The sequence below is a fragment of the Streptomyces sp. NPDC002676 genome, assembly GCF_053592455.1.
In genome coordinates this window covers 55,107-112,479 of record NZ_JBSFVT010000021.1, presented here as the reverse complement: position 1 = coordinate 112,479, position 57,373 = coordinate 55,107, and the positions used below count along the sequence as shown (strand labels likewise).

Genomic DNA, 57,373 nt, shown 5'->3' with positions numbered 1-57,373 from the left:
CGGGCGTCGAGGGGCTTGGGAGCGTCCTTGATCTTGATGCAGGTCAGGTAGGCGAGGGAGCCGTCGGCCACGACCGCGGCCGCATCTTGCTGCGCCACCAGCCTGGAATCCTCCGGAGCGGTCACGCGGCAGAATCCCGGCAGTGTGGTCGCGGCATAGAGCTGCAAGGTCTCGAAGCTGGTCTCGCCGGGGATGACGATCCCGGTCGCCTGCTCGTGCCGCGGCCCGCCAAGGGCTTTCTCGAGCTGGCTGGTGTCGGTGGGGATACCGTCTTCCCATCGCACCGTCACCTCACCGCCGGCGAGGGAGACGGCTGGGGCGCTGCGGGCGGCGGCGCCGCGGTCCCGTACGAACCCGCAGTACGTCCAGTGCTCGGCGTGCAGCACGTCTCCGCGGCGGGTCAAAGTGATCGAGCGGGTGTAGCCGCCCATCTCCAGCGGCACGACCAGCCGCGCGCCATCGGCGAGTTGCTCACGCCATGCCGGGGCGATGTCTGCTGCGTTGTGCGTGATCAGCACACCGTCGAACCCGCCGGCTGGAACGTGACCAGGTGCGCCAAGGCCGCCGTCGCCGAGGACGGCGGTCACTCGGCCGCTGCCGGCTTCCGCGCACAGCCGCTGCGTGCGGTGCACCACGAAAGGATCGATGTCCACGGTGACGACCCGGCCACTGTCCCCGAGGACGTGCGCCAGGAGCTCCGCGTTGTACCCGCCGGATCCCACTTCCAGCACGGTCAGCCCCGGCCTCAGCGCGAGTTGCTCGATCATGTCAGCCTGCAGCCAGGCCGCCGAGACAGAGCTCAGCGCGGTCTTCGGGGACTCGCGCACCGTCACCACGGCGAGGTTGTCGTGGTAGGCAGTCTCCAGCGGGGCCTCGGGAACGAACCGATGCCTGGGCACCTCCCGCAAGGCCGCCTGCATCCGGAGGGAGGGCGCCCAGCCCTTGCTGATCACGGCGTCCGCCATCTTCGCGCGCATCCGCACAGCCTCGGCCGGCTCACCCGCCACGGTCGGGACCGTTCCCGCGCACGGGTACGAGTGGACGGGCGGCAGCCCGGGCAGCACCCCGGGCCATACCGCAGCCAAGGCCTGGGCGGACGGCGCGAAGATCTTCCCCAGACTGGCCAGGGTGTGCAGGTCGTGCCACTCCCAGCGGGAGAACCGATGCGGCTCACGCAGCTCGGGCTTCCCCTCCCAGGCGGTCACGCGGACCACGGAGGTGACGCGGCGCACGTCCTGCCGGTCGTCGTGGAGGATCGCGACCATGTGGGCGTCCTCCACGCGCGCCGTCAGCCCGCTCTCCTCCGACAGCTCCCGTACGGCAGCCGCCGGTGCACTTTCGCCGGTCTCAATCCGACCACCTGGCAACTCCCACATGCCCCGGGTCGAACGCCCCAGCAGAACGCGCCCGAACGGGTCGGTGACGACCGCGGCGGCGCCGAACACCGCGTCCGGCTCGGGCGGCCGACTCCTCTCCTGCACGGTGAACACCCGGCCCGGACCACGCAGCACCAGCACAGCCAGGCCCTCCGCGTCGAACCGCTCGACGCTCTCGAACCCTTCAGTGAGCGCAGTGAGTTCATCCTCATCCTGCGCGATGTGGCGCCGCTCTTCGGGCGTGTGCTCCACGACGGGAGTGATGATCACCAGGACCCCGTCCTCGCGCAGCCGCGCGGCCAGGCGGCGCAGTGCACGCGTTCGATCACAGAAGAAGGCGATCGACAAGCGGATGGTGACGAGGTCGTAGCCATCGTCGGCGAGGTCGACAAGGTCATCGTGCTCGACATCTAGGCACAGCCAGCGCACCCCCTCTGCCCCGGCGTGCTCGGCGCGCGCCCGGGCCAGAGCACCCTCGGCGAAGTCCGCAGCGTCGACGGCGTACCCGAGCGAGGCCAGGAAAGCCGCCATCTCGCCGGTGCCGCAACAGGCGTCCAGTGCCCGGCCGCCCGATCCGGGCGCAGGCGCGTGCTCGAGCAGCAGACCCTTCTCCTCGTCCCCGAGCCGCCGGAAGCTGCGGCCGTCCTTGTAGTGCTCGGACCATTCCGCCCGGGTGTATCCCACAGATCGCTCCTCGTCCTCAACGGCGGGTGGTGCTGCGCTGCTTCGGTAGTTCGACACAATCCTGCTCACTCGGCCCCCCAGTCCCAGGTGTCGAAATAGGCGGCCACCCCGGTACGGCGGGCCTTGGCGACCGCGCTCAGCCGCGCGAAGTCCCGAGGCGGCATCCGTGCCTCCCACTCGGAAAGGGAGAGCACGCGCGCCTCGTCGTGCTCGCACGGGTCCAGCACGATCTTGCGGATCTGCTCCGCGGTGAGCCGGCGGCCGTCGAAGACCACACCGACCGTGCTGTAGGGCCACTCGACGCCGGGCAGCCCGTACACCATCGCCAGCAGTCGCGGCGGGCCGGCGACCGTCAGGCCGGTCTCCTCCTGACACTCGCGTACGGCTGTCTCCCAAGGGCGCTCGCCGGGATCCATCGTGCCTCCCACCAGCTGCCACGGATGCGTGGGCGAGTAGACGGAATGCAGCTGCAGCGGCCGGTCGTCCTCGTCGGTGAAGTACACGCACGCGAAACAGGTGGCTTTCAAGACCGTCTCGGCGTACTCCTCGGGCGACATCCAGCCGGGGCCCTCACCAGCATCCCGCGGGACATGGCTCGTCTCCCGCCCTGTGATGGCGGCCGGCTCGTCCAAGCGCGTCATGCGCATCAGCGCCGTACTGCCCGCGAACCCCAGCTCGCGGTACAACGGCGCAGCCTCCTCGCCGGCGTGGAGCTCGAACAGCGTGACCTGCTCGGAGTGGAGTTGCTCGAGGAGCGCGGTCACCACCGCCCTGGCGTAACCACGGCGCCGGACGTCCGGGCGCGTGGCGACGGCGTGCACCCGCGCGGCCAGACCCTTGGGGTAAGCCGGCGCCGGGAGCACGGGGTGGATCAGGCCGAGCGCGCAGGAGGCCATCGAACCGTCCGGGGCGTCGATGACGTAGGCTCGCGCGTCTCCCGCCGCGGCCAGCCGAGGTGCCAGCTCGTCGGTGCACCGCCGGATCCACTCCTCGCTCAAGGGCTCGGACAGGACGTACTCGGAGCGCATCCGGACGATGCCCTCGGCATCAGCGGGCGTCGCCGCCCGGACGTCGGCGTCCGGCCCGTCCGGACGGCCGACCGGGCTCGTGTTCAGGGTGCTCACCGCTTACTCGCCCCATCCCATCTCCGAGTACAGGCGCCCGGCGACAACTCCGTCGATTGCCAGGCGGGTGTACGGCACGACTTTGGCCGGAAGGTCCTTCGGGTTCCACCACCGCCACTCCACGCACCGGTCGGGCTCCAGGATCTTCGGGGTGCCGGACCAGGAGTGGGCCCGGAATACGAGCCCGATGCGTGGGCGTGCAGTCGGCGAGTCGATGAGGTGGACCACGTGCACGAGCTCGATGCTGTCGGGATCGACGATCAGACCTGCCTCCTCCTTGGCCTCCCTGATCAGGCATCTGATCGCGGCCTCTCGCTCGCAGTGTCCGGCCAGGAAGTGCCACTCGTTCGCCCCGAAGGCGGAGTCGGGGTGGCGCAGGCCCAGCAGGATCCGACCGTGCTCGTTCTGGAGGTAGAGGTGGACGCCGACGATGTGGAGCTCGGTCCCCTCAGGCGCTTCGTCGCGCGGCAGACCGACGTCGTCCGGTGGACCGCCGACCGGGGGATGCTCGGCCGCGTGCCGACGGATCAGGTCACCGAGCCCGGGACTCAATGGCAGCCGGTCCAGCATGTCGACGGTGAACCAGCGCAGCAGCACCCCTTCGCGTAGATCCACGGTGTCGGGATAGCCGTTCCAGCGACCCACGTATACCTGGACGGGTACCGCGAGGCCGTCGACGCTCGTCGCCTCCTCCACCGCGTACGGCGTCACGTCGGTAAGTTCCAGACCGGGTGCCTCCTCGGCGAGCTCCCGGCTCAGGGTCGTCGCCAGATCAGCATCGCCCGTTTTCCGGCCGCCACCCAGGAGGGCGAACACCCCCGGAGCCCAGATGCCCTCACGCTGATCCCTCAGGTGCAGCAGATAGCGACCGTGGCCGTCATGGATCAGGGCAGAGGCGTTCACCGGCTCCGGCCGCCCATCAAGCTCCTGGGCCTTCGCGCCCAGGAGCTTGGCCCGCAATGTCGGCGACCGGACGTCGGCAAACGCCAGCCACCGAGCACCGGAGACCTCCTCGCCCTGCAGTGCAAGGACCGGTAGCCGATCGGGCACAAGGTAGAAGACGAAGCGGAAATCGAAGTGCTGGTGCGCGGGCTCATTCTTGCCCGGATTGGCGTCGATGTCGTGGACGTCGATGTCGATCGGCGCTCCGAGGAACTGCGGGGTGAGACACAGGTCTTGCGGGAGGAGCCCGGCTTCCTCACACACCTCGCGCAGCGCGGCAGCCAGAAGGGTCCGGTCATCCTCGACGTGGCCGCCCGGTGTGAGGAGCTTCCCTGACGCCTTATGACCGATGTGCAGCACACGCTGCTCACGGTCGATGACGGTCCCGCTGCACGTGATGTGGCCGGGTAGCGTTGCGCGGTTCGTCGGCTCGTCGGGTCGGTCGAGGGCGGCCAGCAGCCCGGCCAGGGCCTCCCGCTCGTGCGGGTGCCGACCCAGGTACGCCTCGAGGGTCGTACGGATGTGGGAGCGGGTGGGCGGCACGTCATCACCTCGGAGGGGCGTGTGGCGGTCGAAGGAGTGCGTGGCCGTGGGCGAGGCCATGTCGGCGCGGCCTGGTGCAGTGGTACTGGTGCGGCTCATGGGCGCGCCCCGTGCTGCTCGCTGTCCGGCGCGGAGGTGACCTGGTAGGACAGCAACTGCTGGAACATGCCGGGCTGTTGGGCCAGCTCTGTGTAGGTGCCCTCCTGCACGATCCTGCCGTCGTGGAGGACCACGATCCGGTCGGCCACGGCGACATTGGTGATGCGGTGGGTCACCAGCAGCACCGCCCGGTCCCGGGCCAGATCTCGCAGTCGCTGGAAGATCCGGTACTCGGCGCGGGGATCGAGGTTGGCGGTGGGCTCGTCGAGGACCAGCAGCCCTGCCTCGCGGAAGAATGCCCTGGCCAGAGCGATGCGCTGCCATTGTCCGCCGCTGAGTTCTTCGCCGTTGAGCCACTCGCGGGCGAGGAGGGTGTCCAGGCCGGCGCCGAGCTTGTCGACGACCTCGTCGGCGCCGGCGGCCTCGCACGCCTCATGCACCGCCGCGTCGCCGCGCGCCGTCGGCTGCCCCAGGTTCACGTTCTCGCGCACCGTCAGCGGCCAGCGCGCGTAGTCCTGTGGGACCAGGGCGACCTGCTGCCACAGGGCCTGCGGGTCCGCCTCGCTGATGGGCATCCCGTCCCACAGCACCTGCCCGCTCGTGGGAAGATTCAGGCCGCTGATCAGCTTGGACAGGGTCGACTTTCCCGATCCGTTGAATCCGACCAGGGCGGTGACCTCGCCGCGGCGCAAGGTGAGCGAGACGTCGGACAGGGCGTTACGGTCCTTGCCCGCGTAGCGGTGGGTGACCGACTTGACCTCGATCGTCTTCGGCGGCTCGGGGCGGCGCGGACCCCGGCGCATGCGGAACCCGCCGGCCTTGTCCAGGAAGTCGCTCCAGTCGTCCATGTACAGGCCGGTTCGGACGGCCCGCGCGCCGACGGTCACCAGGCCGCGGACCGACTGGCCCACCGTCTGCAGGGCGAAGACGGCGGTTCCCGCGTGACCGACGCTGATGCGTCCGTTGGCCAGCAGCAGGACGACCGCCGCCCACACGATGGCCGACCCCAGACCCCCGCACAATGCGCCGGCCAGGGACATGCGGGCGCCCTTGTCGGCTGCGGCCCGGTCCTCGCGGTTGATCCGGGCGACCGTCTCCCGGTACCGGCCGGACAGGAACGCGGACATGGTGCCGGCACGGATCTGGTCGGCGGCGTCCTTGGTGTAGATGTGCCAGCGCAGCACATACAGCATCCGTAGGTCGCCGTTGCTGCGCAGGTTCGCCAGGTACCGGATGCGCGCGGCGCTGACCTGGGCCAGGGCCTGCGGGAGGCTGGCAGCGATCAGGAGCGGCAGCAGCATCCAGTTCACTCCGGCCAGCACGAGTGCCCCGGCGAGGAAACTGGCGGACGAGGCGATCAGGTCCTGCCCCTCGTTGATCAGGTCGCCGGTGACCTGCGCTCCGCGGTCGGCGGCCTCGCGGGCACGGTTGAAGTCGGGGTCGTCGTAGGCGCAGAGCTCGGCCTCGGCGCAGCCGAGCAGCAGTTGCTGTTCGGCCTCGCGCGACATCAGCGGGCCCAGCCGGGAGGACAGCCAGTTGACGGTGATGCCCAGCAGCGCGCGCACGCCGGCGGCGCCGGCCAGCAGGGCCACGGACGGCCATGCCTCAAGGAGCTGGTCGTAGACGTCTTTGCTGGTGAGCAGCGCGGTGAGGGTGCCGCTGATGGCGACCAGGCCGAGGGCCTGCATCACACCGGTGACGGCCTGGCACAGCAGGAGGCCGATGGTCGCTCGTCGGTCGACCTGCCAGGCGAGAGCCAGTGAGCGGCGCACCAACTGGGGCAGACGCCGGGCCATGTCGCGCATCCGGATGGACCGTCCGGCCGCTTCCCGGCTGCCGGTCAGGTCGACGTACCGCATCTGCGGGGCGGAGGCGGCCGTCTCGGAGGGAGTGCCCGGCTCGGTCTGTGAAATGACGACGTCCGGTCCGTTGTGAGGGCGGGCAGACGGGGCCGCGGATGGGGGTGACACCGGGGTGGCGCGCGGCCCCGGGACACTGTCGGCTGCTGCATCGGTGGGCTCGCTCATGCTGCCCACCCCGTATCCGGTCGTGCTGAGCGGCGGGCAGCGGCGTCAACCGTGTGCGTGGTGGGGGAGAAGGAGCCGACGGCGGGCCGTCGCTGTTCGAATCCAAGAGGCTTATTCGTGGGGGCGAGTACAGGATTCATGGCGTCCTCCATCTGGGCGCGTGAGGGGTACTGGTGCTCTAAGAACGCCCCCGCAGGGGGTCCGTAACGGGCTTCTCGGGAGCAGATCGTGGACGGATGTTCTATTGGTGGGTGGTGGGTGTGCTGGCTGTGCTGTGACGGGATTCAGGTGCACTCGAACGCGGTACGTCACCCGTTCGTGGTCTTGTCCTCGCGGTGGTGGACGCATGGCTGGGGAGGCAGCGGCGGCGGAGGCGCTGCCTGAGGGCGGTGGTTGGGTCAGGTCACGCGGCGGGGCGCTCCAGAGCTTGGTTCCATGCGTCGATGTCGGCTGGGTCGAGGAGTGGAGCGACGGGGGTGTTGAGGTACTCGTGCTCGACGAAGTACAGGCCGGCGGTGCCGGCGTGGCCGGGGAAGAGCTCGTTCAGTCGGCGGGTGACGGCTTCGGGCGCGGCGTCGTCGACGTTGAGGAGCCGTCGGGCGAGGATCTTGCGGTTCCACACGTCCAGTCCGAAGGAGGCGGGGTTCCGGGACGCGTGCGAGGCCATGATCGCGGCGGTGTAGGGGCCGACGCCCTTGATCTGCTGGAAGGTCTGCACGAGGTCGTCGGCGGCCTGGAGTTCCTCGGCGGGGTGGTCGCGGAAGAAGTCGGCGAAGTGGGGGAGGGTCTTGGCGCGGTAGCCGAGGCGGTCCTGTTCCTTGAGGGTTTCGGCGGAGACGTGGGCCAGTTCCGCGGGCGTGAACCAGGCTCGGAGCGTGATGCCGTCGAAGTGGACGAGCTGCCCGTGGTGGGTGAGGAGGTTGCGGGTCATCTGGGTGGTGCGGGCGATGGTGACGTTCTGCAGGAGCAGGGCGACCACGGCGATCTCGAAGTGGTCTTCGGGGCAGCTCTGCCGCATGCCGGCCAGCGACTTCAGCGGGTGGCTCATCTCCGGTACGGCGGCGGCCAGTTCGGTGAACCGGCTGACGTCTTCGTCCAGGCCGTAGGAGGCGGTCAGCCGGCGCACCAGGTGCTCGCGGTGGTTCGGTTTGTAGTCGCCGTCGGTGTAGACCTCGGCGATGACGAGCCGGTCCTCCGCGTGCATACACACACCGGTGACGAGGCCGCCGACACGGAAGGTCCGCCAGGAGCGGGCCGCGGTGTGCGCCTCGAGCCCGGTGGCGTAGTGGGACGGCTTCCAGACGGTGTGAAGGAAGTTGAAGGGCCCGTCTCCGGTGACGGGCAGTTCGAGGGTGTCGGCGTGGTCGAGGTGGCGGGTACTCACGTCATGCTCCTGGGTGGCGGCCGTGGGTGGATCTCAGGCGGGAGTCGTCGTCGGGAAGTCCGGCCGGCGGCGCCGGGCCCGGGGGCACGGCGGTGTCGTAGACGGCCAGGGTGCGGCGCAGCTGGCTGGCTATCGCTGCGCGCAGCTCTTCCGGCTCGGTGACGATGACGTCCGGGCCGTAGCTGCTGACCAGCGGGATCAGCCACTCCCACCGGTCGACGAACAGCACGATCGTCAGGGACCCGTCGTCGTGTTCGTGGACCTGGGACGTGGACTTCAGGCTGAGACGCAGCATCTCGTCGCGGGCCGCGGTCGTGACGTTGAGGGTGACGCGTACCTCGCCCTTGCCGTAGTCCTCCATGGCCTGCGTCCACCAGTCGCGGACGGAGAAGGACTCGGGGTAGGTGAAGGTCAGGTCGGTGGGCACCAGCCGGTCGACCAGGTTGAGGCGGAACCGGGCGGGGCCGCCGGTCGCCCGGGCGGCGATCATGTGCCACTCGCCGGCCTTCCACACCACGCCGTACGGCTTGAGCAGGGCGGTCTCCTGGGCGCCGGTCTTGGAGCGCCAGGTGGCTTCGACGGCGGTGGCGGCGAGCATGGCGGTGCGCAGGACGGGCAGGTGGCCGGAGCCCTCGTCACGCCAGTACCAGTCCGCGGTGTCGAAGTGGATGCGCTGAGCCAGTCGCCGGATGACCTCTTGGACGGTGTCGCTGATACCGGCCGCGCGGGCGCGGTCTTCGGTGGTGGTGTCGTCGGGGTCGAGGAAGCCCAGGACGTACAGCCGCAGGGCGTGGTCGGAGTCGATGGTGAGCGGGTCGAGCGCGGTGTCGGGGGACAGGCGGTAGCCGCCGACCTTGCCGGGCTGGGCCTGGATGGGGATGCCGTGGGCGGTGAGGGTGGTGATGTCGCGGTAGATGGTGCGTTCGGTGACGCCGAAGCGGTCGGCCAGCTCGCTGGCGGGCACGTTGGTGCGGCTGCGGAGCATGTGCACGATGCCCAGCTGCCGGGCGCGGACGGCGTCGACCATCAGAGAGCGGCCTCCAGGGGATAGACCTGGCCGGTGGCGTAGGACCACTGCTCAGCGGTGGCCAGGTCGATGCACGTGGTGGCGACCTCGTCCAGGGACAGGGGGCGTCCCCACGGCAGTTGCTCGAGGTAGGCGTCGGGGTCGGTGACACCCTTGAGGGCCATGACGTGATGGGCGAGGGGCGAGTCGATGAGCGAGGGCGCGAGGAGGTTGACCCGCACGCCGTTGTGCAGTTCCTCCTTGGCCAGGGTGATGACGAGCGAAGCGAGGGCGGCCTTCGCCGCGGTGTAGGGGCCGTTGCCCGGGCGTGCTGCCCCTCCGGCATCGGAGCCGACCGCCAGAACGGAGGCGCCATCGTGCCGGGCCCGGTCAGCAATCGCGTGCCAGGTACGGACGAAGCTGACGACGTTGGCCTGGTGAACCGCCTCGAACTCCCCGACGTTGGTGTCCGTGACGGTCTGCTTGGTCGAAGGGGCGCCGATGCAGGCGAACACCGCGCGGAGTTGGCCCGGGCAGGAGGCGACAGCTCGACGTAAGGCGAGGGTCGCAGCCTCGTCGGCTGCGTCGAACCGAACCCAGGCGGAGTCCTCGTCCTGGGGCGGGCGGGTGCGGTAGGTGGCCACGACCTGCCAGCCCTCCTTGACCAGGCGGGTGCGGATCGCCGTGCCGAGGGCCCCGCTGGCGCCGGTCACCACGGCCAGCGGGGTCGAAGCGGACGGGGAGGTGGTCACCCGGCGTCGGCCTCCGGCTGGGCGGGGGCGTCGGGGTGGTCGGTGTCCCACATCTCGGCGAAGCGCATCTGCTCGTCGGGGATGGCGAACAGAGCGCCGACGGCCCGGGCATGGGCGACGGCATCCTCGTCGTTGCGGGGGATGTCGACGACGGTGTGCGGGAAGGCCACGAGCATCCGCGTCTCGTCGATCAGGTGGGCGTAGTACAGCCGGGGCTTCAGCACAGAGGACAGCGCCAGCGCCATGGCGGGCGCCTGGTCGCCCGGCACGGTCAGCTCGATGATCTCGATGGGGGTGCGCTCATCGAGCAGATGCGGGTAACGCCGTTCCTCCATACCGAGTAAGTCGGGGGGCAGTTCGCCTCCGGTGAGGCTTTCCGTGATGACGACGGCGCGCATGCTGGTCACGCGGAACGGTCCTCTCGGTCAGTGGTAGGGGAAGGTCAGGGCCTCGAACACGGTCCGGCCGGTGCACAGCGCCAGCAGCCGTTCGATGCCCAGGCCGAACGTGAACACGTCGGCGGGGTCACAGTCGATGTCCGCGAAGAAGTCGACCGGCCCGTGGTCCGCCGGGATGCCGTGCAGCTGAGTGCGCAGGGCGATGTTCGCCTCGACCATCGGCTTGTATTCGGCGGCAGTGCGCAGCTTCACGCCGCCGTCGCAGATCTCGGTACCGGCCGCTATCAGGGAGAACCGCTCCACGCGGCCGGTCGCCTCGTTGATGCGGGAGTTGTGCCGCAGCTCCCAGGGGAATCCGTACAGCACGGTGGGCTGGGTGACGGGTTTCTCCACGGCGTGCTTGACGAAGTCCTCCATCACCACCCAGTCGGCACCTCCCGCCGCCAGACCGCGGTCCTTCAGCCAGCCACGGGCGGCCTCGACCAGGTCCGCGCCGGTCGGGGCCTCGACCACGCCGAGCGCCTCGGCGATCGCGCCGTCGACGGGCCGCATGCGGATCGTGGTGAAGTCGACCCCCGGGGTGGCCAGAGTGGCGAACGTGGTCTGCACCGTGTACTGCACCAGGCCGGTGACCAGCTCGATGCCGGCCTCGAGGTCGATATCGCGGGCCGCGGTCTGCAGCATGGTGAACTCGATCGCGTGACTGTCGTCGGCCTGCTCGGCACGGATCGCCTTGGACAAGTCGAAGACGCGGTCGATGCTGACGACGACGCGCCGCAGGTGTTCCTCGGCAGAGTGCCGGAGGTGGAAGGACTGCCCGGTCAGCGGGTTGCGCGTGGCGAACTGCGGGATCGGGGCGCTCTCGCGGTCCTGGCACAGCACCGGGGTGGCGACCTCCGCGTAGCCGGTCTCGTGCAGCCAGCCGCGCATGGCGCGCACCATGTCGGCCTTGGTCAGCAGCAGGGTCCGCTCGTCGGGGTGCTGCTTGAGGAGGGTGCCGTACAGGCGCCGTTCTTCGGGGGCAGTGGTCACCGCTCTGCTCCTTCGCCCGGGGAGGTCCAGGGGGAGGTGATGGTGAGGGCGTGCTCGGCGGTGGAGTCGAGCAGGACTTCGGCACCGATGGGCAGGGTGTGTTTGAGGGGGGTGTGACCGAACGGCAAGCCGACGGCGACGGGGAAGTCGTACTCGGCGCACAGGTCCGTGACCATCTGCTGGGCGTCCGTCCCGCCGGAGGGCTCGCAACCGAGGAGTTCACCGACGACCATGCCGGAGATCTGATCGAGGACACCGCAGTCCCGGAAGTGGGTCAGGGTCTGGTCCAGCTGCTCGATCGGCTTGAACGCGTCCTCCCAGGCCAGGACCGCGCCCCGCCAGTTGGGCTCCCATACGGTGCCGAGCAGGCAGCGCAGGGAGGACAGGCAGCCGGCGACCAAGGGTCCCTGCGCGGATCCGGTACGGGCCCACCCCAGTGGAGCGTTGATCCGAGCGGCTTGTGCCTCGCCGGCGAGGACGGCCGTGAAGTGGTCGCCGGTCGCTGCGGGGGCGTCGGCGGAGCCGAAGTCCCACAGCACCGCGGGCCCGTGGAAGGTCGGCATACCGGTCCGGGCCGTGATCGCGTTCAGGAGCACCGTCGGGTCGCTCACCCCGACGATCGGCTTGGGATGGGCGCCGATCAGGGTGTAGTCGAGGCCGCGCAGAAGCCGGTTGGCGTTCTTGCCGCCGCCGGCGCACACCACGGCCGCGATGTCGGGGTCGGCGATGAAGGAGTGGAAGTCGTTAAGGAGCGCAGACTCGTTGCCGGCCCGGTATCCGTGGGTGTCCAGCGCATGGTCGGCGGTGACCGGCTCGAAGCCGCGGTCGCGCAGGGCCTCCAGCCCGCGGGCGAACTGGTCCGGGTTCTGCGCCGGCTCGGGCGCGGACACGGTGACGATGCCGATGCGGTCGCCCTTGGCGAGCGGAGCGGGTAGAACACGTGCGGTACTCAAGCGAGGTCTCCTCTGGCTGGGGGCCGGCCGCCGCACACCGAATCTCCCGTTGGGGTAATGGTTCCGGTGCACAGCGTGACGGTATGGGGTGTCAGCGGGCGGGGGCCAGCCGCATCTTGGTCGCCTCCCGGGCCCGGGCTGCGGTGGCGTCGGTCGTCCAGGGGGTCAGGGAGGTGTAGTAGTCGAAGGCCGACCACTCCTCCAGCGAGGCGGGCGCGGTGAATCCGGCTTCCAGGGCGCGCTCCCACAGCGGCGTGCCCGGGTACGGGGCGAACAGGTGCACCCGTGTCTCGGGCTGCGGCTCGAACTGCCGCAGCTCTTCGATCAGCGAGTAAGTGTCCTCCATCTCCGCATCGCTCTCGCCGGGAAAACCCACGATGAACGTGTAGGAGCCGAGGATGCCGTGAGCGGCGATGTCCGCCGCGACGCCGAGGATGCTCGCGCGGGTGGTCTCCTTGCGGACCACGTCGGCCAGCACGCGGTCGTTGCCCGACTCCACGCCCATCAGCAGCCGGGAGCAGCCGCTTTCCGCGATCCTCTCAAGCAGGGGGAGCTTGGCGCGGCGGGCCTTGAGGATGTCGTTGGGGTTGATGCTGGCCGCCCACCGGATGTCCAGGCCGCGGTCGATCAGCCCGTCGCAGAACCCGATGGACCGGCGCAGGTTCACGAACCAGTCCGCGTCGTAGAACTTCACACCATTGATGCCATACGCGGCCTGGAGCGCGGCGACGTCGTCGAGGAGGTCTTGGGCGGCCATCGCCGAGTACTTGCGCTGATAGGTCAGCTCGAAGCAGAACTGGCACTTGTAGACGCAGCCCTGGCTGGAGACATAGTTCAGCGTGCGGGCAGCCACTGTGGGGTCGTCGCGGATGTACTTCGCGACATCCAGCAGCGACCAGGGGTAGGCGCCCAGGTTCCCGGTCCGCGGCGGGTTCACTCGCCCGCACATCACGCATCCGTCGTTGTCGACGCGCAGGCCCGGGACCAACCGGCGCGGGACACGGCCGAGGAGCGACTTCACGTACTCGAGCATCGAGTTCTGCCCGGGGCCCTGCAGGACGGCGTCGACGAGCGGGTGCGCGGCGGTCTGTTCGGGCTGCACGTTCACGTGCGGTCCGCCGAAGACGACCGGCGGACAGAAGCGGCGCCTCTTCGCCACCCGGACCATCTCCAGGGCGTGCCCGATCTGCCCGCCGCCCGTCATGATGCTGACCCCGATGCACACCGTCTGCCCAAGGTGCTCGTCCAGCAGCCGCTCCCACGCTGCGCCGTCCTTCTGGTTCCCGTCGAACAGGACCACGTTCACCAAACCGCTCTCCATGAGCGGCTTGGCGATGGTCAGCAGCGAGAACGGCATCCAGAAGTAGACGTAGTCCTTCTCGTGGTCGATCTTCGGATAGGCCAGGATGACTGTCGGCAACCCCGCCCGGAGGTCGGCGACCGCAGCGGACGGGCTCACGGAGAGGCCGCCGGGAAGTCCCATGAATACCTCGCTCACCGGTGCGCCTCCAGCAGTTCCTGCGGGGTGGTGTCACCAGGCCGGAAGTACGCGTCGGCATACATCTCGAACGCCGCCTCGACCTGGGCAGCCAGCCCCTCCTGGTCGTCCTTCTCCAGCAGCGGGGCGAGGTCGACGGTGACGTCCTCGCGCAGGAGGCAGAACTGCAGCCGGGCGTCCGCGGTCAGGCGCAGCGCCATCAGCGCGTCGTGACACGGGAAGAGCGGACACCCGCGGCACACCGAGCCGTACCACGCGCCGGCGGTGGAGTCCTTGAGGACCACCTCCGTGCCCGACGGCATGGTGAACACCGTCATCGGGTGGCCAAAACCTCCCTGCTGCACCGTCTGCTCGCCGATTGCCCGGCTTCGCAGGTCACCCGCAAGGTCCTCCATGGACACGTACAGGTCGGGCAGGTCCCGCTTGCGTTTAATCTCCAGCCGCCGGGCGAAGCTCTCGCTGCCCTCGCCAAGGTCCTTGATGACGTCCAGGAGCTTCACGCTCTTGACCCCGGCCTTCTCGCACCACGCGATGAGCTCTTCGATCTCCGAGGCGTTGATCCCGTCCATCACCACGACGTTGACCTTCACCGGGACTCCGGTGGCCACGCACGCTTCGATCGCGGTCAGGACTTCAGCGTGGTCGTTCACCCCGCAAATCTCGTGATGCAGGCTGGCGTCGAGAGTATCCAGGGAGACGTTGAATAAGGTGACCCCGGCCTCGCCGAGCGCGGGGGCGAGCTCGCCGATCCTCGGGTGCCGCGAGATCACCTCGACCTCGCTCATGCCGGCATCGTGGCGCAGCCGTCGTACGACGTCCACGAGCGGTACGTACAGGGCCGGGTCCCCGCCGGTCAGCTTGATGCTCTCTACGCCCTGGGTCCGAACAGCTGCCGCCACGGCGACCAGCTGATCGGGCGCCAGTTCGGTCCCAGATTTGGTGGCCACGGCTTCCCCCGACGGCCGGCAGTAGTAGCAGCTCCGCTTGCAACGGGAGTTCACCGTCACCCGGACTTGCGGCTTACGCATGTCACCCCTTCCTCGCGCATCGCTGACATTCACGCTCATAGCCTTGTGCTCCCTTTCCTTGGCCAGCAACAACGTTGGGCAGAGTTGATGTCAGGGTTTGCCGCGACATCAACTCCAAACCCTGACAACGCCCTCGACCGCAGCGGACAATGCACCCGCCCCGGGTGTGGCGCCGTCAGACAGCGCCTGCGGCGATGCACGCGCCACAGGCCGCGAACACGATCGGCGCTGTGGAAGGTCATCAGCGACCCCCGCGAGCGGGTCCGGCAGCCAGGCGCACGCCGGCAGCGGACAGCGCGGCGATCCGCTCGGCGCTCAATTTGCCGTCCCGGAATTCCTTTCGCTGTCTTCTCAGCCACTTTCCCAGCGCGAAGCTGTCCGGCGGCGGTGTCTTGTATCCATCGGGCGGATCGGCGTTGCCATGCAGCTCTTTGTACCGGCGAAGCGCCTGAAGGGCGCGATTCCAGCGGTATTCGAAAAGGTTCCCTGCGGGCCCCAGTTCGTTGAGGGCAGCGATGGTGTACTCGGGAAAGCGTACGCCGGCAGCGGACAGCGCGGCGATCCGTTCGGCGCTCAATGTCCCCGCCCGATATGCGCCCCACTGTCTCCGGAGCCATGAGCCCAGCGCGAAGCTGTCCGGTGGCGGTGTCTTGTATCGATCGGGCGGATCGGCGTTGCCGTGCTGCTCTTTGTATCGGCGAAGTGCCTGAAGCGTGATATGCCAGCGGTGCTCGTGGGCATCCCAAATGAATCCCAGCTCATTGAGGGTTTTGATGGTGTCTTCGGACAGGGTGCCGTTGTTGTAGTCGCACGGTAGCCGCATACCTGCGCGCCCAGGTTCCGGGGTTTGGGGCCAGGCGTTTGATAATTCTGTGGAATGTCCAGATCTGGGTGCGCGAGGCGGTAGGCTTTGAGGTCGGCGAGGAATTGTTGCCATGATGTGTCTGTCACGCTCCAGATGAAGCCTATGGCCTCAAGGCGGGTGACAAACTGCGGGTCGAGTCTTCCCTGGCGGTATCGCACGCGTATGTCCGTGACGGCAGAACCCAGCCGGAATGGCTGTTCGCCGGTTGTCACGTAGCGGTCCGGGACGAAGAGATGGCCGTTCTCGGATCGAAATGCCTCCAGGTGTGCCAGTACTCGGTTGCGGTTGAACTCCATGGTGTCCCAGACCATGTCGAGCTTTTCCAGGGCCGCAATCCGGTCGGCGCGCAGTATGCCCCGCCTGTATTCCTGGCGCTGCCGGTGCATCCACGTGCCCAGGTGCAGTCCCGTGGGAGTCTGCCATTCCTGGGGTATCAGCAGGTTGCCGTGAGCGGCCTGGTAGGCCTGGGCAGCGCCGTAGTACTCCTCCCACGGCGTAGATGAGGCGCGGACAAACCGCACGGTGATGGCTCGGGCGAAGCCGGCGGGCACGGGGACGCCAGTGATGCGCAGCCAGTGGGGAAGTTCCATGGGTGTCGTGCGGGCGTCTTCGCGACCGAGCTGGCGCCGCAGCCGGCCGAGCTGGCTTGCCAGAGTGTCATCGTGCGCGGCCATGGCCCGGATCACCTGCCAGACCGGGGCGTATGCGGAGCCGTTGAGCGCGGTCTCGGGATCCTCCCCGGACCCCAGGAGGACGGGAACGATGATGAAGGCCGTCTTGGGCCCGGCGCTCCTGCCCTGACGCAGCGCACGGCCGATGGCCTGGATCGTGTCGATGGGCGAGCTGCGGCTGTCGATGAAGGCCACCGAATCGACAGCCGGCACGTCGACGCCTTCGCCCAGCACCCGCGCGTTGGAAACCACGACCAAGCCGTCGTCGTCACCGCGCAGCCGATCCACGACCCGTCGGCGGGAAGCAAGCGGCTGTGTTCCGTGCACATGGTCGGCCCACACGTGAACCGGGCGGTCCTCGGGCGTCAGGAGTCCGGCGGCGCGTGGCAGGGTGCTGGCGAACCATCGGGCATAGGCCACCCGGTTGTGGAATGTGATCATTCTGCGGATGCCGTACTCGCGGGCGGCGCGCAGGACGGCGACCTGGGTTGCGAGCATCTCGCCGGACACAGCGGAGCGGCCGCTCTGATAGAACGAGCCCTGCTGCAGGGCGGCGGCACGGACCTGCTCGTCGGTCACGACTGGCACGACCACCTGGTAGTTGGCCAGCAGTCCCAGCTCGATCGCCGTTGAGAACGGCAGCCGATAACCGACCTGGCCGAAGACCTTCTCGTCGTCCATGCTGACCGCGTCGTCTCCGGGGCTGACGATCACCTTCGGCGTTGCGGTCATGTACAGCCGCCGGGCGGCGGGGATGTGCGCGTTGCTGTGGATGACGCCCCACACCTTGTCGGAGCGGCCGACGCTGCGATGCGCCTCGTCGATGACGATCAGGTCCCACATCGGCAGGCCGTGCTCGTCGTGGGCGGCGACGAGCACCGGCAGACTCTGGTAGGTGCTGGCGACGGTGACCCGGCTCCGGTCTGCGGTGAGGGCGGCGAGCTGGACAGGGTCTGATGTGACGAGGGCCCGATGCTTGCGCAAGTCGTGCTGGTGTTCGCGCAGAACGTCCTGGTCGGAGCAGACAGCGACGACCCGGCCGAGTGCCTCGGTGTCGAGGACGTGCCGCCATTCCCCCACCATCTGCGTGATCAGGTCCAGGAAGGGCGCAACGAACAAAATGCGCTCGACACCGGCGTGCTCGGCCAGATAGCCCGCGACGGCGGCACCGACCCGCGTTTTGCCCGTGCCGCAGGCCATGACCGTGGTGGTGCGCTCCGCATCGGAGAGCGCCGACACGGTGGCGTTGACCGCTTCAATCTGGTGAGGCCACAGGCCGGGCCTGGTGATGGTCAGCAATTTCGTCCTTTGCAAAGCGGGGGTTCAGGGAGAAGGGGGTCACTCAGGAGGCCGCTGCGGAACTGCGGGGTCTGGCGGTGGGCACAGACCCGGGGGCTCTTCTCGTGTTCGGCCCGCGCCCAGCGGACTGTCCGTGCTTAGCTGCCGCTGTACCCATCAGCCCACCAACCCCGTGCATTCCGAGGCGGCCTGCCGTGCGCCGAACGCTGGGGGCATGCACCCCGTTCCCCCGTCCTAGCCCGGCAGCCAGTCCAGCTCGGCCTCGCCCGTATCGGCCAGTCGGGGCCTCCTCGATCAGCGTCGTCTGGGCTGCGGCGTCGTCAGGGCGTGAGGAAACAGGAGTCTGGACACGGGGAGTTGTCATGCCGCACCTGCCAACGTGTTCAAGACGTCGCCGGAGGCGGCGGCACAGCCTGGCACGCTGACGAGTCGCTCGCGCAGTGCGGCCAGTGCGATGCCGGCGGGCGGCAGGCCGACAACGGCGCGGCGGGTATCGAGATCGGCCGCATCGCGTACGGGGTACGGCTCCGCCAGTCCGCCAGGGCCAACGCGGTACTGGGTGCCGAACTCCTGCGGTTGACGGCTGTTGGCCAGGGCCCGGTCGTGCAGATGGGCCCACTGGTGGGCGGGGGCGTCGTCGGCCATGACGGCTCGGCGCAACAGGCGGGCGGCGGTCCGCTGGAAGTCGGGGTCGTCGTCGGCGTGCAGCGCGATCAGCCACGCGGCGCGTGCGGCGGCCGGGCCGAGGAGTCGGTGTCCGGGCCATCCTTCGTGGTCGGCGACGATCCGCCGTAGTACCTGAGCGTTGGCGTGATCATCGTGCCGGCCCCGGCCGAGCTGGACACCGTCGAGCTGGTTGCGGACGTGGCGGGCCCAACGGTCGGTCGATCGCTCGGCACGCGCCAGTAACTCGCGGGCGAGGGCGGGGCGGAGTGGTTCGGCGTTCGTCATGAGGTGCCCTGCTGCCGATCCTGCACGGTCCGGGATCCCTGAAGACTCACCGGCTTGCTCTGGCCAGGACTGTCGAGCAGGTTCCACGCGTGGGCGAAGACGACGAGCTGGGTGGTGGTATCTGCCCCGGTCTTGTCGAGCAGTGCTGCGAGCATGGAGTGGTAGTCGCGTGAGGCAATGCCGGCGGCTCGTGCGATGTCGTAGGGCCTGGTCCGCTCCGTGATGGCGTGCAGCAGCCGCAGTTCCTGCTCGTCCAAGTCCGGCGCGGTCGTGGTGGTGTTGGGTGGGCTGACGAGTTCCCATTGGAACAGGCGGTGTACAAGGACCGCGGTGGAGCAGCGGACGGGGCAGGCGAGCTTCTTGCGGATCTTGGTCTTGAAGACGCCGACCGTTCCGCACGTGATGCGCAGCTTGTCGGAGACCTCGTGGTCCTCCAGCCCGTGAGCGAGGAGGCTTGCGATCCGGAGCTCTCCCTGGGTGAGGGCGGAGGGCGCGGTTGTGGTGGTCACGGGATATACCTGGTGTTTCGGTGTAAGGGCGTGGGTGTGATCGGGGGCCTGTCGCCGATCCCCGACGGGGGGCGGGGACCGGCGACAGGGGTTGGGCCCGTGCACGGCGGTGTGCGTCAGGAAGGGACCGCCGCGCACGGGGGCTTATGCGGGGGCGGGCTCGTATGCCCAGGCGATCTCGGTCGCCAGGCGCTCGGACCAGCTGATGACGCCCTCGTCCAGGGCTGCGTCGGCGAGGCGGATGCGCTGGACCTCGCCGGTCCCGGCAGGCGCGTAGGTGTAAGGGATGTCGCGGTACAGGCGCTGGAGGACGGGGTCGGCGAATGCGTGCGCGCCGTGCAGCTCCATGGCGTCCTGAGCGGACCGGGCAGCGAGCTTGTGTCCTTGGTATTTGGCGTTGATCAGTTCCGGGTCGCAGCTCTGACCGTGGTCGAGCAGGTGGACGGCCTGATAGGCCAGGTCCCGGGCCGTACGGAGACGGGCCTGCATCTCGCCGAGGCGGTCGCGTACGACGGGGTGGTCGGAGAGGCGTCGGCCGTAGCGAGGCCGGCCTTCGAGGAAGCGCGTGGTGGTCTCCACGAGGGCCTCGTGGATGCCGAGGCTGACGGCGGCGATGTTGGGCCGGCCGTAGAGGATGCTGCTGCTCTGGCCCACCGCCAGGCCCTGGCCGACCTCGCCGATCACGTGCTCCTCAGGCACACGGACGCGGTCGAGAATGAGTTGGCCGGCGGAGAAGCCGTGCAGTCCGAGCCCGGGCCGGTGACGGGCGAGAGTGAGCCCCTTGCGGTCGGACTCGACGAGGAACGCGGTCAGCGCGCGGCTTGCGGTGATTCCTGGTTCAGCCGTGCGGGCGAGGACGATGTGCGCGCCGGCGACGTGGCTATTACCGACATGAGCTTTGCGGCCGGTGATCACCCACTCTCGGCCGTTGCGTTCGGCAGTGGTCTCGATGCCGCCGATGTGGCCGCCGGCGTCCGGTTCGGTGGAGGCGATCGAGAGAAGCATCGAGCCGTCTGCGACCCTCGGGAGCCAGCGGGTCTGCTGCTCGAGTGTGCCGAAGTGCTGGAGTGCACCGACCGGGATCAGGGTGGCCTGGAGGATGGCAGCGACCGCCGCCGAGACCCGAGCAACCCGGTTGATCAGGACAGTTTTGGCGACGTGCCCAGCGGCGAGGCCACCGAACTTCCGGGGGATGGTGATGGCGAACCATCGACGCTGGGCCATGAGTTCGGCGACCGCGCGCTCCACACTGCCTGGAGATGCCTCCATGCACCCGACGCGCTGGGCGACGTGCTCGGCCGCGAAGCCGTCGGCCTCCCGCCACAGCTGCTCATGCTGGCCGGTGAGGTAGGGGCGGAGCGCTGGTGGGACGGTCATGGTCGTCTTCCTTCTCCCTGGGTGAAGGTCGCACGGTGGTCCGCGGCCGGATCTGCCGCGGCGGACGTCCGGGTGGGGGTGGCACAGCACGGTTGATGCGCGGCTGTGTCGATGACGTGATACGTCGCCTGCCTGCTCGGCGGCGAGCAGCCAGCGGGCACTGGAAGGGCCCTCAGTTATCGCTGCGACTGCTGGTTGGCGGCAATGATGTCGAGTGTCTCTTCGCCGAAGCCCTTGATCAGGTCGACCCCGGCACGGCCCCACTTGTTCTCGACGGTGCTGATAGCGCAGATGGTGCCGAGGCTGATGCCCGTGGGGCGGTGGAGGAGCGGCGTTCCGAGGTAGGACTTGACGCGGAGCTTGCTGATGGCGGTGTTGCCGGACCATCGCGGCATGTCGAGGACGTTGTCCAGGGGAAGGGAGCTGCGCCGTTGCAGGGTGTGCACGCACCATCCCTCGCTGAGGGGCATCGTTCGCAGGTTGGTGGTGGGGGGCGTGCTGGCCTGGCTTGCGCCGCTCGTCGCGGGGGGCAGGTAGAGCCCGACGAAGTACTGGTCATCCTGGATGATGTTGACCATGGTGCCGATTTCCTGGTGGCCGACCAGTTCCGATGTCGCCTCGGCGAGCTTCCGGGCGAGGGCGTCGAGTTCCTGAATGGGGCGGTTTTCCGCTAGCCCGAGGTGCGGCAACAGAGCCTTCCGTTGTGCGAGTTCGGGATCGGTGGGGGTGTCGTGGAGGCCGCTGGTGGGGTTAAAGGTGGGCATCAGGCTTCCTGGGATTCACGAGTCGGAGCGGAGGAGGCGTGGGCGAGGGCCCGCTCGCGGGCGTGCCGGACGAGGGTGATCAGCACCTGTCGCGTGGAGGCTCGAAGACGTGCGTCGCACGAGATCAGCGGGACGTGCTCGCTCAGCTGGATGGCATCGCGTATCTGCTGCTCCGTGTACCGGTGGGCGCCGTCGAACTCGTTGACGGCGACGATGAACGGCTGGCCACGCTGTTCGTAGAACTCCACAGCGGCGAAGCAGTCCCCGAGACGCCTGGTGTCAGCGAGGACGATCGCGCCGATGGAGCCGCGGGCGAGGTCGTCCCACATGAACCAGAAGCGGTCCTGACCGGGAGTGCCGAACAGCTGCAACTGGACGCGGATCGGCGGCAAGGGCAGCGTGATCCGGCCGAAGTCCAGAGCCACCGTGGTGGCGGTCTTCTGTTCGACACCACGGAGATGGTCCGTGCCGACACCCGCCTGGGTGAGGTCTTCTTCCGTGCGCACCGGAGGAATCTCGCTGACGGCACCGACGAAGGTTGTCTTCCCGGCCCCGAAGCCGCCGCTGATGACGACCTTGAGGGGAAGAACAGCCGTGTCGGTGTCAGATGTGGTGTAGGGCCGCAAGGACTCTCTCCAGAATGTTTACGTCGCATTCGGCGTTGCGGATGCCGACGGGCATGGCGTAGACCACGTAGCCGTCGTCGATGAGATCGGACAGCAGGATCCTGACGACCTGCAGCGGCAGGCCGGCGCGGCCAGCGACTTCGGTCACGGACCGTGGTCCCTCCTGGCCGCACACGTCCAGGACCTGGGCGTGGTGTGGCTGCAGCAGCATGGCGGGCGGGTCCGCGCTGGCCTGCAGCAGCGCATGCCGGGCGAGTTCATGGGTCGGAGTGACACGTCCGCACACCAGGGCGTAGGGGCGCACCGCACCCAGTGCTTCGTTGCGCCACGCGCTGCCCTCGGTGGTCATGTCACTGCTCCGGCCAGCCTGCGCCTGCCGCCGGTACGCGCGGGGCGACGGTCAGGTTCTGGGGGAAGCGTGTGATCAGCATGGACGCCTCGAATCCGATCATTCCGGGGTCGGCCTCGTTGGTCGCGAGCACGGTGAGCAGGGCTCCGCTGCCGGCGGACATGATGTAGAGCTGGCCGCCCTCGACGTCCATGAGGATCTGGTTGACGCCGGTGCCGCCGTTGAGGAGTTCGGCGGCTCCCTTGGTGAGGGAGTGCACGCCGCTGGTGATGGCGCTCAGCCTGCTTGCGGTGGCGTCGTTGTCATCTGCGAGATTGTGATGGGCGATCGTCAGACCGTCGGTAGAGGTCAGCAGCGCGGCGCGGGCACCGGTGGTGTGAGCGACGAAGTCGTTGAGCAGCCAGTCGATCTCAGGGGCCTTGGCTTCCATGGTCGGTCTCCAGGATTGGGGGGGCATGGTTGGTGGGGGTTTATTCGGTGTCCTGCGCTGTACCGGAAGCCTTCTCCCGACCGGCGTTGAACCGCGCGAACACCCAGGGGTCGGCTGCCTTGCGCTCGGGCGCCGGGGTCTGCGGGCGGTCCTGCAGCTCCGGGACGAGGTAGGACTGTGAGAGATCACGGGTGGGCAGAGGGGGCACTTGTGAATGTCGGCCGGCCGCAGGAACAGCGGGGACATGGGTACTGCCCGGGCTGAAGGACGCAAGATCCGGGGGGCGCCTGGGCAACGGCGGCGATGGCGCTGTGCCACGCTCAGGTGCGGGGGACGTCCCCGCTGCCGCGCTGGGCCTGCGGGCGACGGCCATCTGCAGCGTGGCGGAGGTGAGTCCGGGATCCGGGACCTCGGCCGAAGCGGGGTACGTGGAAGTACCCGGCTGTCCGCCGGCTCGTGCCTCCGGCGACTGGTCCCCGGGGAGGAGAAGCCGGTTTGGAATCAGGACAAGGGCCTGGTTGGACCCGTAGATGTTGGCCTGAAGCCGGACCGTCAAGCCGAGCTTGTGGGCGTGCTCGGCCACCACGCGCATCCCGATGCGGCCGTCACGGGCGAACTCACCCCCGAGCTGTCGTGGGTCGCTGGCCAGGAGTCGGTTGAGGCGCTGCACGGTGGTGTCAGGCATGCGTTTGCCGCGGTCGTCTATCTCGATGACCACCCCGGCCGGCACTCGCTCGGTACGGACCACCACCGGTGTGTCGGGGGACGAGAAGTTGGTGGCGTTTTCGATCAGTTCGGCTAGGAGGTGGACCAGACGTACGGTGGCTTCTCCGACCACGAGATCGTCGATCACGGTCACCTGCTGCACTCGCCGGTAGTGCTCTACCTCGGAGATGGCGTGCTGGATCACCGCGGGAAGCAGAAGCGGCTGTGCTGACCGGCGTGGGACGGCCCCTCCAACCAGTGCGAAGCTGTCGGTCAGGCGGCGGATGCGCGTGACGCCATGGTCCAGTCGGAAGACCAGGGGGAGGACCTCGGGATCCTCGATATTTTCTTCGAGCCGGTCGAACCCGGCCAGCACCTGATTGACCAGGCTCTGCATCCTGCGACTGATGGTCAGCAGTGCCGCCTGCTCCAGAGAAGCCGAACTCTCGGCCACGCACCGCTGCACATCGCCGACGAACTCACCGAGGTCACGTTCCAACTGGGCGGCAGGATCTTCTCCCACGGGCGCCGCGTGGGGCCGGCGAGTCTGGGGCGACTCTCCCTTCCGTACCTGGTTGACGGTTGCACGCACATCGCTCAGGGCCTCGGGCAGAACGGCGCGCACCCGCGCGAAGAACTGTGCCACCTGCTGGTCGTGTGCGCTCCTCTCCTGCTGCGCCTCCACCACGGCGGCGGCGCCCACCCGCCAGGCAACGGAGGCAGATATGACGCTTCCGGTCATGACCGCGATCCACACCGGCCACACCTGCGCAGACAGCTCTGATGTCGTCCTGAGTGAGTAGGCGGCTAACAGTAGGAGGGTCACGGCCACCGGCAGCAGAACGATCAGCCGGATTCGATGGCGCAGCCCGAACCAGGTTGCCCTCTGGTTTGCCGGCGTCGCGCGATGCCGCTTGACCGGACGGGTGGGGGACGCGCGATCCGACATGGAAATCCTCAATGAGATAGGTGATTTTTTGGAGGGAGTGCCGTCAGGCAGCGGACGCACGCAGTGACAGTGAAGCGATGTTCAGCGTGGCTCCCGCAAGGGCCGCCGGTTCGACATCGGCGGAGTCGGAAACCGGCGAGAGCTGGTGCAGAAGCAGGGAACTCCTAACCAGGCCGCTGTGGCTGAACCCCAGCGGAAAGTTCCCGAGCTGACGACCCTGGACAGGGTCGTACTCCTCGGCCAGCAGGCCAAGGTCGCTGCGCAGGACCAGAAGCCGCTCGAACAGCGCGTGGGCATCACTCACGCGGCCGATCAGGGCGAGCGCGTCCACCAACCAGAACGAGCAGAGCAGGAAAGCACCCTCGTCGCCGGTCAGGCCGTCCACCCCGGCGTCCGAGCCGGTGGTCGGATAACGCCGCACCAGGCCGTCCGCCGTAGCCAGCTCGCGTTGGACCGCCTCGACCGTGCCGACGACGCGCGGGTCATCGGCCGGCAGGAAGCCCATGCGGGGGATCAGGAGCAGCGCGGCGTCCAGCTCAGCCGAGCCGTAGTACTGGGTGAACGTGTTGCGCACTGGGTCGAAGCCCTCGGTGCAGACCTCGCGGTGGATCGCGTCACGGACCTCTGTCAGCTTGAACAAGTCCACGTTGAGAACCCCGGCTTCGGCCAGGCGGATCGTCAGGTCCAGCGCCGCCCAGGCCATCACCTTGGAGTGCACGAACTGCCGGCGCTCGCCCCGGATCTCCCATATCCCCTCGTCCGGCTCCTGCCATCGCTCGACCAGCTGCCGGATCAGCCGCTGGTGCAGGACAGCCGTGTCCGCGCACGGGACGACCCCGCTGCTGTGCGCGAGGCTCAACATTTCGATCAGCTCGCCGTACACGTCGAGCTGCAGCTGCTCCGCGGCGCCGTTGCCGACCCGGACCGGCGCCGAACCCTCATATCCCGGCAGCCAGTCCAGCACCCGCTCGGGAAGCTCCCGTCTTCCGGTGATGCCGTACATGATCTGCAGGTTCTCCGGATCACCGGCCACCGCCCGCAGCAGCCACCGACGCCACGCCTCCGCCTCCTGCCGGTAGCCGGTGCCCAGGAGCGCGGCGAGCGTCGTGGCGGAGTCGCGCAACCAGCCATAGCGGTAGTCCCAGTTCCGACGGCCGCCGATCTCCTCGGGCAGCGACGTGGTCGGTGCCGCAACGATCGCGCCACTCGGCGCGTAGGTCAGCGCCTTCAGCGTGATCAGGGACCGGACCACGGCTTCCCGGTACGGGCCGTCGTAGGTGCACTGCCCTGTCCACGACCGCCAGAAGGCGAGCGTCGCATCAAGGGCTGCCTCCGGGTCCGACACCTCCGGCGCAGCCGCGTGGGACGGACACCAGCTGAGTACGAACGCCACGCTCTCCCCGGCGCCCACCGTGAAGGAGCTGACGATGACGCCGTCCTTCTCGGCCTGCTCGACCGGGGAGTCGAGCCACAGCGCGTCCGCGCCGGCCTCGGCGACCACGCGCCCGCTCTCTTCGTGAATCCACGGAGTGGTCCGGCCGTAGCCGAGCCGCGGCCGTAGACGCGAGACCATGGGCACCTCGCCGGCCACGCCCTCGACGATCCTGATCACCTGCGGCGCCGGGGTGCTCAGCGGCATGAAGTCGATCACGCGGACCGTGCCGGTGCCCCTGAACCACTCAGATTCCAGAACGAGAGAGTCCCCCCGGTACCACCGTGTCGTCGCCGTCGGCTGGTCGGCCGCATCGTCGGGGGCCGGGGCGAGTATCCACGAGCCGTGGTCAGACCGTCCAAGCAGCGCTGCGAAGCACGCGTCCGAGTCGAACCTGGGCAGGCACAGCCAGTCGATTGAGCCGTTGTCGGCGACATGCGCACTGGTCCGCATGTCGCCGATCAAGCCGTACTGCTCGATACGGGGGGTGGTGGTCATCGTGTGTGGACTCCAAGAGCCGTCTGGTTGATGGACGAGCTGGCGGGACGTCATCGCGAGCGCTTCATGACGGCGAGGGTCTGTGCCAGCGAGGTGGCAAGGGGCGGGAGGCCCACCGCGCCGCGGCGCTCGTCGACGGACTGCGCGTCCCTGATCGGGAACGGACGCAGACGGGCGGAGTCCACCTGGGTGCCGTAGGTCTGCTGGCCGCCCAGGAGAACGGCGTGGAGGTCGTCCACGTAGGCCAAGTGGACGGCGGGCGTGCTCCGCCGTGCGACCGCGTCAGCGATTAGGGGCTGGCACAGGTCCAGCAATGGCACGGTCCGTGCGTTAAGGAGGACCTGTAACGCGGCCAGGGAAGCGTCCGAGCCTACCGCCTGGCAGCTCGGCCAGCCCGACTTCTCCACCATCGCGCGGAGAGTGCGACCGTGATCGGACCTGGCCTCAGTCATCGCGCGCCGGCGGCTCGTGGCTTCAGGCAGCTCGCACGCGGCGTGGGTGAGCCGCTCGTCCTCAGCGGCGAGTGCGAGGAGCCGCACGGCCAGGTCTGGCACCGACGTCCGTTCCTGAGACGTTTCTCGCAGATCCGACGGCGGCTCGGTGGCGCTGGCCACACCTCGTTCGATCATCAGGGACATAAGGTGTAACTCCTGTGCAGGGGAGACAAGTTCACCGTGCGAGGCGTGATGTGGCTCCCCGGGGGGCCAATGGCCGTCGATGACGCCACCTGCGGTCACTTGGGCGGCGGCCTCCGGCCGGTCGCGTGCGCGGAATGGAAGCGGCGACGACCAGGTTGACGGCCTGCAGGCCCGATGCAGGCCCACCCGGACGGTGTCAAAGTCGCGGGGAAGTGTGGGGGGAGGCTGCTCGCTGAGGTCCACGTACCACCGGTGGTGGCTGGTCAGTAACGACTGCATTGAGGTTGGGTCTCCGGTCGAAACGGGATCGTCCCGTTGCTAGTTGGGAATCGCCTGTGGTTCGGCTGCTAGGCCACATGGCCGAGGGCGGATGAGACGCACTGCTCCACGGGCAGGCTCGTGTTCACCACGATTTTCGGCTCGGGGATGGGGTCTGCGGCCTCGTCCATCAGATTGGCTGGTGGAACCTGAGCACCGTTTGCTTCTCCGGCCCTTGCAGACGCCCTCGCCAGCACGATCTCGTCGGGGCAGACACACTCGACGATATGGAGCGCATGCCCAAGGTTTGAAGCGAAGCGACGCAGTGACAGGACGTCTCGCATCCGGGTGAGAGGACGGCCGTCGAGCACAATGACGCTTCCCGGTGCTGTGTCGAGGTTCCACGATGCCGCCTGCAGAATCCATCCGTACAAGCAGTCATTTACTTCAGGCGAAGCCGTGACCAAGTTTGGGAAGAGGAGCTTCCGCAAGGCGGCCTTGTCGAGCAGGACTCCCGGTATGGCTTCGGCCAGGGCCCGAGCGAGGGTCGACTTGCCGGTGAAGGGGCGGCCGCCCAAAGCGACGATCATGGGCTCTCCTGTCAGCTCTGGAATCACATCTGCACCCCGGTCATGCCGGGTGAGGCAGGGGGCCGGGCAGGACCCCCGACCGAGGGCACTGGAAGAAGGCCCACACGCCCTTCCTCTTGCACCCCTCCCGATCTTGGTACGGGGTCGTGGTCCAGCCGTCAGACTCGGCGGTGACGAGAGTCAGACCGCGTCCACGGACATCGTCCGCGGACGGCCGAATCTTCGGGATCGGAACCTTGTTGGAGTTGTCGGTCACCAGGAGCCCGACCAGGAGCCCGAGAGCGAAGTCCTTCTTGAAGGCGAGCACGACACCAACGGTTTCTTTCTCGCCCGGCGGCCGAGTTCGGCCGTGCACGACTGCGTTGGTGACCAGCTCGCTGAGGACGAGGACGACGCGGTCGATGAGGTCGTCGTTCTCGGGCAGCTCCCAAGCCATGAGCTGTTGCCGAACAATGCGTCGAACCTCACCGATATTGCTGGCCCGGCTCTCGATCTCGAGGCGACTCGCTCGATCCCGTCACCGTGCGTCAGCACCGCCAGGAATTGCCTGTTCGACGTGGGCGTCAACGCGTCCACCTCCCGGTTCTGGGTGGCGGGCGCCCCTCCCTCCAGCTAGCGAGCTGGGAGAACTGCGCCCGCCGCGAGCCCTGCGGCCGGGGCATCAGGTCCCCGATCGTCGGGCAGCTTGTCGGGCTTCCGAGGCCAGCAAGATTCGCTCGGGAGTTGATGGCGAGCAACAGTGACGGTTCACTGATCAGTTACTCCGGAAGTGAAGAGTCACTGATCTGCGCACTGATCCATACATAAGTCACTGATTTTGAAGCAGAGTCGATGGGTCGTCACTACGCTTTCGGGAACCGATCTGAGGGCTGAGGAGGTGCTGATGAAGCACGCGTCACATCGCCCGTCCTGTGCAAAGCAGTTACGACAGGAGGCCCTCCCGCGGGGCGAGTCCCCCAGCGAGATCGCCCGCACCATCCATGACCACTGCGCCGTGTCTCTCCTGCGTGCGCAGCGTCTCGCTCGCGGACTGACGCTGAAGGAAGCCGCCACGGGCTTGAACACCCTCGGAGTAGGGCGTGAGGACGCTCCCCGGGTGGATGGTGACCAGTTGGGGCACTGGGAAACCGGCCGGCAACCGCGCCCAACGACTCTGGCACTGTTGTGCGAGTTCTACGGGCGATGCACGCCCCAGGACCTGGGATTCGAAGGCGCGGCGGATGCCGCCCGCCCGCCCTCCTCCGCCCTGGTCCTCACGGGACAGCTTCCATCCCTGCTGACGACTACGCGGGCCTTCACTGCCGACCCTCTGGAGCAAGAAGTCGACGCGGCACGGCGCTCAGTGGACCGAACACTCGCGGCCGGGACCGTCAGCGCGAACCAGCTCGACCTGCTCGATGAGCAGGTGCTCTGGGCGCGGGAGCAGTACGTCTACACAGCGCCCGCACCGATGATCAAGGTGCTCCTCGAGCACCTTGCAGAGGTTGAATCCCTGGCCGAGCACCGACAGCCAGCCGCCGTCCAGGTCCGGCTATCCGAGCTGACCGCCATGCTCGCCACGCTCATCGCTGACGCCCTCATGAAGCTCGGACAACTGACCCGGTCCCAGTCCTGGTACGCCACAGCGAGAAACGCTGCGGACGATAGCGGCAACACGGACCTGCGCGCCCGTGTGAGAGCACAAGCCGCCATGCTCCCCTACTACTACGGCCCCCCGGAAGCAGCCGTCAGCCTCGCCCGGGAGGCCCGGATCATCAGTCGCGGGCGACCCAGTGCCACAACGGCCTTCGCCTCGGCGGCCGAGGCACGTGCTCTGGCCAAGCTGGGAGACGTCGAGGGGGCCGAGGCCGCACTCAGGTACGCCGCCGCGGCGTTCGAGCAGAGCGGAGCTGGGTGGCCTGCCGACGACGACGCCTTCGGCTTCCCAGAGAGAAGGTTCAAGCTCTACGAGAGCGGCACCCTGACGGCACTTGGCCGGACGCGTCAGGCACGCCGCATTCAGGAGACGGCACTCCGCCTCTACCCATCGAAAACCGGCATTGATCCGGCACTGCTCAACCTCGAGGCGGCCCTCTGCCTGGCGCACGATCGAAGCGCGACCGAGGCCTGCCAACTGGCCGGGGCCACCTTTTTGCGGATGGTTCCCGAGCACCGCACGCCCATCGTGGAGGAGCGGGCCCGCGAGGTCATCGGGGCACTTCCGCCTGGCGCGCAATCTGGCCGTGCAGCGCGGGAACTGCGCGAGATCCTTGAGCTGCCTCCCGGACAGATGTGACAGCAGCCCGGATCGTCGGCGAGCCTGGACCCCATGACACAAGCTGCGCCGGCCCCCGGCGGGTTCGACGAGTCCGAGATGTACAGGATCCTGGAGCGAGGATGCGTGGCCATCGGCCTCGACTTCTCCGACGCTCGCCTACTGCGCGGGCACACCAATGCCGTCATCCTCCTTGAACGGGAACAGGTCGTCGTCAAGATCGCCCGAAAGGGATCTCGCATCGACGATGTGACACGTACCGTCACCTTCGTCCGCTGGCTCATGGACGCCGGCTTCCCCACCGTCCCCCTGTGCCCCGTCGACCAGCCCGTTGTCATCGACCAACACGCCATCACCATCTGGCAGTACCTGCCGCAACCGCCCCACCCGGTCACCGCGGACCAGCTCGCAAAGCCGCTGTACGCACTCCACACGCTGACAGCGCCGCCCGTTGCTCTCCCAGCCCACGACAACCTCGCAGCGATCCGCCGGTCGCTAGCGGCGATCACCTGCCTGCCCCGACCGACGCTGTCGTTCCTCAACACCTACGCCGACCAACTCGAGTCAGACCTCCAGGCCGTGGAATTCGAGCTGCCGAAGGGGGTGATCCAAGGAGACCCACAGCATCGCAACGCACTCCACGTTGATAGCGGCGGAGCCGTCCTCTGCGACTGGGACACGGTAGCCCTCGGACAGCCAGAGTGGGACCTAGTCACCGTGGAGGTCCACTGCAGGCGCTTTGGTTATGGAGGGCAGCACTATCAAGCCTTCGCGGACGCGTATGGCTGGGACGTTACCCTCTGGTCGGGCTACCAGACCCTGGCCGCGATCCGCGAGCTGCGGATGATCGCCACGAACGCGCGGAAGGTTCGTCACGCGCCGAGCAGCTTGCAGGAGGTCGAACGGCGCGTGGACGGTCTCCGCCGCTGCGACAGGCTCCAGCGATGGAACATCCTCTGACGTTCCCCTTCGAGGTGTCTGCGTCGGACCGTGCATTTGCGGACCGACATATCGCCGACTATGTCCAATTTTAAGATCTCCTGGGCCGGGCAAGGGCCACAGGCGCATGGACTGGGATACCAGATACCGGGCGCTACATCAGCCGGTCGCCACGGACACGGCGAGCGCCCCGATGATCACGAAGGGGCCGAAGGCGATCTGGGTGCGGCGATCTCGTCCGACGGCCAGCAGGACTGCCGCACACACGGCGCCGACGAGGAAGCCGGCGGCGGTGCCCCACAACAGACTCGTCCAGCTGTTCCAGCCGAGGAGAGCACCAACGGCTTGGGCGAGTTTCACGTCCCCCAGGCCCATACCCGCGAAGAGCGCCAGGAGAAGAAAGGCGACGGTGACGACGGCAGCGGCGATGGCCGCGCGGCCGAGACTCCCGGGCTCGCCAGCCACGGTGGCCCCTGTGAGCAGAAGGAGTGTTCCAATGCAGGCCGAAATAGTGAGCACGTCGGGAAGGCGCTGGACAGCGAGGTCGATGAGCGCGAGGGCGATACCGCACGCGGCGAGCCAGTACTGGGCGGCGGCGAACCATCCGCTCGCGCCGCCCACCGCGACCGCGGCGAAGGCGGCGGCCGAGCCCTCTGCCGAGAGTGCGGGGGGTCCGATCCGCTCCGTGCAGCTCGGGCAGCGCCCGGACGCTGGCAGCAGGAGCCGGCCCTGGCCGGGAAGACTCCTGCCGCAGTGTGGGCAGCCTCTGCGAGGGGACGCGGACGCGGGGACCGATCGGGCGAAGACGGCGGGGCGTGCCGCGGCGCCAGTCATGGCACCGACGGAAGCGGACACGGCAACGCTGAGGACGGACATGTGAGAGCACTCCTTGCACACGGCCCGGCCCACAGATCTTTGGCCGGTCGGCTTCGACCCTAATGAACGGATCGGGAGGGGGAGCCGTAGGGAGACCGAGGCTCGAGACCTGTCCGAGGGGAGAGAGCCCGCCGTGCGCCGGGCGACGTCCGGGTGGCTCACGGCACCGCGAGGAGTTGAGCAGGGGCGCATCAAGACCTTGTGCGACGGCACGCTCTCCTCGTGTACGGAGGACGGGGTGGGGGGTTTCGGTCAGCACACCGCCGAAATCCGGCAACTGGCAGGCATCACCGGTGGCTTGGCAGGGACCATCGTCATGCGACGGTGTGGACGGCCTGGCGGTGGCCACGAGAATTCAAGGGGCGGGCGTGCTGGCCATCCAGACGTCGTGGGAGAAGCTCCAGAACGACGGGGAGATCCCCAAGGGCAAGCTGATGCCGGCCATCGCGCCCGTGCGGGCCAAGCAAGGCATGCTGCTCCGCGCCGAGCCGATCGCCCAGCAGATGGTTCAGGACAAGGTCCGCTTCCGGGGCGTGTTCACCGACATGGAACGCGAGTGGTCGACGTGGCAGTCCAGCGGCCCGGACTCGCCTGGCCGGATCGACGCCTCCTGCATCCTCGTGTACGGCCTGATCCCGGAGGCGAATCAGGGCGCCATCGTCCACGCCCCGCTCCCCACCGCCCCGCAGCCGTGGCGGCAACCGGGTGGAGTTGCCTCGGCGTACGGCAGGAGAATCGGCAAGTGAGCCTAGAGCCAAGCCAGTTGTTCCAATGCTGATGGTCGCAGAATGTGCAGGAAGGGTAGATGCCTCGCAGGCGCGAGCAGCAACCTGTGAGGCTGCGACTGGTAAGTGAGCTGCGGGAACCCGTTGAGCTGTACCAGCCTTCACGCGGTTGACGACGTAAGGAGGGCGAGTGACCGGCGAACCTCAGAGGCATATCCGGCTCCGTCTTGCACGCCAGCGCCCAGCACCCGCCCGGGTCCGCGCGCGGGTTCGGGACGATCAACTAGAACCAGAGCCCGAGCAGCCTAGACCGGAGCCGGACCCAGGGCCTCCGTGGTGGAAGCGGATCCCGTGGGTCCATATCGGTACGGTGATTGGCGCCCTGGCGGTGATCGGAGGCCTGCTTTTCACCGGTATTGCGACATACTTTGGTGCTCGGGTATCACAGGATCAGTTGGAGCAGTCGAGAGAGGATGCCGAGCGGGAGGCACGTAGTCAGGCGAGGCAGGTCTCGTACTGGTTTGACCTCAGATCCGGACGGGCTGTTCTGCATGTGATGAACAGATCGCCTGACCCCGTCGACTACGCCTTGATGAGATACGAGCTCCGCATCTTCTCGGCGGATAACTCTCATACGGCCACGATGGCAAACGTCGAGTTTGTCACCGGCCCCCTCCCACCTTGTTCGATCAAGACCGTCGAGCCAGCCGATCTGCGGTTGAGTGATGGCACGGGCAAGCAGACACGACTGCCAAACCGAACTATGATTGCCGAGAACCCATACTTTGCATTTACAGATCGGGATGGCCGCGTCTGGGGTCGGCTCGAAGGCCGACTCTCTCCCCGGCTCGTCTCAGAGGAGGCGCTCAACAAGCACAAAGAGAATAGGTACAAAATGAGTGGCATTCTGGTGGGAATACCGAAACAGGCGCCGGCGCCGGAATGCGGCGACGACACCACGAAGTGATGAAACGCTACGCCCTGCCGGGCGATATGCGGCGAGGTTGCCCAGGTCCACTCAGTGAGCCTTTTCAGTGCGCCCACCGATCGGGTGACCTCAACACGGCGAGCCGGGGTCCCGCAACGCACGAGGCGCCCGTGCCGTTGAGGGAGGTGTTCGGCGTCTCAACCCACCGGCACAGGAGCCTCGTTGGTTCCCTATCCTGCCGCACTCGACCTGCCCCACGCCCTGGTCGAGCAGGTCACGATGCTCGTCGTCACTCGTGAGGGTGACCGTCGGTGCAAACTCCCGCCGCACCAGCGCGCGCTGGTGGCGCTGGTGTACCTGCGTACGCACGACACCCTGGCGCGGATCGCGGCCGGCTTTGGGATATCGGTCGGTACCGCCCACGCCTACGTCACGGCCGTCGTCGGCCTGCTCGCCGACCGCGCACCTGGCCTGCTGAAAGCCTTGCGGGAAAGCGGCCCGGACTTCGTTCTCCTCGACGGCACCCTCGCCGAATGCGACCGCGTCGGCGACAGCCGCGCCGACTACTCCGCCAAGCACCGCCGCCACGGCGTGAACGTCCAGGTCGTCACCGATCCCGCTGGCACGGTGCTGTGGATCTCACCCGCGCTGCCGGGCCGCACCCACGACCTGACCGCAGCCCGCATCCACAACATCATCCGGATCTGCGAGCGGCAGGGCGTCCCGATCCTGGCCGACCGCGCCTACCAGGGCGCCGGCCCGCACGTCACCACCGGGCAGAGACGGCCACCGGGCGGGGAACTCAACCCCACCCAGCGCACCGTCAACCGTGCCCTCGCCCAGGCCCGGGCCCCCGCCGAGCGCGGCATGGCACAGCTGAAGTCCTGGCAGATCTTCCGCCGATCCCGCATCAGCCCCAACCGCATGACCCTCATCACCAAGGCCGTCCTCACCCTGGAGAGGCAACGCTGCAAGACCAGTGACCACTCCAGTCGACGGGAAACTATCTCTCGCGGTTGCTGATGCAGGCGAGAATCCCGATTCCCTTGTCAACTACGGCTCGTGCAGCAGACGATGAGGGCATGGACGGGGAGACGGCCAGGCGCATCATCCGGTCCCAGGACGAGGAGGTTCGGGCACGACTGCGACAGATGCTGGCCGAGCGCGGCCGTAAGGCTCAGGCCGTCGCGGCAGCCCTCCGCCCGTGGCGGAACGGTTCAGCCACCACCCTCTTCACGGGACGCGCAAAACCCGAAGCTCTCCGCGCGCTCGCCGATGCAAGCAGATGGGCATCTGCCAACCGAGGACTGCCGGGAGGGCTGCGTTACATGATCACGGTCTCCGGCCACGAGTACGGCAGCCTCGGCAGCCCCGAAGTGGACCTTCACTACGAGGCGCGGGACCTTGAACGCTTCCGGCAGGGAGACGCCGACGCCGCGAGAGCCATCGAGAACGTCTATCTCCTGGCCGAGCAGATAGCGGAGAACTGCCGGGGAGCACGGATAGTCGGGTCGGCGCTCGACATCCCAGATGAGTTCCACCCGCCCCGGTACGGGCAGCTGCTCGAGGGAACGCTCGCCCGGCTTGTCGCTGAAGACCTCGCCGACCACATCAACACAGGTCGGGCACTGGAGGAGCGGCTGACCGTCGGTGGGGTCGGGGAGACGACCGTGCAGTCCTGGCGCGCGAAGGTGTTGGAGTCGACCGCCATCCCTTATCTACTCGGCTTTATGGATCTGACCCGGGGCCTGGAAGCCTGTGAGAGTCCGGTCGTCACCGATCCGGTGGTCTTGAGCCGGGCCTATCTGGCTCTTGGGCTTGCCTACTTGGAAGAGGTGCAACAGCGCATGCCGGACTATGCCGAGGCGTCGGGGCAAGCAGTGCCCGAACCCCGCATCTCATTGTCCTTCAGCGGGGGGACCTTCTACGGCGGTCAGTTCGCCGCACAGATTGCGAACATCGACTCCACGATCGCGGGTGTCGTTCAGCACGGCAGCCCAGATGTGGCCGAGGCTTTGAAGGAGTTGGAGCAGGCCGTGCTGCACCAGGCCGGCTTGGACGAAGACGAGCGGCGGGACCTGCTCGACAATGTCGGGTATCTCGCCGAGGCCGCGCAGACTCCTTCTGAACAACGAAACCGTGGAATCATCAGATCGGTACTCTCGTCCTTGACAGTTGCGGCAGCCAGCGGCGAGGAACTGCGCCGGGCCATGGACGCCTGGGGCGGAGTGCTTCACGGCCTTCTGCCCTGAAGGAGGGCGTCTCGGCCGCGGCCACGACCTGACAGGGCTCGCGTGCCCACCGGACACCGGATCTGCGAGGGCCAGGACGTCCCGGCCCTTGTCGACCGTGCCTACCTTGGCGCCAGTCTGGTGACGGCCGCCTCAGACGCCCGCCGGGCCGCGATCTCACCGGAACAAGCGAACCCACAACCGCGCGCTGTCCGCGGCACTCGACGCCGGTCGAGCGCGGCGTCGCACGACTGAAGGCGTGGCGAGTTCCGCAGGGCCCGGCGCAGCCCGAATCGAATGTCGTCAATCGCCACGGCTGTCCTCGCCCTGGAGAGGCAACGCTGAAAAGGCTCACTGTCTCAGCCGGGGTGCAGCGCCAGTACTCGGGGACGGCTGGCCGCACCGAGAACTGCCAGATCGGCGTGTTCGCCGCCTATAGCTCGGCGAGGGGGCGGGCCCTGGTGGACCGGGAGTTGTATCTGCCCAAGTCCTGGACCGATGACCCGGATCGCTGCCGCACGGCGAGAATTCCTGAGGACAGGTCCTTTGCGACGAAGCCCGAACTGGCGCGTGCGATGGTGTTGAGAGCGCTCGGCTCCGCGCTGCCGATCGCCTGGGTGACCGCTGATGCGGCCTATGGCCAGGAGCGGGGCTTCCGGCGGATGCTGGAGGAGGCCGGTGTGGGTTATGTCCTGGCGGTTCCCAAGTCGCAGCAGGTCAAGTCGCCTGCGGGGAGTTGGCGCATCGACCATGTTCTGACCGGTGCCCCGGACGACGCATGGGAACGGATCTCGTGCGGGGACGGCGCGAAGGGGCCTCGGGTCTACGACTGGGCCGCAGCCAGGCTCCCCGCCGTCGACGACGCGAACGGCGGGGCATTCACGCATCACCGCTGGGTGCTGGCCCGCCGTAGCCTGTCCCGCCCCGAGGAGATCGCCTACTACCTCGCCTTCGCCCCCGCGGAGGCGAAGGTCTCCGAACTGGTCCGCGTGGCCGGCTCAAGGTGGGCCATCGAGGAGTGCTTCCAGGCCGCGAAGAACGAGTGCGGCCTGGATCAGTATGAAGTCCGACGCTACGTGGGTTGGTACCGCCACATCACGCTGGCCATGCTCGCGCACACCTTCCTGGCCGCGATGGCTGCCCACGCCCTCGAAAAGGGGGCCGAAGAAACGGTCCGAGCAGTCTCGTTCCCCTCACCGTGGCAGAAGTGCGACGGCTCCTGGATCTTGCCCATTCCCCAGCAGCCCGGCTACCGCGGCCAGGGCACCGGCTCCACTGGTCGCACTGGCGCCGACGCCATCAAGCCGTCGCCCGCCACTGCCATTACCAGTGCCGCACGCACCCCGACCGGGTGGGTCACGAACCACCATCGCCCTGACGCAGCGTCAGCCCACTAGACTCGAAACAAGCGCACTGACCAGGACAAATGGAGAAGTGCAACTGGAGTACTAAACGACCTCCCGTAAGCGCATGTTGGGCCATGGCTGGGATGGCCTTGGGTCGAGGTGGGGGCTTGCCCGGCGAGGGCCAGGTTGTGCAGTCGGGCCACGCCGAGGACGGCGTGGTGGACCCTGTCGCCGCGTAGCCGGCAGTCGCGGAGGATCTTGTAGGTCTTCATCCGGGAGAAGGCGTGTTCGACGCGGGCCCTGGCCCGGCGGTGGATGGCGTTGTCGGCCTGCTGCTCTGGTGTGAGGGGTCGGTCTTTGCGTGGCCAGTGCGGGATGAGGGCAGGGGTGCCGCGATAACCGCCGTCACCGAGAACGGGCGCGTTCTTCACGGCGCGGTCCACGCCGGATTCTCGGTAGGCGCGGGCGTCGTGGCGGTTGCCGGGCAGGGGTCGTCCGGCCGCTACGATCAGCCGGGTGTTGGCGTCGATGACGACCTGGTGGTTGGTGGAGTAGCGGTAGTTCTTGCTGGAGGCGGCCACGCTCCGGTCGCGGGTCGGGACCAGGGTGCCGTCCACGATCAGCACCGTGCCGGCCGGGTGCCGACCCCGGACAGGGGCCAGCGCGAGAAGCGGAGCGATGTCGTCGATGACCCGGTCGGCAGCGGACTTCGAGATCCCGAACAAAGGGCCGAGCTGCCGCATCGTGAGGTTCGTCCGCCAGTATGCCGCCACCAGCAGTATGCGGTCTTCCAACGACAAGGCCCACGGCCGTCCGCCGGTGGGTTTGCCACCGCCCCGACGCCGCACGAGCCCCACGAGCTTACGGAACTGACGCCCGTTCAGTCCGGTGAACAGGCCCACCCACTGCGGCTCAGCCGCCGTCACTACTGCACCCACGCCAAGATCATCACACGCCTGATCAGGGCTTACGGGACGTCGTTTAGTACTCCAGCTGTAGATCGTGATGTTGATGGTCGGGCCAGTGTGGAGACGGGTGCGGCCACCGATGATCATCGTGTGTTGTGTGGACAAACGACGAGACGGTGGCCGCGGGCCACAGCATAGATCCCTCCCGTTGGCGGGAGGCGTTCGAGGTGGCCATGAGTCGGACCGCGGGCCGGTTCGCCCGGTACGAACCCCGCCTGCGAGCTGGGCGGTTGGTGCTGGGCCTGCTGGCGGACCTGCCACGCAAGAACTGTTGGACGATCGCCGAGTGGGCCGGGATGCCAGCCCGCAGGGCATGCAGCATCTGCTGTGCCGGGCCGTCTGGGATGCCGATGCCGTCCGCGATGACGTGCGCGAATACATCGTCGAGCACCTCCACGATGAGGCCGCGGTGTTGGTCGTCGACGAGACCGGCGATCTGAAGAAGGGCACCCACACCGTCGGGGTCCAGCGCCAGTACACCGGTACGGCCGGACGGATCGAGAACTCGCAGGTCGCCGTCTACCTCGTCTACGACGGTGCCCGGGGCCACGCGGCGGTGGACCGGGAGCTGTACATCCCGCACTCCTGGACGGCCGACCCGGACCGCTGCCGGGCAGCCGGACTCGGCGAGGGCACCGCCTTCGCGACCAAGCCGGAACTGGCCCGCATGATGATCGAAAGGTTCCTGGACGCCGGGCACCGCGTTGACTGGGTCACCGGTGACGAGGTCTACGGCGGCAACCCGAAAGTGCGGGCGGCTCTCGAGGAACGCGGCATCGGCTACGTCCTGGCGGTGGCCTGCTCAGCCGAAGTGACCACCGGTGCAGCCACCTTCCGCGCCGATGCCCTGGTGAAGAAGGTGCCGAAGCGGGCCTGGCAGAAGCTCTCGGCCGGACGCGGCGCGAAGGGAGAGCGGTTCTACGACTGGGCCGTCATCGACCTCGTCGAGCCGGCGCCGGGCAGGCGCCAGCTGCTGATCCGCCGCAACCGCACTACCGGCGAACTCGCCTACTGCCGCTGCCATTCCACCGAGCCGACACCGCTGATCGAGCTGGTGCGGATCGCCGGATCCAGATGGCGGGTGGAAGAGACCTTCCAGACCGAGAAGGGGTTGGCGGGACTCGATGAGCACCAGGTCCGCCGCTACCCCTCCTGGACCCGCTGGGTCACGCTGGCCATGCTCGCCCACGCCTTCCTTGCGGTGGTCCGCGCCGACGAACACACCAGCCATCCCGGGTCGGCCGACCTGGTTCAGCTGTCCTGCAACGAGATCCAGCGCCTGTTCATCACAGTCGTCGTCCAGCCCCTCCACGACACTGCCCACCGACTCCGCTGGTCGGATTGGCGGCGCCGCCATCAGCAGCGAGCACGCACCAGCCACTACCGGCGACAAGCCGCATCCCAGACATGAAGATCACGATCTTCATGTCTGGGATGCGGCTTGTCGCTGATAGGGGATGGCCGGGGATCGAGCCTGGGGACCAATCGAGTCGGTGGGCCGTGCCGTGGACGGGCCAGCCTTCTCACCGGTCGGGGGCAGGGTCAGTCAGCTGTCGAGGTCGATCGTGAAGCGCCTCGTCTTTGGTGCGATCGTGACGGCGTGGACCCAGCCACGAGCCCGGTCGAATACCCCGGTGCCGCCGGTGATCGCGTTGTCGAACGAAGGGGGAGGGCTCGCTTTGAGATTGCCGAAGACCATCCCCTGCACGGTGAGTTGGCCGCCCGGGAGGGTGTAGGTCACGACGCACTCCTCCGCTTGGTCGTTTTGGTCGTTGAGGGGGGCCCGGGTGGTGGTGCAGGTGCCGTCGGTTTCGCCGACCAGGTGGTTGTGCTCGTCCTTGAGGTCCGAGCGGAAGACGGTCCGATCGCCCTGGGCGGCAGGGACGCCGCCGGGGTTGACGAAGAAGAACGTCTGTTCTTGCAGCACGCCGATGAGTGTGATGACCCGGTCTCCGACCTTGGCGTGGGAGGAAGCGGTGTCCTTCGCGGCGGCGCCCGCGACAGGGGCGCAGGCGAGAAGGGTGACCAGCGCAGTGGCCGTGCCGAGACAGGCTGCCCTGATGGGGCGCATCATGTGGCTCCTGAGGTTGATCTTCATGGGTGGTGCCGCATTCATAACCTCGGCTCTGCCAACGCCCGGAACGTTACGGCGCGACCCACCGGCAGATCCGATCAATCGGACCAATCCGGGACGAGAGGGCCCGGCTGACCGCGCACTACGAAGATCGCGATCTACAGCTGGAGTACTAGGCCAGGGCCAGTTGGGCGGTAGTGATGTGGTCGGCGGCCATGTTCGAGCCCGCGTTCCCCGGTCTGAACAGGACGGCGACCGGCTCTCCGGTTCCGCCCGGGCCGTGGTCGACGAAGGCCGTCAGGGGGTGATGGCCGTAGGTCTTCTTCCAGGTCGCGGTCGCGTCCTCCTTGTCGGAGTGCGCGATCACGAGGACGCCGTCGAGGTCGATCGTGACCTGTCCGTCGGCGTCCGGGGCGTTCTTGCCCGCCAGCGCCCAGACCCGGTTGCGGACTTCGGACCGAGCGGACCGGATGGCCTGCAGGGCATTCTCGCCGGAGGCGGCGAGGGCGTCGATCAGGCGGGAGACCGTCGGGTCGGAGGCGACCGGGCCGAAGACGGCCGGCTCACACCGCAGCATCGCGACGTCCGCGAGGCGTTCCCCGCCGAGTGCGACCGCCAGGGCGACGTCCAGGAGGATCTTGCCGGGATCGTGGACGGCCCGCGGCTTCCGCCACGGAGCCAGAGCTGCGGATACGGCCTGGTCAAGACCGGTCTTGCGGACCGTTTCGACAAGCAGGACCGACCCGGCCTGGGAGACGACCTGACGGCCGTCGCCCTGAACGTCGACACGGGGATAGGACCCGATAGGGTGCTTCACCTGGGAAGTGTCTCCGGTTTCAGCGGGAACAAGGACCTCGACAATCCTCATTCTTGCTGGCCAGAGGCACTTTCTGCTTTCCTGACCGCCTGCCGGAAAGCCCGCTTCATGAAAGCCCGAGGTTAGCCGCAGGCGGAAGAGGACTTCCTTGGCCGCGTCGCGGGGGTGCCGGTTGCGCCCATTGATGGGGTGTGAAACTGGCGACCTCGCGTAATCGGGAGTCGCGTATTCCTCAGCTGCTGAGGGCCCGTGGTCACTGTGAGTGGTCGCCGAGTGGCGCCAGGTTCCTCCGGCCTCTTCGGCGAGGCGGGCTGTCGTGTCGTCGTTATAGCCGAGCATCCGGGCGACCACCGGGGCCGGGCCCTGGAGGCCGACGGACGGGGAGACACTCCGGCGGGGCACCGCCCCAACCGGCCGGTCGCGCCCGGGCGGTAGGTTCGCCCGGCCTGCCGGGGGCGTCCCCGCCGCACAGGGCGCCACAAGGGGGAACGGCCCGCCGATCAAGTTGCCGTAAGCGCCCCTGGGGCCGCATGATGCGGATCCGCACCGCACTTCATCCCGGGGGGATCTGTCCATATGGGCGCTTCGCTGCGCGCTCTGCGCGCCCTCGTCCTGCTTGCGGGCTTCTACCTGCTGGGCGTCGTCCTGCTTGCAGTCCTGGCCGGCATCGACTACGCCGCTATCAGGAGCGGGCTGCACGCCACCGCCGACAGCATAGTCGTCTTCTCCGTCGTCCTCGCGATCCCGGTCGTGCGCGGCCTGTTCATGCTGCGCACCCCCAAGGCCGAGCCTCCGGCCGGCATCACCGTCACCGTCAGCGAGGCTCAGGAGCCCGCGCTGTGGGAGGCCATGCGCGATGTCGCACGCCAGGTCGGCACGCGAGCGCCCGACGAGATCGTGCTGATCGAGCACGTGAACGCGGCCGTCAGCGAGGGCTCCTCGCTGCTGGGCCTGCGGCCTGGTGCCCGTCGCCTCTACCTCGGCCTGCCGCTGATGATGGGCCTGGACGAGATGCAGCTGCGCGCCGTACTCGCACACGAGATGGGCCACTACGCCAACTTCGACACCCTCCTCACCCCGCTGATCGCCCGTGGTCGCGCCCAACTGATCCGCACCGTCGCCCACTTCCACGAGCGCTCCGACAACAAGCAGGCCAAGGAGCGCGAGAGGCAGGAGAAGAAGGCCGCCAAGCGGGCGGCCAAGGGCAAGAAGACCCTGATGGTCGACACCCCGGGCCTGGGTGCGACGTACCGCGGCATGGCCAAGATCTACACGGCGTACGGCAACTTCTACATGCGCGCCACACTCACCACCTCCCGCCGCCAGGAGCTCGCCGCCGACCTGGCCTCGGTCCGGGTCGCCGGACGCGACTCCGCCGCGTCCGCGCTGCGCGAGGTCAATGCCCTCGGCTCGGCGCACGCGTTCTACATGAGCTCGTACGCCACCCTCGGCGTCGGCGCCGGTCTGCTGCCCCGGCCAGGCGAGGTCTTCGGCGGCCTGCGCCGGCTCCTCGACGCCCGCTCGGCCGAGCTGGAGGAGCTGCGCCGGAAGCTGTCGACCGAGCCCGCCTCCCCGTACGACTCCCACCCCTCGCTCGCCGAGCGGGTGGCTCGGATCGAGGCCCTGCCCGACGACGGCCGCGGCCGACAGGCAGCGCGGCCCGCTCTGGAGCTGCTGGCCGACCCGGACGCGGTGCTGGCCGCGCTGGAGCAGGCCGTCCTCACCCCGGAGGCGCTCGCGCTCAAGCGGGTGGACTGGGAGGACCTGGTCCACGAGTCGATGACCTTGTACGTCGCCCAGGGCACGGAGGACCTCCGTGAGGCCCTCTCCGCCGAGGGCGCGGGCCCCGACCTCCAGGCTCTGCTCGACGCGATCGACGCCGACCCGGCCGTGCGCTGGCGGATCGCCGACCAGTTCCCGAAGTCCGAGCAGGCGGCGGCCGCGACCGACAGCGCGGCCCGCGAGTTCTCCCGCCTGGCGCTGCGACGGGCCCTGAACCAGCTGGTCACCATGGAACTGACGGCCCGCGGCGCCGCACGCTGGCAGCTGTCCTGGTCCGACTCAGCCACCCTGCGCTATCCCGCCGACGGCTTCGAGGACCAGCTCGGCCTGGCCCTGGACGCGGCCGTCGCGGACCAGCCCGACACCGAATCCCTGCGAAAGCTGGTGCTCGCCCCGTGACCGGCCTCTACTAACTGGCGACCTCGCGTAATCGGGAGTCGCGTATTCCTCAGCTGCTGACGGCTCGTAGTCCCCGCGAGTGGTCGCCGGGGGCATAGTGGCGCCAGGTTCCGCCGGCCTCTTCGGCGAGGCGGGCTGTGGTGTCGTAGCCGAGCATTCGGGCGACCACCGGGGCCGGGGCCTGGAGGACGAGGTGACGGATCGCCGCTGTGCGTCCTCGCTGGGTCGGGAAGCCCAGGTGTCGGAGCCGGAGTTCCAGAGTTTCCGGGGTCATGGGCTGCCCGGCTCGGCGGCCGGGGAAGAGCCATCGGGCGTCGGGGTTGGTCGCGGTCATGGTGTTCGGCCGCTGCCCCAGGTAGTCCAGCAGCATCTCGGCGAAGGGGGCCGGGACGGGCGACGGCGGGTCGCCGAGCCGGACGAGGACTTCGCCGTCCTTGTGCTGGACGTCGTCGGTGCCGAGCCTGGCGATCCGGGTGAGCGGCTGCGCGTAGAGGAGGACAAGCGCGGCAGCCACGCGGTCCTGGAGCGGGACGTCGTCGCGGTTCACGAGCTGTCGCAGCAGCGCGAGCCGCTGGTGCTGGGCGATCGGCGTGGGATTGCTCGTCGAGCGGTGCGGAACGGTGACGGCGGGCATGTGCTTGGACCGCATGGCCCAGCGGAGGAAGGCATTGCGGGCAGCCAGCCCTTGCGGCCGCGACCGCGGACCCGGCTCACCGCGTCGTCGGCGTGGTCGAAGAACGCCTGCAACTCGTCCCGGGTGAAGGCCCGCTTCGGGGCCTCGGCCTCGCACTCCTGCATGTGCACGGCGGTGTTCCACTCGTGACACACCTGGATCGGATGGGTGCCGAACCGCCGCTCGCACTCGGCCGCCCAGCCATAAGCCGGGTCGGTGGCATAGTCGCAGAACAGCCGCACCGCCTCCTGGTAGCCGCGCAGCGTCGAGCGGACACAGCCGCGGACCGCGCGCAGGTCACCGAACCACTCGTCCGCCAGCGGCGAGGACCAGTTCCAGGGGAAGGCGTCCGCATGCGCGGCGAATGCCCGCATCTTCCGCTCACGGCCGTTGATGGTCGACAGCGCGAGGTTCCGCGCCAGCTGCTGGTTGCGCCAGCCATCCAGCATTGCCTCGAAGACCTGCTCCTCCGGCCGCAGCAGCGGCACCCCGTCGGCCAGGTGCAGCCGCGCGACCCCAGGTGTCGCCCCGTCATTGCCCGCCAATTCGTCACGCTCCGTAGATCGCATCCAGCGCGAGAATCTCGCATCAAATGCGAAGTTCGGAGAGGAACGGCAGGTCAGCCATCCGATTGAGTGAAGCGGAACGACACGGGCCTGGCCCGTCCGCTACCGTCTCGGCAGGCATGCGGTGAGCCCTCTATTCGCTGATCAGCCACTTCCTGGCACCCCCGCCCGGCCAACGCGACGCAAAGTGCGTCCAGTTCGCATCAGATGCGATTCGCGCCGGTTCCCAGATACGCGTCAAAGGGGCAATGAGTTGATCTTGAAGCCCTGAGCCTCCAGCCCGTCACCCATTCGGGCGCTTTGTCTCTTTGTCTTATTGTTTCTCTGTCCGGACCGCCTGCAGCCGTAGAGACTGTTCGGCATGATCAGAGCAAGAGCGTCCCAGCTCCTCGCCCTCACAGCCTCAAGCGCCCTGCTCCTGCTGGGCGTTCAGGCTGCTCCTGCATCGGCTCAGGTCTTCTGCAACGAGGGCTACTCGGTCGACGGGGCCATCTGGACCGAATACACGCAGACGCCGGGCGTACAGGACTCCCTGGGCTGTCCGAAGTCCGACGAAATCCCGGTCCCCAAGGACGGGGGCGCCCGCCAGGTCTTCGAGCATGGCTCGATCTACTGGAGCCCCAACAGCGGGGCCCACGCGATCTGGGGCCTCATCGGCGACAAGTGGGGACAGCTCGGCTGGGAAGGTGGCAGTCTCGGTTACCCCACCAGCGACGAAATCCGGCTCCCCGACGGCAAGGGCGTACGCCAGGTCTTCCAAGGCGGCTCGGTCTACTGGTCCCCCAACACCGGTGCACACCCTGTCTGGGGCCGCATCGGCGAACGCTGGGGACAGGCCCAGTGGGAGACCGGCCGCTACGGCTACCCCATCAGCGACGAAGTCCAGGTTCCGGGCGCCAAGGGCGTCAGCCAGATGTTCGAGCACGGCCCCATCGCATGGTCTCCCGAGGAGACTCCCAACCCGCAGTACGCACAGGCACGCGACCTGTACCTCACCCCCAACAGCAGTACGCGTGACGGGGGTCTGCAAGAGGCCGCGAACCTGCTGCCCCTGGGAGGAGACCGGGGGATCGTCGTCGTACGCGGCTACATCGCCACCGACAACAACCCAGTGAACGACATCATCGGCAACCACCGCCAGTGGAGCACCAACCCGGCCGCCGAATCCAAGGTGACCGTCGCGTGGGACACCGAAACGGGCCGCGTCGGCGTCTACGTCGAACACTCCTGCGTCCACGACCCCAGCTCCACGCTGAACGGATGCCGCGACGCCAAGCCCCTCGTCCGCACCCCGCACGCCGAAGTCGTCCAGGATGACCCGATCCCTCAGAATGAATACTGGGTCGAGCCCACCACGGGCGGGGGCATCAAGGTATCGATCTCGGCGGTCAACTCCTTTGTAGGCGTCCCGGGCTACCAGTTCGGAGACCTCGGCCGGATCAACGCGACGTGGTACCTGACGCCGCACGGGTACGACGACAAGAACAAGTCCTTCACCGGCTTCGACATCTCGACGACGAAGGACAAATTCCCGTCGTGGGAAGTCCTGCGCTACCCCAGACTCCTCGACAACGCCAGCGCCCCACAGGCCAAATGGCAGGGCGCCGTCTGGCAGACCCGCGTCAGCGACCTGAAATCCCCCCAGCACACCTGTACCCGGAACGACCCGGATTCCCAGGACGCCACCATGGCATGCACCGGCTGAGCCTGTAGCGGCACGACGAAGCCCCTCGTCACCTCCGGGACAGCGAGGGGCTTTCGTCATCAAGATCCACTGATTGCCCCTTTGACGCGTATCTCGGCTGAACCCCTTGATCTTCTTCGCGCCGTCATAGCCCCGCGAGTCGCGGCCGACGGTCTCGGCAGCCTTGACCGACTGGGAGTCGATGATGCTTGTTGGGCGGTGTCCGGCAGTTGGTGCCACGTTGAAGGGGTGGCTGTGTGCTTGGAGTAGTCACATAATTCTGACCATGACCACCCGACGCAACGACAATGATGGCTGGACCGTCGAGCAGTCGCCCGATGGCACCTTCACCCGCTTCAGGGTCCACCCGGAGCGGGTCCACTTGCTCGATGACAGCGTGCAGGCCATTCTCGGGTGTGGCGGGCCATTCCTGGGAACGCCGCGCTGAAGCAGATGCGCAGCGCCCCTTCCGAACGCTCTCCTTGCCGCAGTGGTCGAGCAGGCCGAGGCGTTGCAGGCCAGTCTCCGGCCCCGGGCCGGGGAGTTCACAGGCAGGGAGTCAGGCTGCCACCGCGGAGTGGGAGTCGGCCTGCACCTCGTGGTGAGACCAGTTCAGGTCGACATGCGTGGCGCCTTCCCGCACCAGGATCGGCCCGTGCGCCTTCTCCAGCCTGCGGTACTCGTTGCCGCCGGAGTTCGGGTTCTTGTACCCGGCCCACTTGCCGAGGTCGGTCTGCGACAGGGCCACGCCGGCGGCCTGGTGAGCGCAGTAGATCCGCTTGAGAGGCGCGAGGGAACCGGCCCCGACCGCGTCGAGCTGCGCGAGGACATAGCCGAGGGCATTACCCTCTGTGGCCGGTGCCTGAAGGTTCGTGATCAGCACGCGCCGCCGGATCAGCCCCGCCAACAACCCGTGCACCCGCTCGGGAAGCACGGCCGGGAACTCCGCGGACAGCCTTTCCACCAGCTCCTCGAACCGGACCGGCGCACCAGCCGTGCCAACGACGATCCGCACCGGGGACGTCAGCTCGACGGACGCCTCGACGGCTCGGCGCCGACCGTGCAGCCCGTCGTCCTGGTAGGGGACAATCAGGCATCCGTCGCGCTCGAACGCTGTGTCGTTGACGACGACCGACAGAAGAGGCAGCAGTTCCCCGGTCTTCTCCAACTGCTCGACCAGCCCGGACAGCCACTCCGCGCTGGCACGGGCGACGACCTCATGGTCCTTCCCCCAGACGGCACCGGTGGGGGCGCCGAAGACGGCCGTAGCAACACCTGCGAAGAGACCGAAAGGTGTTGCCCGATGTCCCGCTCGCAGGAGGTAGCGGGCCAGCGAGAACCCGACCCGGCGCACATCGCGCCCTGAAGGAGCGGCGGCCACACACAGCGCCTCAATCTGGGCGGCGAGAGCCGGACTGGCGTGACTCACCGCCTCGGCCAGCTCCGGATCAGCCCAGACCACGCGCACCCAGGCGAGGCGGATGGCCGTGATCTCCGCCTGCTCCTCGGCCGTGGAAGAGCGGTCGTCGAAGTCTGGGAAGGAGAACTGGGCCACGGCTGGCCGCGCGACGGCGCGCACGAGGGCAGTCGCGCCGGCCCGGAACATTGGTGGTGCAGTCACGGATACCTCCTTGAGCCGGGCGGGGTCGGTGGGCGACCGGTGCCGCCACGCCGGCAGCGTGGCGGCACCGGGCCCGTCAGGGCCAGATCAGGCGACGTTGGTCGTGCAGGCGCCGCAGGTTGTGCCGCAGTTGTCGTCGGTCAGGTTGGTCAGGCCCGCGGCGTCGGAGACCTCCAGCAGGCCGACGTTCAGCTCGAACCCGTCCGACTGGGGCGCCGTCGACTCGTGCATCTGGGTGGTGCTGTGGGCGACGTTTCGCGTCATGACAACTCCAGGTGATTTCTCGGCATTGCGGATTGGGTGGTGCTGCCAGAGACCCGGCGGGCGGAGCGTGGGCCATCCGCGTCGTTCAGGTTCTGGCCATCCCGGCTTGGTGTTCTCCGGGAAGCTCTGGGATGGAGTCGATCGCTGGGTCCGGTGCGGCGGGTGCCGTGCCGCGCGCAGGCCCCTCCCCAGAAGCCTGCGCGGGCTGCTTATCCGCCGCGCCGGACCCGTTCTTCCCCTGCTCAGCACACCGGTCGAGTAGCGGTGCCAGGGGAAGTCGGGGCCCGGTGCCGGGCTGTGTGGGAAGTGGGCGGTAGCCCGGCACTGGGGGTTGAGCCCCCTTCCGTACCGGCGCCTTGGATCGCTGCCGGTACGGAAGGGGAAGTCACATGTCGACGTTCGTTCTCGGTGGGGAGGAACGTGACGAAGAGGCGGTGGGCGAACAGGTCTTCCAGCAGGGCCGCGTACTCTGCCGGATCTGTGGTGAGTGCCAGCCGGGCGATGACGACGAAGCCATGTGCGTACCCCTGCTCGGCGTACTGGCGAGCGGCTCGCCAGCCGCGGCGCTCGCCAATGTGTGGCGGCTTCGCTGCGTCCGCGAACGTCAAGGACGTGAGCGCCAACCCGGCCGCGACGGCGTACCTCGCGATCAGTGCGACGTCGGCGCGACGTTCCTCAACGGAAGGCGCGAGGACGTACGGAGCAACCGCACCACGCGCCCGCTGAGGGTGATGGCCTGGGTTATCGGGCCATGTGTCGCGTCTCATCTGCTCCAAGCCGTCTTGGGGTATCAGGGTGCTGTTGCGAAGGCTCACGTCGCTGTCCCTTGGATGAGGCCCCAGCCGACGCGTGTCCGCGCAGGGAGTTGGAAGGACGTGACGGCTGGGGGGCCGGAACCGCATGCGGTGGACCAGGGGGCCACCACACGCGGAGATCAGGAAATGGTTCTGAGCATCGAGCCCAGGAGTGTTTCGTGAGGCACGGGGCTCGGCTGGAACTGGTCGAGCGTCGTGGGGGAGCATCATGCAGGTGCGTGCGCGTGCCTGCCGTGCGTGTGCGGTGAGGGTGTCGTCTCCGGGGGGGGGATCTGGGACGCGTGGAGCACTTCCCCGCTGTCCAGGTCGGAGGGGCGCCGCGGGCGCAGTGCGATGATGCGCTGCTTGGCGTCGACTTCCTGGACGAGCACCTCGTCGGCGGCCAGATCCAGGCCGCGAGGCGCGTACATGAGCAAGAGGGAGGCTGCGATGGGGTGCCGGCGCAGCACCTCGTTGAGCTCATCGATCAAGTCGGCCTGCTGCTCCACCAGTGTGGGAACCGCGATGGTCATCCACAACTTCCCTAGAACGTGGGTGTGCAATGAGTGGTTTGGGCCGCGGCGTCCACCCGCCCGGGGGAGGGTGAGCCGGGTGGTCGCCGCGGCCTTATAGCCGTCCATTGGTCGGGGCGTGGCGTCGCGTGACCACTGGAGGCCGTTCTTGAGCCCGGCGTGGGGAAGCGGCTGGCCGGACGGGACCGGCAGGGCCCCGATCGGTCGTGTCCACGCCGGGGGTTGTACCTGTCGATGGCCGCGGGCGGGACGGGCATCCGGGCCACCGGGCAGAGGCCTATGCGGCCGGGGTGTCGGAGACGCTGCTGTCGTGCAGCGGTACGCCCAGCAGCAGCTCCTCGAACTGGCCGGTCTCGGCGGCCCGCAGGCATCGCTCGATGCGCCGCAGGGCGTGGTCGACCGCGAGTTCGCGCACCTTGGAACGCTCGATCCACCGCGCGTCACCGAGGCGGCCGGACTCGGTCACGACCGGCTCGACGTCGTCAGGGACGTGCACCTCGTAGACGTAGTTGGTGCCCTCATGGTGGAGGCCCGGAGTTGCCGGAACGTGGTCCACGACGAGCAGGCGGCCCGTGGTGGCCCGCAGGCTCAGGCCTTCGTCCAGGAGTCGGCTGAGCGCGAGCCGGGGCACCTCGTCGGCCCTGGCGGAGACTCCGGGCAGACCCCACTGGGGGGCGGCCACCCTGTACGGGCGGCTGACCATGAGCACCTGCGTACCCCTCATGATGAGGGCAAGCGCTCCCACTCGGCGGGGAGGCGGGTTCTCGAACCAGTCGCGCTTCTCCTCGGACATGACACTCCCTGGTCTCGATGGTGAGTCGTGAGCCCGATGCGGCCGAGGCTTTGCCAGACAGCCGCGCCGGGTTTGGCGCCTATCTGATGGCCGCAAGCCGAAGATCGCCCGGGCCGGCAGGCAGAGGTCTATGTGGCGTCAAGCCGGTGCTCGTTGGCGTTTTCGGTGGGCAGGAACGCGAGGAACAGGCGACGCTCGGCGAGGTTCTCTAGTACGCGCGCGTACGCGACCAGGTCGGTCGTGATGGCCGGCCGGGCGATGGCGAGGATGCCGTCGGCGTAACCCTGCATCGCGTACTGCCAGCCGCTCGCGAATCCGCGCCGTCGTTCGAGTGGTGGCGCCTGTCCCGCGTCGGCGAACGGTGCCTTCGTCACCTGCCAGCCCATCTCTTCCACCGCGTAGGACTTGATCAACGCCAGGTCGGTGTTGCGCTCGCCCATGGTGTGCGCGAGAACGTATGGAGCGACGCGCACCTGGGATCCGCGGGCGGCGATGGCCGCGATGATCTGGAGCATGTAGTCCCGCTGCAGCCCCTCAAGTCCTCCAGGCGGTGGCAGGGTGCTGGTGGGACGCCCGCGGTGAGTGATCATGTCCCTGTTCCTCTGCGTAAGGGCCCTGCTGCAGAGGGGGTGGAGGCCCGGGCAGCAGGGAGCTTGGTGCTGCGTGCGGCGAGGCCTCCGTGCTCTCCGAACGCCGAGATCATGAGAAGGTGCTCAGTGCCGAGCCGAGTAGCGTTTCGTGCGGCACGGGGCCGGGCCGGAACTGGTCGAGGTGTTCCCTGAGAGGTCCGGGAGGCACGAGGCGGTCCGTGCGCATGCGCCTCAGCCAGTACGGTCCCGGCGGTTCGGCCTGCTCCAGCGGGGGAAGCGCGACCGTATGGGGGGCTCCGAGGCACGTCGCGAACCGGACGGGTGCCCAATGGTCACTGGTCCCCGGCGGTACGAGCCAGATAAGCCAGCCACGCCGAGGGTCCTCGATGACAGGACCACAACTAGGGGCGTCCGGGGTGTCCTTCGGGGACGACTGCACCTCGTCCATGAGCCTCACTACCCCGCGAGCCGCCAGGCCGCTCGCGGTGACGACGATGTCGAAGAACCTTCCGCCCAAAGGCAGTTGCAGCACACCACCTTGCTGGCATCCCATCAAGGCGCGCACTCGGGCGGCCAGGTGGTCCATGTCGGGGGAGGCGGCCGTGGGTGCGATGGTGTCAGTGCTCACCGCGAAGCTGACGGGGGTCGCGGGGGGAAGAGTCCTGTCCGGGGCGACGTTGCGGCGCGTGAGTGGGGTGTGGAGGGTCATGCTGACGCCTCCCAGGTAGCCGGGAGGACCACTTGCACGGTCTTGCCGATGGCCTCGCCGGTGTCGTCCCTCAGCACGTCCCAGGACAACTGGGCCTTTTCGCGGATCCACAGGAGCCCCGTCCGGCGTTGTGGGGTTGCGCGGTTGGTAGTCGCCTCTTCGAAGTTGTCGAACGTCGTCAGAGCATCATCGACCTCGACCGTCAGCTCGTATGTCTCTGGGACCAGAGCCAACCTGAGTTCGGTACAGCCATCGGTGAAGGGCCTGCCATGCCGAACAGCGTTGTCGACCAGCTCGTACGCGATGTGAGCGGCGCAGTCGATGTCCCCGGTCCAGTGCCACATGGTCAGTCGAGGACGCATGCGCAGGCGGGCCCCGGAGGCGGCCACCGCGTTCGTCAGCAGGCGGATACTCCAGTTGAGCGACGGATCGTCGTCGGGCTGCAGGGGCAGCAGCCTCACGATCGCACTCACCGGATGCTGATGAGCCGTGGCCTGGGGGAGGGTGGGCTTCTCGGAGGGAAGCAGGGGGTGCGCCGGCATGTGCCGCAGTTCCTCGCTGGTTCGGTCGGGGTGATGTCGCGGCGTCACTGCCGCGGTGCTGGGGGGCATCGAAAACTGGCCTTCCTGCGGTTGCGTGATCGGGAGCGTCCGGGTTCGTGCGTTGCGGCGGTCCGGGCACAGGGTTCGACTTCCCGATGGGGGGAACCAGGGAGCCGTCCGGCTGTTGTGGGAGCCGGGGCGGGGAGGGACTGTCTGACGGCGCGACCCTGACCCTGCGGTCGCCATGGGGCCCCTGAGCCCGGGGCGAGGCGTACTGCTAGTCAGCAGGGTGCGGGTGCTTGGCGCACCAGGCGTGGATACGGCTCGTCACAGCGCCACCTGAGCCGCTGACCCGGTCATAGGGGACCGTCTCGTCGGTGGCCCGCATCGGCTGGTCGCAGGCCACGCACATGCCTTGCCCAGTAAGGGCCTCGAAGTGATCGCACAGCGCTCCGAGCGTGCGCGCCAGCTTCCTCGCGTACGCCACTGCGCCATCCGGGCCCATGCCGGGCCGGGCGCCGAGCTTGCCGCGCGCTTCGCCAACGCAGGCAAGCGCGCAGTACCGGGGCACGTCACTCTCTGGGAGTCGGGCAGCCAGTTGCTCCACTTCGGGGATGAGCAACTGCACGTGTCCGCGCAGGGTCAGGGCAAGCGTGTCCAGCTCGTCTACGGAGGCTTCGGCCAGAGCACGGCGTGCGGTGGCGCGCATCGTCCCGATGTCCGGTGGTGCCTGATCCCGCTCTGATGCAGTCGGCGGGTGGGTGATAGAAGTGGTCACTGTCGGCGCTCCTCAGCAGCGTTGGCCACGCCCCGGGAGGTCTCACCACCTCGCCGGGGTCCGTGTGTTCATGCTGCTACGGAGCGCGCACTGTGAGTTTCACGGCTTGTGAAACTTCGTCAGGTGAGCCCGATCCAGGTTGCGAAGCCCGACAGTGATTCCTTGCCGTACCGCTCCATGTGGATCAACGTCTGTACGGTCTCGCGTACTTGTGGATGGTTCCGGGTCTGCTCGGGGGCGACGAGGCGGGCGGCCTGGAGCGCGGCGAACGCCTTCTCTCGGTTGCCGTAGTCAAGCCACCCACGCGCGGCGTCGATGTAGAAACGGCCGGCCCGCACCGGCGCCACGTTCGCGGGCAGACGAGTGCGTTTCGTGCGGCGCACCACCTCCGGGCCGTCGTGCATCTCGACGGCCACCCCCAAACGGTGCATGGCCACGTTGGTCGGGCCGAACTCCAGGCCATAATGGTTCGCGTCGTGTCCGAGACGGCGTGCCGCCTCCGATGCGGCGTCCAGGTGCGCGTGGGCCGTCGGAGCGTTCCCGGCGCGGGCGGCGAACATAGCGGACCGCAGATGGACAGCGCCATGCACGCTAAGGGCGTCATCGTCCATGCGGCTGATGTCCTCGCCCACGTCGTACCGCACACGGTCCAGCAGCCGCATGCCCCGGTCGTACGCAGCGGCCTGGAGAAACAGCGTCGCGCGCTGCCACTGCGTACGACCCACACGCAGCGGGTCACCCGACTCCAGGGAGGCCCACTGCACACGGTCCATGGCTTGCGAGCGCAGGTCGAACAAACCCAGTGCGTACGCGATCGCCGTGACCCCGGAGTACGCCTCAGCGAGCAGACCGAACAGCCGCTCCCGGTCAGTGCCTTCCGCAGCGTGGCAGGCCGTCGACAGTTCATCGAGCAGCGGCGGCAGCGTCACGCCGAGCTTGGCGTATTTCGCCTTGCGCCCGAGCGCGGAGGCGCGCGCTACGTCGGCGGCCAGTTCCTCGTAGGGCCGCACGGCCAGATCCTCGTCGGGCAGGTCCCAGCTCAACATGGCGGTCTGGATGTCCGGGATTGTGGCATGCACGCGGCCCCGCTGAGGGTCCTCGTACGGCTGCCCGGTGAGCTGTTCCAACCGGACCCCCAGCGCGCGGGCAGCGCTGGCAGTCAGAGAAGGCGTGGCCGGTTTATGGCCGCGCTCCACCTGAGCGATCAGTGACTTCGAGCAGGGGATGCGCTGAGCAAGCTGGAGCTGTGTCAGGCCGCGCGCCTTGCGTGCTTCGGCGATGCGCTGCCCGATCCGTTCTCCCGCTGCGTCGTCTGCGTACGGCATCATGGAGTCCTTCGAGTCTCGACACCTCGAAGGTACCCCTGGCGGCGCCGGGGGAACGGCGATCGGCCTTATCTCTCAGCGAGGGCAGTTGCCGTGTCCGCTCAACTATGCTGTCTAGGGCTCCCATCACGTTCACTTCGAAATGTTGGGAGTGGACGCTCGCCCGCCTGGGCAGTCTGGCAGCCGCGCCGATCTGCTGGTCAGTCCTCAGCGCTGTCCGGGCGTGTCCGCCAGGGCATCCGCTCGATGCCCGACCACACCGACCTGTGCGGCCAGTGCTCCGCGGAGCCCACCCTGATTCGGGCCGCCATCAGCTCCAGGTCCGGGCCCCGGCCGAGCTGAGCCGCAAGTAGCGAGGCGTCCGTCGCCCACACCCTCGTCGGTCGCTGCCGTGAACAGCTCCCGCACTTCGGCGAGATCGCCCGCCACGACCCTGCGCCGCCGGTCGATGTCGTGGACGACCATCCAGTACGAGCCGCCCATGCTTACGATCTCCTCGGCCTGGCCTGCGGCGACCGCGACGGCGACGCGGGAGACTTCGGCGTCGTCGCCCCGACACACTCCGGCCACCACGGCGAGGACCGCTCGTGCTGTCACCACACGCACGCCAGCATCCAGGGTGTGCCACACCTTTGCCGTGCGCACGGCGCCCGCCGGGGCTTCAAAGGCGCCCCTGGCCAGCCACTTGCCGTGCATCCTGTCCGCTCCTCTCACGGCCGCTGGAGAAAGTGCCGGGGCGGCGCAGCGCGACGCCCTACCCGCCCCGGGGCCCGATCGCCGCCGCACCGGCCCACGTGGCAAGGGCCGCTCAGCAGGAGGCGAGACCCATTCCGAGGCAGTGGGCCGGCTGCCACCCACAAGTCCTCGCCATGGGTGCGCGCACGTGACAGGGTGAAACCTGCTTGCTACTGATTCGGAGGGGGAGTACGAGTGGCCGCGCCATTGCAGCTGACTCGGTTGCATCACGTTCTGATTGGCGTGGTTGTTTCCGGCGCCTTGATCATCGCCGGTATCGGCTTCGCCGGTTCGTACGCGGCGGTCCGTGAGCTGGCACTCAAGAAGGGCTTCGGCACCTTCTCGTACGTGTTCCCGATCGGCATCGACGCTGGCATCTGTGTGCTCCTTGCTCTGGACCTGCTGCTGACCTGGATCCGCATCCCGTTCCCCTTGCTACGGCAGACGGCCTGGCTCCTGACGGCCGCCACCATCGCGTTCAACGGAGCCGCTGCCTGGCCCGACCCTCTGGGCGTGGGCATGCACGCGGTGATTCCAGTCTTGTTTGTCGTCGCGGTCGAGGCGGCCCGGCACGCGATCGGCCGTATCGCGGACATCACGGCCGACAAGCACATGGAGGGCGTGCGCATCACGCGCTGGCTGCTCTCCCCGGTCCCCACGTTCCTGCTCTGGCGCCGCATGAAGCTGTGGGAGCTGCGCTCCTACGACCAGGTCATCAAGCTGGAGCAGGAGCGTCTCGTCTACCAGGCCCGCCTCCACGCCCGCTTCGGTCGTGCCTGGCGTCGCAAGGCCCCAGTGGAGTCGCTGATGCCGCTCCGGCTGGCACGCTACGGTGTCCCCTTGGCCGAGACAGTCCCGGCCGGTCTGGCAGCCGCGGGCATTGATGAGCCGCCTATTCAGTTCACTGTCGAGCGGACCCCGGTTCCTGCCCAGCGGCAGAGCCCCGAACTTGAGGCCGCTGTCGACCAGGAGAAGGAACTGGCGTCGGTGCCTGGCGTGCGGCCCAAGCCGGTGGAGCAGCGGCGAACCGCACATCCTGAGCAGCCGCACGACCTTGCGGACGGAGGGAACGACCAGCACCTCGCCAGTGCCTATCAGGACTGGAAGGCCGCCTTTGGAGTCGAGCCCACGAGCGCGCAGTTCGCTGTGTGGCTTCAAGACCAGTACGGCATCGCCACCGCGGGCGGCGGGCCGCTGTCCGACGAGCAACTCGAACCGCTGCTGCAGCTTCTCAAGCAGCGCCACACGCCCTCAGCTGAGAATGGGACCGAACCCCAAGCCCCGCACGACGCGGACGACGGATGGGGTGACTACTTCTACGACGCCTGGCTCGTGTACGCGCAGGAGCACGGGGCCTACCCCGATGCCGCCGCTCTCGCCGCGTACGTCTACGAGCGGGACCAGATCACCGGCGGCAACGGCCAGCCCATCACGGGCGCAGACCTGGAGTACTTCGTCTCCACCTTCCGGCAGCGCGAATTCGACGAGACGGAGCCGTCCGCCGACGAGGCAGCCACCGAGTCCGCCGCACAGACGCCCACCGGCGAGCCCCTCCCGAACGGGGACGAGTCTGAGGAGACACCGGCTGGGGCGGGCGCACACCCCGCCAAGGAGATGCGCAGTCCCCGGGTGAGCGCCCCCATCGACGACCCGTCGGCCGAGGACGACGCGACCGGGGATTCTGCCGCGCTCACCACCGTCGACCGTTACTACCTCGCCTGGACCGAGTACCAGACCGAGCATGGCGAAGAACCCAAGGCCGAGCAGTTCTCCGCCTTCCTCGCAAGCAAGAAAGGCATGACCGGCCGCGGCGGAAAGCCGGTCAGCCCGTCCACCCTGCGCCGCTACCTCTTGCCGTTCCGTGTCTACAGCTTCTGGGCGGAACAGCGGGTGCGCAACGAAACCCCGTCGCTCGACGTCATCGCGCAGGAGTGCGCAGCCCACGGGATCACCGCGCAGCACAACAAGCCCCTCACCACCGACTACATCGCCGACCAGGCAGTCGACTTCGAGCGGCGCTGGCAGGCGCTGACCCGCCACCACGCGCAGCCACAGTGAGAAGCCGCGCCATGCTCGTCACTGCGCAACAGCAGGCCAATCAGCGCCAACGGCTGCGCAGTCAAGAGAAGCCGCAGGTCAGTCCAGCATTGCGTAGCCGTGATGCCTATCGCGCAGCAAGGGCACACGGCGGTCTTCGTGCTGCGCACCCGCTGCGGGGGGGGGTGCCTCTAGCTCTTTCGTCAACCGAGGCGTGGGGTTCTGGGTTCGTAGAAGGTGCCGTCGCGGAGCATCGCGAACAGCACGCTAATCCGGTGTCGGGCGAGGCGGAGGAGGGCTTGGGTGTGGGTCTTCCCCCGAGCCCGGCAGCGGTCGTAGTAGGTGCGGGAGGCGGGATCGTGCAGGGCGGCGAACGCGGACAGGAACATTGCGCGTTTGAGCTGCCGGTTGCCGCCTCTGGGCGCGTGTTCGCCGTGGATCGAGGTTCCCGAGGACTTCGTGGTCGGGGCGAGGCCGGCGTAGGAGGCCAGGTGGGCGGCGGTGGGGAAGCTGGTGCCGTCGCCGACGGTGACCAGCAAGGTGGCGGCGGTCCTGACCGCGACCCCCGGAATCGAGGTCAGGACCTTCGAAAGAGGGTGCTCCTCCAGCAGGGCTTTGATCTGGGTCTCCAGG

At 68.3% G+C, this 57,373-nt stretch carries 49 protein-coding genes and 7 pseudogenes (2 of these 56 only partly in view); 12 read left to right on the top strand and 44 right to left on the bottom strand.

Annotated elements, in window-relative coordinates:
* From fxlM to ACWD3E_RS36085, 27 genes and pseudogenes are all read right to left on the bottom strand, one after another.
* A protein-coding gene (gene fxlM, locus ACWD3E_RS36215; protein ID WP_451391755.1) for a methyltransferase, FxLD system crosses the window boundary here: on the bottom strand, window positions 1-2,060 show its 5' portion. 268 nt of this gene lie to the left of the window's left edge; 2,060 of the gene's 2,328 nt are visible here — the first part of the coding sequence; it begins with the start codon at window positions 2,058-2,060; its stop codon lies off the left edge, out of view.
* A gap of 65 nt (window positions 2,061-2,125) precedes the next feature.
* Entirely contained in the window at window positions 2,126-3,088 is a 963-nt protein-coding gene (locus ACWD3E_RS36210) for a GNAT family N-acetyltransferase (protein WP_451391766.1), read from the bottom strand.
* A 99-nt stretch (window positions 3,089-3,187) separates the two neighbouring features.
* Entirely contained in the window at window positions 3,188-4,768 is a 1,581-nt protein-coding gene (locus tag ACWD3E_RS36205) for an NUDIX domain-containing protein (protein WP_451391754.1), read from the bottom strand.
* Entirely contained in the window at window positions 4,765-6,795 is a 2,031-nt protein-coding gene (locus ACWD3E_RS36200) for an ABC transporter ATP-binding protein (RefSeq protein WP_451391753.1), read from the bottom strand. Before ACWD3E_RS36200 ends, ACWD3E_RS36205 begins: the two co-directional genes overlap by 4 nt.
* Window positions 6,796-7,198: 403 nt before the next feature.
* Complete coding sequence (locus ACWD3E_RS36195; protein WP_451391752.1) at window positions 7,199-8,179, bottom strand: hypothetical protein; 981 nt, start codon at window positions 8,177-8,179, stop codon at window positions 7,199-7,201.
* A gap of 1 nt (window position 8,180) precedes the next feature.
* Window positions 8,181-9,206, bottom strand: a complete 1,026-nt coding sequence (locus ACWD3E_RS36190; protein WP_451391751.1) for a helix-turn-helix transcriptional regulator — start codon at window positions 9,204-9,206, stop codon at window positions 8,181-8,183.
* On the bottom strand, window positions 9,206-9,937 hold the full coding sequence (locus ACWD3E_RS36185; protein WP_451391750.1) for an SDR family NAD(P)-dependent oxidoreductase: 732 nt from the start codon (window positions 9,935-9,937) through the stop codon (window positions 9,206-9,208). The genes ACWD3E_RS36190 and ACWD3E_RS36185 overlap by 1 nt, the downstream gene beginning before the upstream one ends.
* Window positions 9,934-10,344: a hypothetical protein gene (locus ACWD3E_RS36180; RefSeq protein WP_451391749.1), complete on the bottom strand. Its 411-nt coding sequence runs from the start codon at window positions 10,342-10,344 to the stop codon at window positions 9,934-9,936. Before ACWD3E_RS36180 ends, ACWD3E_RS36185 begins: the two co-directional genes overlap by 4 nt.
* A gap of 18 nt (window positions 10,345-10,362) precedes the next feature.
* The gene (locus tag ACWD3E_RS36175) at window positions 10,363-11,367 is read right to left on the bottom strand and encodes an amino acid--tRNA ligase-related protein (RefSeq protein ID WP_451391748.1); all 1,005 of its coding nucleotides are present in this window, start codon (window positions 11,365-11,367) and stop codon (window positions 10,363-10,365) included.
* Window positions 11,364-12,320 carry a S66 peptidase family protein gene (locus tag ACWD3E_RS36170; protein ID WP_451391747.1) on the bottom strand — a complete coding sequence of 319 codons (957 nt, stop codon included), beginning with the start codon at window positions 12,318-12,320 and terminating at the stop codon, window positions 11,364-11,366. Before ACWD3E_RS36170 ends, ACWD3E_RS36175 begins: the two co-directional genes overlap by 4 nt.
* Before the next feature lie 91 nt (window positions 12,321-12,411).
* Window positions 12,412-13,818 carry a B12-binding domain-containing radical SAM protein gene (locus ACWD3E_RS36165; RefSeq protein ID WP_451391746.1) on the bottom strand — a complete coding sequence of 469 codons (1,407 nt, stop codon included), beginning with the start codon at window positions 13,816-13,818 and terminating at the stop codon, window positions 12,412-12,414.
* Window positions 13,815-14,846, bottom strand: coding sequence for a radical SAM protein (locus ACWD3E_RS36160; RefSeq protein ID WP_451391745.1), 1,032 nt, complete (start codon window positions 14,844-14,846; stop codon window positions 13,815-13,817). Before ACWD3E_RS36160 ends, ACWD3E_RS36165 begins: the two co-directional genes overlap by 4 nt.
* Before the next feature lie 241 nt (window positions 14,847-15,087).
* The gene (locus ACWD3E_RS36155; protein WP_451391765.1) at window positions 15,088-15,423 is read right to left on the bottom strand and encodes a helicase associated domain-containing protein; all 336 of its coding nucleotides are present in this window, start codon (window positions 15,421-15,423) and stop codon (window positions 15,088-15,090) included.
* Between the two features lie 21 nt (window positions 15,424-15,444).
* Window positions 15,445-15,669, bottom strand: a pseudogene (locus ACWD3E_RS36150) (helicase associated domain-containing protein); the annotation flags it as partial.
* A 149-nt stretch (window positions 15,670-15,818) separates the two neighbouring features.
* Window positions 15,819-17,681, bottom strand: a pseudogene (locus ACWD3E_RS36145) (Helicase associated domain protein); the annotation flags it as partial.
* 360 nt (window positions 17,682-18,041) lie between these two features.
* On the bottom strand, window positions 18,042-18,632 hold the full coding sequence (locus ACWD3E_RS36140; protein ID WP_451391744.1) for a DUF6624 domain-containing protein: 591 nt from the start codon (window positions 18,630-18,632) through the stop codon (window positions 18,042-18,044).
* Window positions 18,629-19,141 carry a helix-turn-helix transcriptional regulator gene (locus ACWD3E_RS36135; RefSeq protein ID WP_451391743.1) on the bottom strand — a complete coding sequence of 171 codons (513 nt, stop codon included), beginning with the start codon at window positions 19,139-19,141 and terminating at the stop codon, window positions 18,629-18,631. Before ACWD3E_RS36135 ends, ACWD3E_RS36140 begins: the two co-directional genes overlap by 4 nt.
* Before the next feature lie 144 nt (window positions 19,142-19,285).
* Window positions 19,286-20,518 (bottom strand): acyl-CoA dehydrogenase family protein, encoded by a 1,233-nt coding sequence (locus ACWD3E_RS36130; protein WP_451391742.1) that lies wholly within the window; start codon window positions 20,516-20,518, stop codon window positions 19,286-19,288.
* Between the two features lie 176 nt (window positions 20,519-20,694).
* Window positions 20,695-21,282 (bottom strand): GAF domain-containing protein, encoded by a 588-nt coding sequence (locus tag ACWD3E_RS36125; protein WP_451391741.1) that lies wholly within the window; start codon window positions 21,280-21,282, stop codon window positions 20,695-20,697.
* A complete protein-coding gene (locus ACWD3E_RS36120; RefSeq protein ID WP_451391740.1) occupies window positions 21,282-21,908 on the bottom strand; it encodes a GTP-binding protein in 627 nt (208 codons plus the stop codon). Before ACWD3E_RS36120 ends, ACWD3E_RS36125 begins: the two co-directional genes overlap by 1 nt.
* On the bottom strand, window positions 21,886-22,257 hold the full coding sequence (locus ACWD3E_RS36115) for a DUF742 domain-containing protein (protein ID WP_451391739.1): 372 nt from the start codon (window positions 22,255-22,257) through the stop codon (window positions 21,886-21,888). Before ACWD3E_RS36115 ends, ACWD3E_RS36120 begins: the two co-directional genes overlap by 23 nt.
* Window position 22,258: 1 nt before the next feature.
* Entirely contained in the window at window positions 22,259-22,687 is a 429-nt protein-coding gene (locus ACWD3E_RS36110; protein ID WP_451391738.1) for a roadblock/LC7 domain-containing protein, read from the bottom strand.
* A 40-nt stretch (window positions 22,688-22,727) separates the two neighbouring features.
* The gene (locus ACWD3E_RS36105) at window positions 22,728-24,341 is read right to left on the bottom strand and encodes an ATP-binding protein (protein ID WP_451391737.1); all 1,614 of its coding nucleotides are present in this window, start codon (window positions 24,339-24,341) and stop codon (window positions 22,728-22,730) included.
* A 43-nt stretch (window positions 24,342-24,384) separates the two neighbouring features.
* Complete coding sequence (locus ACWD3E_RS36100; protein ID WP_451391736.1) at window positions 24,385-26,271, bottom strand: glycoside hydrolase family 15 protein; 1,887 nt, start codon at window positions 26,269-26,271, stop codon at window positions 24,385-24,387.
* A gap of 50 nt (window positions 26,272-26,321) precedes the next feature.
* The gene (locus ACWD3E_RS36095) at window positions 26,322-26,909 is read right to left on the bottom strand and encodes a DUF6624 domain-containing protein (RefSeq protein WP_451391735.1); all 588 of its coding nucleotides are present in this window, start codon (window positions 26,907-26,909) and stop codon (window positions 26,322-26,324) included.
* Window positions 26,910-27,256: 347 nt separating this feature from the next.
* Window positions 27,257-27,757, bottom strand: a complete 501-nt coding sequence (locus ACWD3E_RS36090) for an AAA family ATPase (RefSeq protein WP_451391734.1) — start codon at window positions 27,755-27,757, stop codon at window positions 27,257-27,259.
* Window positions 27,758-27,797: 40 nt separating this feature from the next.
* On the bottom strand, window positions 27,798-28,250 hold the full coding sequence (locus tag ACWD3E_RS36085; RefSeq protein ID WP_451391764.1) for an ATP-binding protein: 453 nt from the start codon (window positions 28,248-28,250) through the stop codon (window positions 27,798-27,800).
* Between the two features lie 390 nt (window positions 28,251-28,640).
* Here ACWD3E_RS36085 and ACWD3E_RS36080 point away from each other — a divergent pair, with 390 nt between their 5' ends.
* On the top strand, window positions 28,641-30,032 hold the full coding sequence (locus ACWD3E_RS36080; protein WP_451391733.1) for a helix-turn-helix domain-containing protein: 1,392 nt from the start codon (window positions 28,641-28,643) through the stop codon (window positions 30,030-30,032).
* A gap of 33 nt (window positions 30,033-30,065) precedes the next feature.
* A complete protein-coding gene (locus ACWD3E_RS36075; RefSeq protein ID WP_451391732.1) occupies window positions 30,066-30,971 on the top strand; it encodes a phosphotransferase in 906 nt (301 codons plus the stop codon).
* 138 nt (window positions 30,972-31,109) lie between these two features.
* On the opposite strand, the gene ACWD3E_RS36070 is transcribed toward ACWD3E_RS36075, so the two are convergent.
* A complete protein-coding gene (locus tag ACWD3E_RS36070) occupies window positions 31,110-31,826 on the bottom strand; it encodes a prepilin peptidase (protein WP_451391731.1) in 717 nt (238 codons plus the stop codon).
* A gap of 368 nt (window positions 31,827-32,194) precedes the next feature.
* On the opposite strand from ACWD3E_RS36070, the gene ACWD3E_RS36065 reads away from it, so the two are divergent.
* The 5 genes and pseudogenes from ACWD3E_RS36065 to ACWD3E_RS36045 form a co-directional block, all read left to right on the top strand.
* On the top strand, window positions 32,195-32,572 hold the full coding sequence (locus tag ACWD3E_RS36065) for a hypothetical protein (protein ID WP_451391730.1): 378 nt from the start codon (window positions 32,195-32,197) through the stop codon (window positions 32,570-32,572).
* Between the two features lie 349 nt (window positions 32,573-32,921).
* Window positions 32,922-33,518, top strand: a complete 597-nt coding sequence (locus tag ACWD3E_RS36060) for a hypothetical protein (protein ID WP_451391729.1) — start codon at window positions 32,922-32,924, stop codon at window positions 33,516-33,518.
* Between the two features lie 183 nt (window positions 33,519-33,701).
* The gene (locus ACWD3E_RS36055) at window positions 33,702-34,502 is read left to right on the top strand and encodes a transposase family protein (protein ID WP_451391728.1); all 801 of its coding nucleotides are present in this window, start codon (window positions 33,702-33,704) and stop codon (window positions 34,500-34,502) included.
* 59 nt (window positions 34,503-34,561) lie between these two features.
* Complete coding sequence (locus ACWD3E_RS36050; protein WP_451391727.1) at window positions 34,562-35,731, top strand: hypothetical protein; 1,170 nt, start codon at window positions 34,562-34,564, stop codon at window positions 35,729-35,731.
* Window positions 35,732-35,793: 62 nt separating this feature from the next.
* A pseudogene (locus tag ACWD3E_RS36045) lies at window positions 35,794-36,875 on the top strand (IS701 family transposase); the annotation flags it as partial.
* A gap of 351 nt (window positions 36,876-37,226) precedes the next feature.
* Here the strand turns inward: ACWD3E_RS36045 and ACWD3E_RS36040 are convergent.
* Window positions 37,227-37,994, bottom strand: a pseudogene (locus ACWD3E_RS36040) (transposase); the annotation flags it as partial.
* A gap of 203 nt (window positions 37,995-38,197) precedes the next feature.
* On the opposite strand from ACWD3E_RS36040, the pseudogene ACWD3E_RS36035 reads away from it, so the two are divergent.
* A pseudogene (locus tag ACWD3E_RS36035) lies at window positions 38,198-39,435 on the top strand (IS701 family transposase).
* A 135-nt stretch (window positions 39,436-39,570) separates the two neighbouring features.
* On the opposite strand, the gene ACWD3E_RS36030 reads toward ACWD3E_RS36035, so the two are convergent.
* A complete protein-coding gene (locus tag ACWD3E_RS36030; RefSeq protein WP_451391726.1) occupies window positions 39,571-40,098 on the bottom strand; it encodes an allene oxide cyclase barrel-like domain-containing protein in 528 nt (175 codons plus the stop codon).
* 175 nt (window positions 40,099-40,273) lie between these two features.
* A pseudogene (locus tag ACWD3E_RS36025) lies at window positions 40,274-40,915 on the bottom strand (transposase); the annotation flags it as partial.
* A 576-nt stretch (window positions 40,916-41,491) separates the two neighbouring features.
* Here ACWD3E_RS36025 and ACWD3E_RS36020 point away from each other — a divergent pair.
* Complete coding sequence (locus ACWD3E_RS36020) at window positions 41,492-43,096, top strand: M48 family metallopeptidase (protein ID WP_451391725.1); 1,605 nt, start codon at window positions 41,492-41,494, stop codon at window positions 43,094-43,096.
* Between the two features lie 49 nt (window positions 43,097-43,145).
* Here ACWD3E_RS36020 and ACWD3E_RS36015 read toward each other — a convergent pair whose 3' ends face one another.
* Window positions 43,146-43,643: a hypothetical protein gene (locus ACWD3E_RS36015; protein ID WP_451391724.1), complete on the bottom strand. Its 498-nt coding sequence runs from the start codon at window positions 43,641-43,643 to the stop codon at window positions 43,146-43,148.
* Window positions 43,640-44,338, bottom strand: coding sequence for a hypothetical protein (locus ACWD3E_RS36010; protein WP_451391723.1), 699 nt, complete (start codon window positions 44,336-44,338; stop codon window positions 43,640-43,642). The genes ACWD3E_RS36015 and ACWD3E_RS36010 overlap by 4 nt, the downstream gene beginning before the upstream one ends.
* A gap of 358 nt (window positions 44,339-44,696) precedes the next feature.
* Here ACWD3E_RS36010 and ACWD3E_RS36005 point away from each other — a divergent pair, with 358 nt between their 5' ends.
* Window positions 44,697-46,040: an LGFP repeat-containing protein gene (locus ACWD3E_RS36005; protein ID WP_451391722.1), complete on the top strand. Its 1,344-nt coding sequence runs from the start codon at window positions 44,697-44,699 to the stop codon at window positions 46,038-46,040.
* A gap of 93 nt (window positions 46,041-46,133) precedes the next feature.
* Here ACWD3E_RS36005 and ACWD3E_RS36000 read toward each other — a convergent pair.
* Window positions 46,134-46,229, bottom strand: a pseudogene (locus ACWD3E_RS36000) (IS5-like element IS4811 family transposase); the annotation flags it as partial.
* Between the two features lie 76 nt (window positions 46,230-46,305).
* Between ACWD3E_RS36000 and ACWD3E_RS35995 the strand changes: the two are divergent.
* Entirely contained in the window at window positions 46,306-46,467 is a 162-nt protein-coding gene (locus ACWD3E_RS35995) for a hypothetical protein (protein WP_451391721.1), read from the top strand.
* Between the two features lie 111 nt (window positions 46,468-46,578).
* Here the strand turns inward: ACWD3E_RS35995 and ACWD3E_RS35990 are convergent, their stop codons facing one another.
* The 9 genes from ACWD3E_RS35990 to ACWD3E_RS35950 form a co-directional block, all read right to left on the bottom strand.
* On the bottom strand, window positions 46,579-47,640 hold the full coding sequence (locus ACWD3E_RS35990) for a lantibiotic dehydratase (RefSeq protein WP_451391720.1): 1,062 nt from the start codon (window positions 47,638-47,640) through the stop codon (window positions 46,579-46,581).
* Between the two features lie 87 nt (window positions 47,641-47,727).
* Complete coding sequence (locus ACWD3E_RS35985; RefSeq protein WP_451391719.1) at window positions 47,728-47,904, bottom strand: FxLD family lanthipeptide; 177 nt, start codon at window positions 47,902-47,904, stop codon at window positions 47,728-47,730.
* A 1,021-nt stretch (window positions 47,905-48,925) separates the two neighbouring features.
* A complete protein-coding gene (locus tag ACWD3E_RS35980; protein ID WP_451391718.1) occupies window positions 48,926-49,231 on the bottom strand; it encodes a hypothetical protein in 306 nt (101 codons plus the stop codon).
* 277 nt (window positions 49,232-49,508) lie between these two features.
* Window positions 49,509-50,024, bottom strand: a complete 516-nt coding sequence (locus ACWD3E_RS35975) for an NUDIX domain-containing protein (RefSeq protein ID WP_451391717.1) — start codon at window positions 50,022-50,024, stop codon at window positions 49,509-49,511.
* Between the two features lie 128 nt (window positions 50,025-50,152).
* The gene (locus ACWD3E_RS35970; RefSeq protein WP_451391716.1) at window positions 50,153-50,614 is read right to left on the bottom strand and encodes a hypothetical protein; all 462 of its coding nucleotides are present in this window, start codon (window positions 50,612-50,614) and stop codon (window positions 50,153-50,155) included.
* Window positions 50,615-51,319: 705 nt separating this feature from the next.
* Window positions 51,320-51,934, bottom strand: coding sequence for a hypothetical protein (locus ACWD3E_RS35965; protein WP_451391715.1), 615 nt, complete (start codon window positions 51,932-51,934; stop codon window positions 51,320-51,322).
* A 208-nt stretch (window positions 51,935-52,142) separates the two neighbouring features.
* Window positions 52,143-52,643: a DUF6415 family natural product biosynthesis protein gene (locus ACWD3E_RS35960; RefSeq protein WP_451391714.1), complete on the bottom strand. Its 501-nt coding sequence runs from the start codon at window positions 52,641-52,643 to the stop codon at window positions 52,143-52,145.
* A gap of 119 nt (window positions 52,644-52,762) precedes the next feature.
* The gene (locus ACWD3E_RS35955; protein WP_451391713.1) at window positions 52,763-53,968 is read right to left on the bottom strand and encodes a helix-turn-helix domain-containing protein; all 1,206 of its coding nucleotides are present in this window, start codon (window positions 53,966-53,968) and stop codon (window positions 52,763-52,765) included.
* A gap of 207 nt (window positions 53,969-54,175) precedes the next feature.
* Window positions 54,176-54,664 (bottom strand): hypothetical protein, encoded by a 489-nt coding sequence (locus ACWD3E_RS35950; RefSeq protein ID WP_451391712.1) that lies wholly within the window; start codon window positions 54,662-54,664, stop codon window positions 54,176-54,178.
* Window positions 54,665-54,946: 282 nt separating this feature from the next.
* Here ACWD3E_RS35950 and ACWD3E_RS35945 point away from each other — a divergent pair, with 282 nt between their 5' ends.
* The gene (locus tag ACWD3E_RS35945) at window positions 54,947-56,761 is read left to right on the top strand and encodes a DUF2637 domain-containing protein (RefSeq protein WP_451391711.1); all 1,815 of its coding nucleotides are present in this window, start codon (window positions 54,947-54,949) and stop codon (window positions 56,759-56,761) included.
* A gap of 182 nt (window positions 56,762-56,943) precedes the next feature.
* Here the strand turns inward: ACWD3E_RS35945 and ACWD3E_RS35940 are convergent, their stop codons facing one another.
* Window positions 56,944-57,373: the 3' portion of an IS110 family transposase gene (locus ACWD3E_RS35940; protein WP_451391710.1), read on the bottom strand. 773 nt of this gene lie beyond the right edge of the window; 430 of the gene's 1,203 nt are visible here — the last part of the coding sequence; the start codon falls outside the window, past its right edge; it ends in the stop codon at window positions 56,944-56,946.

Excerpts from the sequence above, each read along its gene's own strand:
- ACWD3E_RS36030 (WP_451391726.1), bottom strand. The coding sequence starts at position 40,098 with ATGATGCGCCCCATCAGGGCAGCCTGTCTCGGCACGGCCACTGCGCTG.
- ACWD3E_RS35985 (WP_451391719.1), bottom strand. The coding sequence starts at position 47,904 with ATGACGCGAAACGTCGCCCACAGCACCACCCAGATGCACGAGTCGACG.
- ACWD3E_RS35970 (WP_451391716.1), bottom strand. The coding sequence starts at position 50,614 with ATGATCACTCACCGCGGGCGTCCCACCAGCACCCTGCCACCGCCTGGA.
- ACWD3E_RS36140 (WP_451391744.1), bottom strand. The coding sequence starts at position 18,632 with ATGACGAACGCCGAACCACTCCGCCCCGCCCTCGCCCGCGAGTTACTG.
- ACWD3E_RS36080 (WP_451391733.1), top strand. The coding sequence starts at position 28,641 with ATGAAGCACGCGTCACATCGCCCGTCCTGTGCAAAGCAGTTACGACAG.
- ACWD3E_RS36125 (WP_451391741.1), bottom strand. The coding sequence starts at position 21,282 with ATGCCCACCTTTAACCCCACCAGCGGCCTCCACGACACCCCCACCGAT.
- ACWD3E_RS35975 (WP_451391717.1), bottom strand. The coding sequence starts at position 50,024 with ATGTCCGAGGAGAAGCGCGACTGGTTCGAGAACCCGCCTCCCCGCCGA.
- ACWD3E_RS35965 (WP_451391715.1), bottom strand. The coding sequence starts at position 51,934 with ATGCCCCCCAGCACCGCGGCAGTGACGCCGCGACATCACCCCGACCGA.
- ACWD3E_RS36160 (WP_451391745.1), bottom strand. The coding sequence starts at position 14,846 with ATGCGTAAGCCGCAAGTCCGGGTGACGGTGAACTCCCGTTGCAAGCGG.
- ACWD3E_RS36070 (WP_451391731.1), bottom strand. The coding sequence starts at position 31,826 with ATGTCCGTCCTCAGCGTTGCCGTGTCCGCTTCCGTCGGTGCCATGACT.
- ACWD3E_RS36210 (WP_451391766.1), bottom strand. The coding sequence starts at position 3,088 with ATGCGCTCCGAGTACGTCCTGTCCGAGCCCTTGAGCGAGGAGTGGATC.
- ACWD3E_RS36095 (WP_451391735.1), bottom strand. The coding sequence starts at position 26,909 with ATGTCCCTGATGATCGAACGAGGTGTGGCCAGCGCCACCGAGCCGCCG.
- ACWD3E_RS36110 (WP_451391738.1), bottom strand. The coding sequence starts at position 22,687 with ATGGAAGCCAAGGCCCCTGAGATCGACTGGCTGCTCAACGACTTCGTC.
- ACWD3E_RS36115 (WP_451391739.1), bottom strand. The coding sequence starts at position 22,257 with ATGACCACCGAGGGCAGCGCGTGGCGCAACGAAGCACTGGGTGCGGTG.
- ACWD3E_RS35980 (WP_451391718.1), bottom strand. The coding sequence starts at position 49,231 with ATGACCATCGCGGTTCCCACACTGGTGGAGCAGCAGGCCGACTTGATC.
- ACWD3E_RS36010 (WP_451391723.1), bottom strand. The coding sequence starts at position 44,338 with ATGCGATCTACGGAGCGTGACGAATTGGCGGGCAATGACGGGGCGACA.
- ACWD3E_RS36050 (WP_451391727.1), top strand. The coding sequence starts at position 34,562 with ATGGACGGGGAGACGGCCAGGCGCATCATCCGGTCCCAGGACGAGGAG.
- ACWD3E_RS36005 (WP_451391722.1), top strand. The coding sequence starts at position 44,697 with ATGATCAGAGCAAGAGCGTCCCAGCTCCTCGCCCTCACAGCCTCAAGC.
- ACWD3E_RS35955 (WP_451391713.1), bottom strand. The coding sequence starts at position 53,968 with ATGCCGTACGCAGACGACGCAGCGGGAGAACGGATCGGGCAGCGCATC.
- ACWD3E_RS36075 (WP_451391732.1), top strand. The coding sequence starts at position 30,066 with ATGACACAAGCTGCGCCGGCCCCCGGCGGGTTCGACGAGTCCGAGATG.
- ACWD3E_RS36200 (WP_451391753.1), bottom strand. The coding sequence starts at position 6,795 with ATGAGCGAGCCCACCGATGCAGCAGCCGACAGTGTCCCGGGGCCGCGC.
- ACWD3E_RS36190 (WP_451391751.1), bottom strand. The coding sequence starts at position 9,206 with ATGGTCGACGCCGTCCGCGCCCGGCAGCTGGGCATCGTGCACATGCTC.
- ACWD3E_RS35950 (WP_451391712.1), bottom strand. The coding sequence starts at position 54,664 with ATGCACGGCAAGTGGCTGGCCAGGGGCGCCTTTGAAGCCCCGGCGGGC.
- ACWD3E_RS36105 (WP_451391737.1), bottom strand. The coding sequence starts at position 24,341 with ATGTCGGATCGCGCGTCCCCCACCCGTCCGGTCAAGCGGCATCGCGCG.
- ACWD3E_RS35995 (WP_451391721.1), top strand. The coding sequence starts at position 46,306 with ATGACCACCCGACGCAACGACAATGATGGCTGGACCGTCGAGCAGTCG.
- ACWD3E_RS36090 (WP_451391734.1), bottom strand. The coding sequence starts at position 27,757 with ATGATCGTCGCTTTGGGCGGCCGCCCCTTCACCGGCAAGTCGACCCTC.
- ACWD3E_RS36130 (WP_451391742.1), bottom strand. The coding sequence starts at position 20,518 with ATGACCGTCCCACCAGCGCTCCGCCCCTACCTCACCGGCCAGCATGAG.
- ACWD3E_RS36100 (WP_451391736.1), bottom strand. The coding sequence starts at position 26,271 with ATGACCACCACCCCCCGTATCGAGCAGTACGGCTTGATCGGCGACATG.
- ACWD3E_RS36020 (WP_451391725.1), top strand. The coding sequence starts at position 41,492 with ATGGGCGCTTCGCTGCGCGCTCTGCGCGCCCTCGTCCTGCTTGCGGGC.
- ACWD3E_RS36205 (WP_451391754.1), bottom strand. The coding sequence starts at position 4,768 with ATGAGCCGCACCAGTACCACTGCACCAGGCCGCGCCGACATGGCCTCG.